A 57006-nucleotide genomic window follows, 5' to 3' on the forward strand; every position below is an offset into this window, starting at 1 on the left:
CGATGGGCTGCAAGGCAGCCCCAGGTTTTCAAGGCTTGTGCGCGCGGGACAGGAATTCATGAGACTGCATTTCCAGCAGTCGGCTCAGCGTGCGCTGAAACTCGAAGCTCAAGCGCCCACCGGTGTACAGGTCCTTAAGTTCCACTTCGGCCGAGATGATCAGCTTGACGTTACGGTCATAGAACTCGTCGACCATGTTGATGAAGCGACGCGCGATGTCATCGCTTGCCACGCCCATTTGCTCGACGTTGCTCAGCAGGACCGCATGGAAGATCTTGCCCAGTTCGATGTAGTCGTTCTGGCTTCGCGGCCCATCGCACAAGGCGCGGAAGTCGAACCAGGCCACATCGTCGCAGGTGCGCAGCGCATGAATGGGACGGTTCTCGATCATCAGCACGTCGTTCTCGACCGCTGCCGTGCACTCGGGCGTCAGCGCCTTGAAGCTGGCACGCATGCTCTGCTGCGCCGCCTCGTCGAGCGGGTAATGGAACAGTTCGGCCTGCTCCAGGTGGCGCAGGCGATAATCGACACCGCTGTCGACGTTCACTACATCGGTGTACTGCTTGATCATGGCGATGGCCGGCAGGAAGCGCGCACGCTGCAGGCCATCTTTGTAGAGGCCGTCCGGCACGATGTTGGAAGTGGCCACCAGGGAAACGCCGTTCTTGAACAGCTCCTCCATCAAGGTGCCCAGGATCATGGCGTCGGTGATGTCCGAGACGAAGAACTCGTCGAAGCAGATCACCTTGGCCTCATCGCTGAAGCGCTTGGCAATGATGGTCAGGGGATTCTTCTCGCCCTTTAGGGTTTTCATCTCCTCGTGGACACGCTTCATGAAGCGGTGGAAGTGCGTGCGCATCTTCTGCTTGAACGGCAGCGCTTCGAAGAAGGTGTCGACCAGGTAGGTCTTGCCTCGCCCTACCCCGCCCCAGAAGTACAGGCCCTTGACCGGGGTCTGCTCCTTCTTGCCGAACAACTTGCCGAATACACCCGGCTTGTTGTTCTGGGCCTGCACCAGGTCGTCGTACAGGCGCTGCAGGTGACGCACCGCAGTTTCCTGCGCCGCGTCATGAAAGAAATCGGGACGTTTCAGATCTGCTTGATAGCGTTCTAGGGGAGTCATGATTCGTTAGCGAGGCAACAAAAAACGGGCCGTCACTGTAGCGAGCGGCCCGCCTAATGGCAATGCGACTTGCGTCAATATGCCTCATACCGGCACCAGAGGCCCGATGAGGCTACCCTGATCACAGTACCAGTGGGCGGATACCTCCCACCCGTCGGTCAGTCCTGTTGCGGCTCAAGCGCTGCGCGAAGACGCTCGATGGCAGCATCACGGGCTTGTTCGCTGTCGAACGGCGCACCGTCGGCAACCGGCTGATCCTTGAGCCACACAGCAAAGCCCAATCCCTCGGCGCGGATATCCACCCCGTCGCCTTGTTGCAACTGCTTGCTCACGGCACCTGCGCTTTTGCCATCGGCAAAGCTGCGCGACAACAGCAGTTGCTCGCCATCGGCAGCCAACAGGCGGAAGCGGAAGCTCCCGTCTTCGTCGCGGAAGCTGACGAAGCGCGCGCTCTTGGCGACCTTCTTCTTGACGTTCGCCGTGGCCTGTACGCTGCTGCGGAACGAGCGCAGGCCAACGGCTTCGCGCAATTGCTCCAGAAATGGCGTGGCGATGGCGCGCGCCTTGGCCGCGCCTGCCAGGAGGATATCCTCCAGGTCCGCAGGCCGCGCGATCAGCTGATGGTAATACTCGCGCTTTTCGGCCAGCTGGCCGTCGAGCAACTGGAACAGTCGCTGCTTGGCTTCGCCCCAACCCAGGCCCTGCTCCAGCTCGGCTCGGAACTCGGCGCACTGCTCAGGTGTGGAGAAGGCCTGGAACAGCGTGAACAGGTGCGCGTCGTCCGGGTTCTTGGCTTCACCCGGCGCGCGCGAGTCCGTGACGATGCGCGAAATGGCATCCTTCATGTCCTTGGCGCTGGTGAACAACGGGATGGTGTTGTCATAGCTCTTGGACATCTTGCGCCCATCCAGGCCGGGCAAGGTGGCCACGCTTTCCTCGATGACCGCCTCCGGCAGTGCGAAGAACTCATTGCCCTGGCCGAACAGGTGGTTGAAGCGCTGGCCGATATCGCGGGCCATTTCCACGTGCTGGATCTGGTCACGACCAACCGGCACCTTGTTGGCGTTGAACATCAGGATGTCCGCCGCCATCAGCACCGGGTAGCTGAACAGGCCCATGGTGACGCCGGCATCCGGGTCTTCGCCGTTTTCGACGTTCTTGTCCACCGATGCCTTGTAGGCATGGGCGCGGTTGAGCAAGCCCTTGGCCGCCACGCAGGTCAGCAGCCAGGTCAGCTCGGGGATTTCCGGAATGTCGGACTGGCGGTAGAAGGTCACCTTGTCCGGATCCAGGCCACCGGCGAGCCAGGTGGCGGCGATTTCCAGACGCGAGCGCTGGATGCGCAGCGGATCGTCGCACTTGATCAGGGCGTGGTAGTCGGCCAGGAAGTAGAACGAGTCCACGCCAGGCTGCTGGCTGGCTCGGATGGCCGGGCGGATGGCACCGGCGTAGTTGCCCAGGTGCGGAGTGCCGGTGGTCGTGATACCGGTAAGGATACGCGTGGTCATGGGTGTTCGCTTATTCAGGCTTGGCTCGGTTCGAAAGTCGCGGCAGCAGCAGATCCTTGAGGTCGGTCAGCTTGCCATGGAAGAAGTGTCCGCATTCTGCCACTTTCAGCAGCTCATGGGGGCGTGACAGGCTGTCGGACCAATCGTAAACCAGCGCCGGTGAAACGACCTCGTCGGCATCGGGTTGCACCAGGGTCACCGGGCACCGCTGCGGCACGGGGAATTGATCGGTCAGGCGCATGACGGCCGGGGCGATCATGAACAGATGCTGCAAGGCAGTGTCTTCGGCTTCCAGGCGGCCAGCCAGGGCGGTCGCCACGAAGCCGCCGAAGGAAAAGCCCATCAACACCAGGGGCAGCCCGGGATGCGCCGCCTGCAGCCAGGCGGCCGCGGCCTGGGCGTCAGCCACCTCGCCTTCACCCATGTCATGGCTGCCGGCGCTTTGCCCAACGCCGCGGTAGTTGAAACGCAGGGTCACGTACCCGGCGTCCCGGGCCGTGCGTTGCAATGTCGAAACCACCTTGTTGAGCATGGTGCCGCCCTGGACCGGGTTGGGATGACAGATCAGCACGGCGCCACGGGCGTCTGCCACGTCCAGGTAGAGGGCTTCGAGCGGGCCACTGGGGCCGTCGATGAACAGAGGGGTTTCGCGGACAAGCAAGGCACTACTCCGTGACCTTGGTGGAGGTCGATTCGTCTAGGTGAGGAATTCTGTTCTGATTTGCGATCGCTCGCGGTATACAGCGCAGGTCTGAGCCGTTAACGTAAAGCAAAGCCGTTTATAGAGGAAGGACTCGTGGAACTCTCGCTCCTTGTTTGGTTGTTGCCTACCCTGGCCCTAGTCATCGGTGTGGTCGTCGGTTTCGTCGTGGCGCGCCTGTTGCCCAACGCTGCGCCCAGCAGCAGCCAGCGCCAGCTTGATGACATCCAACAGCGTTTCGACAGCTACCAGAACCAGGTGGTGACGCACTTCAACAGCACCGCCGTACTGGTCAAAAAGCTCAATCAGAGCTATCAGGATGTTCAAGATCACCTGGCCGATGGCGCCAACAACCTGGCCCTGGACGAAGTGACGCGTCAACGCCTGCTGGCAGCGCTGCACTCGGAAAGCTCCCACGGCCCGCACAGCCGCCTGACGCCGCCCAGGGATACCGCCGAAGTGCCGCGCGATTACGCGCCGAAAACGCCCAACTCGCCGGGCATGCTCGACGAGAGCTATGGTCTGAAGCACTGACATTGAAAAAGGCCTCGAAAGAGGCCTTTTTCAATGCACGATCAACATCGACCAGGCGCCCCCTGCAAGGGCAGGGAACGCCCTTCAGGTCAAGGCTTGCGCCAGGAATGACCGCCCTCATCGTCATCCCCGCCAGCATGGCGAATGATCAGATCGAGTGGGTATGCAGATACTTTCATGGTGACGCTCCTCTTGGATACGCTGGCTCTTTCGCCAGCACCGCCAGAATGCCCTCGCCCAGTCTGGACAAGGCATCGGGTAGCGCTTCCTCGCACCTCATGAGCAGGCGCGCAACGCCTGTTGCACGTCTGCCAGCAGGTCTTCAATGTCCTCAAGCCCTACTGACAAACGCACAAGCCCCTCGGAGATACCGTGCTGCACCCGCTCTTCGGGCGTGTAGCTAGAATGGGTCATGCTTGCCGGGTGCTGGGCCAACGACTCGGCATCACCCAGGCTCACGGCGCGTGCGAACAGGCCCAGCGCATTCATGAAGCGGCGCCCAGCATCAAGGCCGCCCTTGAGCTCGAAAGCGATCATGCCACCGGGTAGGCGCATTTGCCGCTTGGCCAAGTCGTGTTGTGCGAACGACGGCAAGCCTGGGTAGTGGATCAGCTCCACCTGCGGCTGACGCGACAGGTACTCGGCGACCTGCCGGGCGTTTTCGCAATGCCGGTCCATGCGCAGGGCCAGGGTCTTTATTCCGCGCATCAGCAGCATGGCGTCCTGAGACGACAGCACCGCCCCTGTCATGTCCTTGAGCCCCTGCAGACGAATCCGATCGATCAGCGCCTGACGGCCCACCACCAAGCCGGCGGTGATATCGCCATGGCCGCTGAGGTACTTGGTGGCCGAATGCACGACCAGATCAGCGCCCAGTTCCAGCGGCCTTTGCAGGTAAGGCGTGCAGTAGGTGTTGTCGACCACCACCAGCACATCACGGCCGCGTACCGCTTCGGCCACGGCGGCAATATCGACCAGCCGCATGGTCGGGTTGGCGGGGGTCTCGAAGTAGATCATGCGCGTCTTATCACTGAGCGCGGCGCGCAGTGCGTCGGTATCGTTGAGGTCGACGTGGCGGATCGTCACGCCAAACGCCCCGATGCCGTGGTGCATGAAGGCAAAGGTGCATCCATACACGGTCCGCCCGACGATCAACTCATCGCCCGGGCGCAGCAGGGTCCAGAGCGTGGAGGTGATGGCGCCCATCCCCGATGCCAGCGCAAGGCCCGCCTCCCCGCCCTCAAGCGACGCCATGCGCGCTTCGAGCACATTCAGCGTGGGGTTGGAGATACGGCTGTAGAAATGCCCGGCCTGTTCACCGGCAAAGCACGCCGCGCCGTATTCGACGGTTGGAAAGGCATAGGTAGCGGTTTGGTAGATCGGCGGTACCAGTGCGCCGCCGTGCGCGAGCGGGTCGTAACCGTGATGGATGGCACGCGTTGAAAAACCGTTGTCGTGACGGGAGTCGCGCATGGCAACAGCCTCTTGTTGGTTTGATCTAAGCTTATGCCAGGGCAACCCCAGAATTTTTCCAAAATGACCAAGCCAGCGTCGCTGTTTTGGAACAAAAACAATAAATGTGAGTACTTGAGGGCAAAGCATGCCTGCACCCTTGGACCGCATCGACCGCGCACTGCTCGCGGCCTTGCAGAATAACGCTCGCCTCACCGTCGCCGAGCTCGCCGACAGGGTATCGCTGACCACTTCGCCCTGCTGGCGCAGGATTAAGCTGCTGGAAGAGAACGGCTATATCACCGGCTATCAGGCCATGCTTTCCTCCAAATCGCTAGGGTTCGGGGTAACTGCCTTCGTCAGCATCATGATGGATTCCCATACCAAACCGATGGCGCTGGCGTTCGAGCAGCGACTGATGGAGATACCCGAGATTGTCGCCTGCCATAACATTTCCGGGCGGTACGATTTTCTGCTGGAAATCGTGGCCAGGGACTTGGAGGCCTTCGGAGAATTTGCCCGTGAGGTGCTTCAGCGTCTGCCGGGAGTGAAGGAGATCTATTCGAGTTTTTCCTATAAGGCGGTGAAGGAAAGACGCGTGGTTCCGGTATGGGAGAACCATCGCTAGATACGCCCTTCCATCGCGAGGGAAGTGTCTTACGGATTGATTACCCGGCAGCCGATATCTGCGAAGGTTGCCTTACGAAAAGCTGGCCATGTAGAGATCAGGAGCTGACTACATGGCCAAAAACAACCCCGTTGTACTTGAACCCACTTACGTACACCCCCCGCTGTACTTGACCGAGGCACTTTGGATCAGCGACACCGCCCCGGACCGGATGCCACTGGCCCCAATCAGCGGAGGCGGTGGATTCGGCTTCGGTGGCTGGGGCTTGGATGCAGGGCGCCCACGTGGCACCAGCCCACCTCGTGTAATAGACACACACGAACTAGCCCCCAGCCGCGTGCTCGATATCGAGCGCAAGGGCATCGAGCAGGACCATGATGCCAAGTATGCCGCCTCCATTCAGGCATTGCCCGCGCAAATAGCACAGCAGAGATCGAGCATAACCGAGGCCGCAAGCGCCTCAGCAACCACCACGCTCGGCCAGTTGAAGGAGGAACAAAGACGGCTTACGGAACTGATAAGCGACACGCGTAGGGGCTACTTGCAGGACTTGCCGGATGCTGTGAGCTTCTACGGGGCACCCTCTTTCTACAAGCGCACGGACTCGATGATGACCCGGATCTATGACCCGGGTGTCTTTACAGAAAAAGGGGAGGCGTTCGCCAACGAACTGTACTCACGGCTGAACAGGTCTGCCGATGGCTCTTACAGGTTGCACCTCAAAGCGAGCGCACTGGCAGTGCATGCGGCGGATCTTGCGCCACTGGCTGCCGCGCTGGATCGTATCGAGCTTGAAGAGCCCGGCATCGACCTGCCTGAAGTTGTGACCAGAAGGCTTGGCCAGATCCACGTGGAAAGAGCCATCCAATTCGACGGCCTGCCAAGTTTTCTCCAGCACGAAATAGTCAGTACCGTTGGACTGGAAGGGCAGCAGCTGACCGACAACCTCGCCGCGCACCTTGCCGCCGCGCACGCGTTGATCGCCGCCAAACGCCAGGCCATCCCCGCCTTTTCCTCATCCAACCCCAAGATCACAAGCCCGCTGTCCAAGCCGCAAACAGAAGCTTTGCAGCACCTTGTAGATGAACAACGCAACCGTCGGGCCGGCCCGTTGTGGAAAGACTACCACCTGGCAATGTCGCTCACCGAATCCATACGGTTTCTGGAGCGTTACGCAAGCGCTACTCAGAACCTGCTTGAACGTACCCAGGTTGCAGAGCAGCTGTTGGCAAGACATGCAATCGAACAAAGCGCTCTGCTTGAGGCACAAGCCGCTGCGGCGCAAGCAGCTCGTCAGCAGGCCGCTGCAGACCAAGCTGCTCAGCAGCAGGCCGAAGCGGAAGCAGCCAGGCGAAAAGCTCAGGCAGATCTCCGGGCGAAGGAGCAAGCCTTCATACACAAGTGGGTTCCTGGGGAGCTTCAGGCAATTGAACGCCCCAGGGAAGAGCGACTGGCAAAAAAGGCCCAACGAAAGGCCCTAGCAGAACGCAAAGCCAGAGAGGCAGCTGAAAAAGCCGAAATGCTCCGCTTGCGCAGGGAGCAGGCTCAGCAGGCCAAGGAGGCAGCAAGGGCCGCCAGAGCAGCCCAGCGGGTTGAAGCTGAACGTAAGGTCAAGGAAGCGCTGGCAGAGCGACAGGCAAAAAAAGCTGCGCGAAAACTTGCAGCTGAACGCCGTGCAGACAAAGCCAGGCAGCAGGCCGAGGCGATGCGCAAGCAGCAGGAAGAACGCGTGCGCCGAACATATGCTTACCCCGCCCGCGATGCTGCTTCGTTGCCATTGGTACTGCCGATCGGGTCAGCCTCGTTCGGCAACCTGTCAACCGCATATGCAGGCCTGCAAGCCGCAATACGCACAGCGATAGCCAGTGTTTTGGCCACCGGCACCACGGCGCTTGTCGCGACCATGTCTCTGGCATGGCCATCCAATCTGGGCAACAGCGACCGGCAATACCTGATCGGTATCCCGCTGAGAGATTTGGTGCCGCCAGAGGGTCCAGACCTAGAAGCGCTTTCCTTGTCATTACCGCAACTGGACCTTCCGTACCTGCTATCGGGCAGCGAAGAAGGTACTGACCTCAAGTTGCACATAACAGCTGGTCGCGCTTCGGTCCCTGTCCGCGCCGCCAGATGGGATAGCGCACGAGGTGTCTACATCGTGGCGCTGGAGAACCCGCAGCGCACCTTGACCTGGACGCCGGCTAGTCCACCGGGGGCTGAGTTGGGCGGCCCCACCGGTTTACCACAGGTACCAGAAGGGATCATTGTGTACACAGGGTCCAGCCTGAACCCTGTTACCCCCGAAGCGGAAAGCTATCCCGCCTTGGACTTGCTGGACCAGGAACGGCTGATTGTCACGTTCCCCGCGGATTCAGGGCTGCCGCCTCTGTTGGTAGTGCTGAAAAGTCCGAGGTATGAGTCGGGTACATCTGTGGGAACAGGTGCCGTCCCCTCCGAAACCTGGCGCCAGGATGCGAGACGCCCGGAAGGTGCTCCCGTCCCGGCTCAGATCGCGGATAAACTCAGAGGTAGGGAGTTCAAGAGTTTCGATGCTTTTAGAAGACGGTTTTGGAAGGAGATAGCTAACGACCCAGATTTGTCTAAACACTTCAGCCCTCAAGAACTTCGCCGAATGAGAAAGCACGGCTATTCACCCAGGGTGGATAAGCAAGATGAATACAAAAGCAAGCGATCTTATGAGTTACACCATGTGATCCCCATTAGTCAAAATGGTGGCGTATACGACATGAACAATATAGTCATTCTGACACCTCTCATTCATAACAGCATTCATTATGGGAAAAGGCCATGATCTTAAAAGGCAGTTATCGCGATTATACCGAACAGGAATTCCTTGACTTCTTACTCGAGATAAACCGTGCGATCGAAGATGAGCCAGACCGTATACTCGACCCACTACTTGAGCACTTTGAACGCATTACCGAGCATCCCAGTGGTAGCGACTTATTCTTCAGGCCTGTTGGGAGCAATACCGGAGCACCTGGCGAAGTATTGGAAATTGTCAAGACTTGGCGATTAGCCAATGAAAAAGAAAGCTTCAAAACTCCTTGAAGCCATAAGGCTCTGGACAACCAGGGCCTATCAACCACCATCCCAAACCCCAGAAAAAATCCTACGGTTCGGCGTTCACCTACATTCAGTCAGCCCCGGAAAGCATTCCCCCCCGCGCGATATTATGAATACTACTCGCGCACTATCCGCGCCAGTCGAAAAACACTATTGCCTTTACAGCGAGTCATGAATGAACACACACCTGCCAGAACAGATCAAGACCAAACTCCGTGGCCAACAGTTTGAAACATTTGCCGATTTCAAGTCCGCCTTGTGGAGCACCTATGCCAACGACGCGACCTTTTCAAAACAGTTCGGGACTTACCAATTGAATCCTATGAAAGAGGGTTGGCCGCCCCGTGCGCCGTTTCATCAAACCCTTGAGGGTTCAAGATCCTACGAACTTTGCAACCACGGCCCTGAAGCGAAATGCCATGATCTCAATTAAAGGTGTTGCGGCCGCGCCACGCCAGTGGAGCAACTCCCGCCCAAACGCCTGGTCGACTACACCGCAGCCGACTTCCTGACGCTGATCCAAACGATAATGTCCGCCACTGGAACGACAGCATACCAAGACGCGCAGCTCGAACATTTCCATCGAGGCTGTAGACCATCCCGACGGTTCAGACCTGATCTACCCCCTTGATCCCGCCTATGAGCGAACCGCTGAGCAGGTGCTGGCAACCCTTGTAGCCTGGCGCACTTCCAACCAACTCCCGGTGTTCACCGACTTGCGGTGACCAAAGCCTGCGCTCGAGCACCTAGTGTGGCGCCCATCCCGGCGTTCCCCGCCCTGCTGACTGCGAGGATTCCGTACCCCTGCGAACGCGTCCTTCCATCCACTACGTCTGCGAAGCTTGTTCGAACAGCCGGGACAAACGGCCACCTGCTGCGCGATAAAGGCGATTTCTGATCGGCCAGCCCGGCCAGCCGGGTTTGAAATCGGGTTGCTGTTGAGCGTTGAGTGGTGGCCGGTTCGAATGGGAATACCAAGGGCGCTGGTGGCGCTTCGTCGAGCAACCTCAGTGGCCGCTGGAAGCCTATCGGCGCCAAGCGAGCATGGGAAAATGGGATGAAAACGTGAGTGATTGCCGTCAAGAAATCGTGTTCATCGGCCAGCGGCTGGACGTTGATGCGCTGAAGTCGGCGCTGAATGGATGTTTGCTGAGCGAGGAGGCGATATTGGCGGGGCCCAAGCGTTGGGTGCAGATGGAAGGTGGCGAGCTTGCGCTCGCTCCTGCAGGAAAGTAAAACCCGTAGGAGCGAGCGTAGCTCGCAATAAAGCCTAAGCGTCAAACGCCGTCAGATCGCCCCACGCTGCCTCAACACATCCAGCACGAGCTTGACCCCTTCTTCCACGCTGGTGGCCTGGGTATCGATGACCAGATCGGCGTCCAGCGGTACATCGAACGGGAAGCTTTCGCCTGGAATGTTGTCACCTTCGGCTGCATACAGGCCCTGCGGATCGCGTTCGCGGCAGACCAGTGGCGAGGCCTGGACGTAGACGGTCACCAGGCGGTCCTTGCCGATCAGCGCCTTGGCCTGCTCACGGCCTTCGGCATCCGGGGCCACGAACGCGGCCAGGGTCAGCAAGCCGGCTTCGTTGAACTGGCGCGCCACATGGGCGGCGCGGCGCCAGTTCTCGGTACGGCCAGCGCGATCCTGTGGCAGGCCCTTGTTCAGGTCATGGCGCAGGTTCTGCCCGTCGAGTACGTAAACGGCGCGGCCCATGTCGAACAGCTTGCGCTCCACCGCGTAGGCCAAGGTGCTCTTGCCGGCGCCGGACAGGCCGCTGAACAGCACGGTTGCCGGTTGCTGGCCAAAGCGCAGGGCGCGCTCTTCGGTCGAGACATGCGCCGACTTGCCATGCTGCCCGGCGCTGCCATGGGGCAGTACGGGCTGGGCGATGATCATGCCGGCGCCCACGGTGCCGTTGGTCAGGCGGTCGATGACGATGAACGCACCGGTGGTGCGGTTGCTCTCGTAACCGTCCAGCGCAATGGCGCTGTCCAGGGACACCTTGACGCGACCGATTTCGTTCAGTTGCAAGGCGCTGGCAGCGCCCTTCTCCAGGGTATTGACGTCCACCTTGTGGGTGATGCTGGCAATCGAACCCGGCACGTAGCTGGTCGCACGCTTGATGTCGTACTTCTTGCCCGGCAGCATCGGCTCTTCGGCCATCCACACCAGCATGGCTTCGAACTGGTCGGTCACAGGCGGCACATTGTCGGCATGCACCAGCAGGTCGCCACGGGAGATGTCGATCTCGTCTTCCATGGTCAGGGTCACGGCCTGGCCCGGGCCTGCGCTTTCCAGCTCGCCTTCGTAGGTGACGATGGACTTCACCCGGCTGCTCTTGCCCGACGGCAGCACGACGACTTCATCGCCCTTGTGCACCACGCCGCTGGCCAGGGTGCCTGCGAAACCACGGAAGTTCAGGTTGGGGCGGTTGACGTACTGCACCGGGAAACGCAGGTCGGTGAAGTTGCGGTCGGCCGCCACTTCCACGGTTTCCAGGATTTCCATCAGGGTCGGGCCGGTGTACCACGGCGACTGTTCGCTGTGGTTGACCACGTTGTCACCCTTGAGCGCGGACATCGGCACGAAGTGCAGGCTGCTCGGCGTCAGGTTGATGGCTTCGGCGAATGCCAGGTAGTCGGCCTTGATCGACTCGAAGACACCTTCATCGAAGCCCTTGAGGTCCATCTTGTTGACGGCGACCACGATGTGCTTGATGCCCAGCAACGAGGCGATGTAGCTGTGGCGGCGGGTCTGGGTCTGCACACCGTAGCGCGCATCGACCAGGATGATGGCCAGGTCGCAGGTGGACGCGCCGGTCGCCATGTTGCGGGTGTACTGCTCGTGGCCCGGGGTGTCGGCGATGATGAACTTGCGTTTGGCCGTGGAGAAGTAGCGGTAGGCCACGTCGATGGTGATGCCCTGCTCGCGCTCGGCCTGCAGGCCATCGACCAGCAGCGCCAGGTCCACTTCCTCGCCCGTGGTGCCGGACTTCTTCGAATCACGGGTGATGGCTTCGAGGTGGTCCTCGTAGATCATCTTCGAGTCATGCAGCAGGCGCCCGATCAAGGTGCTCTTGCCGTCGTCCACGTTACCGCAGGTCAGGAAACGCAGCAGTTCTTTGCGCTCGTGCTGAGCCAGATAAGCGAGGATATCTTCGCTGATCAAATCGGATTGGTGACTCATCTCATTCAAGCTCCAAGCTGTCAGCTTCAAGCGGCAAGCTTGTCGGCGTACAACTAGTTAGAAATTAGGTTGATCAACCCACTTGGCATTCTGGAGCGCTCGCGGGCCATGCAGGCGGCAATCCACAAGGTTCGAACGCAGCGCGTTCGACTGCTCTTGCAGCTTGCCGCTTGAAGCTTAGAAATAGCCCTGGCGTTTCTTGTCTTCCATGGACCCGGCGCCGTCGTGATCGATGACCCGGCCCTGGCGCTCGGAAGTGCGCGTCAGGAGCATTTCCTGAATGATGTCGGTGAGCGTCTCGGCTTCGGACTCCACGGCGCCCGTCAACGGGTAGCAGCCCAGGGTACGGAAACGCACCTTTTTCTTGACGATACGGGCTTTCTCTTCCTCGGACAGGTGCTCGAGGATGCGCTCGTCGTCGATCATGATCAGGGTGCCATTCTTCTCGATGACTTCGCGCTCGGCGGCGAAGTACAGCGGCACGATCGGGATGCCTTCAAGGTAGATGTACTGCCAGATGTCCAGCTCGGTCCAGTTCGACAGAGGGAACACACGAATGGACTCGCCCTTGTTGACCTTGCCGTTGTAGACGTTCCACAGCTCAGGGCGCTGGTTCTTCGGGTCCCAGCGGTGCTTGCTGTCACGGAAGGAGTACACGCGTTCCTTGGCTCGCGACTTTTCTTCGTCGCGGCGGGCGCCACCGAAAGCGGCATCGAAGCCATGCTTGTCCAGTGCCTGCTTGAGGCCCTGGGTCTTCATGATGTCGGTGTGCTTGGCGCTGCCATGGGTGAACGGGTTGATGCCCTGCGCCACACCCTCTGGGTTGACGTGGGTGATCAGGTCGAGCCCCATTTCCTCGACCATCTTGTCGCGGAAGCGGTACATCTCCTGGAATTTCCACTGGGTGTCGACGTGCATCACCGGGAACGGCAGCTTGCCCGGGAAGAAAGCCTTGCGCGCCAGGTGCAGCATCACGGCGGAATCCTTGCCGATCGAGTACAGCATGACCGGGTTGTCGAACTCGGCGGCCACCTCGCGGATGATATGGATGCTTTCCGCCTCCAGCTGTTTCAAGTGCGTCAGTTTGTCGACCATGGCTACTCACGAAAAACGATCTTATGGACGGCCAGCGGGCCGTGTTCGAGCGAGCCACTCTATCACAGCAGATGATTCTATTTAGACGCCTGGATAGATCGAAAGCGTCTAACCATATGACTGCGGGTTTGGGCTGCGGGTTGGCGCTCAAGCCCGCTGATCCATCATCTGGCCTGCGCCGACAGGCCGGTCAGATCGGATTGGGGCAATCGATGAACAGGTGCTCCACGGCAAAACGCCGTGCCAGGTAATCGCCCAATGCCTGCACCCCGTAACGCTCGGTCGCATGGTGTCCTGCGGCGATGAAGCTCACGCCGTTTTCGCGGGCGCTGTGGTAGGTCTGTTCCGACGCTTCGCCGGTCAGGTACAAGTCCACCCCGGCGGCGATCGCGGTGTCGATGTAGCCCTGCCCGCCGCCGGTGCACCACCCTACACGACGAACGACCCTGTCTTCTTCGACCAGCAATGGCTCACGCCCCAGCACATCCTGCACGCGTCGGGCGAAATCGCGGGCAGTCATGGGTTGGGCCAGCGACCCGACCAGCCCGACTACCTTGGGGTTGTCTGGATCCAGCGGGCCCTCGACGGTGATCTGAAGCTGTTGCGCCAGCTGCACGTTGTTGCCCACTTCCGGGTGGACGTCGAGCGGCAGGTGAAAGGCCAGCAGGCTGATGTCGTTGTTCAGCAGGGTTTTCAGGCGTCGCTGGCGAATGCCGGTGATGCAGGGGTTTTCCCCCTTCCAGAAATAACCATGGTGCACCAGCACGAGATCGGCTTGAGCCTCTACGGCCGCATCGAGCAAGGCCTGGCTGGCGGTCACGCCCGTGACGATGCGCCCGACCTGCGGCCGGCCTTCGACCTGCAAGCCATTGGGGCAATAGTCCTGGATCCTGCTGCTGCCCAGGTAGCGCTCGGCTTCTTCGACCAATGTACTCAGCGCGACGGCCATGGGAAATCTCCTCGAAAAAACTGGGTGCCTGCCAGGCGCAAGGCCTGGCGAAGGTCCGTATAATGCCGGCCATTATGGGCCGTCGTCGGCACTGGGGGAACCGGTGTATGATCGCGCGCCCACGCTCCAATGCGCGGCCCCAGGCCCCGGCTCTTTCCAGGATTCGTTCATGTTCAAGGCTCTGCGTTACTTTGGCTGGCCCCTGCTCACTGGCGTGCTCATCGCCGCCCTGATCATCCAACGCTTTCCGGAGTGGGTCGGCTTGCCCAGCCAGGATGTCAACCTGCAACAGGCGCCCCAGTCCACACAGGTGGTGCAGGGCCCGGTCTCCTATGCCGATGCCGTCACCCTGGCCGCGCCTGCGGTGGCCAACCTGTACACCACCAAGGTGGTGAACAAGAGCTCGCACCCGCTGTTCGAAGACCCGCAGTTCCGCCGGTTCTTCGGCGACAACCTGCCCAAGCAGCGCCGCTGGGAGTCCAGCCTGGGCTCGGCGGTGATCATGAGCCCCGAGGGCTATCTGCTGACCAACAACCACGTGACCAGCGGCGCCGACCAGATCGTCGTGGCGCTCAAGGATGGCCGGGAAACCTTGGCCAGGGTGATCGGCAGCGACCCGGAGACAGACCTGGCGGTGCTCAAGATCGACCTGAAGAAACTGCCGGCCATCACCATCGGGCGCTCCGACACCATTCGCATCGGCGACGTGTCGCTGGCGATCGGCAACCCGTTCGGCGTCGGCCAGACCGTGACCATGGGTATCATCAGCGCCACCGGCCGTAACCAGCTGGGCCTGAACAACTACGAAGATTTCATCCAGACCGACGCGGCGATCAACCCGGGCAATTCGGGCGGCGCCCTGGTGGATGCCAACGGCAACCTGATCGGCATCAACACCGCCATCTTCTCCAAGTCGGGTGGCTCGCAAGGCATCGGCTTTGCTATTCCAGTGAAGCTGGCCCTTGAGGTGATGAAGTCGATCGTCGAGCACGGCCAGGTCATCCGGGGCTGGCTGGGTATTGAGGTTCAGCCGCTCAGCACAGAGCTTGCCGAGTCGTTCGGCATGAAGGACCGGCCAGGCATCGTGGTGGCGGGCATTTTCCGCGAAGGCCCGGCGGCCAAGGCCGGCCTGCAGTTAGGGGATGTGATCCTGAGCATTAACGGCGAGCCGGCGGGCGATGGCCGCCGGTCGATGAACCAGGTGGCGCGCATCAAGCCCAACGAAAAGATCACCATCGAGGTGATGCGCAACGGTCAGCAGCTCAAGCTGATCGCCGAGGTAGGGCTGCGGCCACCGCCAGCGCCGGTGGCCAAGCAGGAAGAAAAGTAACGCAAGTGCCCAACATGTGGGCGCTTGCGATTGGCCTGCGGCGCTACGCAGGCCATTCGCCCCTCTACTGCATCAGTGCAGAATCTGACTGAGGAACAAGCGCGTGCGGTCACTCTGTGGCCGGTCGAAGAAATCGTCCGGTGACGCCTGCTCGACGATCTCGCCCTTGTCCATGAAGATCACCCGATTCGCCACGGTGCGGGCAAAGCCCATTTCGTGGGTCACGCACAGCATGGTCATGCCATCTTCGGCCAGGCCAACCATGGTATCGAGCACTTCCTTGACCATTTCCGGGTCCAGCGCCGAGGTCGGCTCATCGAACAGCATGATTTTGGGCTTCATGCACAACGCCCGGGCGATGGCCACGCGCTGCTGCTGACCGCCAGACAACTGCCCGGGGTACTTGTGCGCCTGCTCGGGGATACGCACTCGCTCCAGGTAGTGCATGGCGATTTCCTCGGCCTTGCGCTTGGGCATCTTGCGCACCCACATGGGCGCCAGGGTGCAGTTTTCCAGGATGGTCAGGTGCGGAAACAGGTTGAAGTGCTGGAACACCATGCCCACTTCGCGGCGGATGGCCTCGATCTGCTTGAGGTCGTTGGTCAGTTCCACACCGTCGACCACGATCCGCCCCTGCTGGTGTTCCTCCAGACGGTTCAGGCAACGGATGGTGGTGGACTTGCCCGAACCCGAGGGCCCGCACAGCACGATGCGCTCGCCCTGGCGAACATTGAGATTGATGTCCTTGAGCACATGAAACTGGCCATACCACTTGTTCACGCCCTGCATCTGGATGATGCCTTCGGGGCCGGCAGGCTGCTTGATCGCTTCACTCATTTCGAAACTCCTAACGCTTGTGGCCAGTGTCCAGCTTGCGCTCCAGGTGCATGGAGTAGCGGGACATACCGAAACAGAAAATCCAGAAAACCAAGGCGGCGAACACATAGCCTTCGGTGGCCATGCCCAGCCAGGCCGGGTCGGCGGCAGCTTGCTTGACGCTGTTGAGCAGGTCGAACAGCCCGATGATGATCACCAGGCTGGTGTCCTTGAACAGGGCGATGAAGGTATTGACGATGCCGGGGATGACCAGCTTGAGCGCCTGGGGCAGGATCACCAGCCCCATCGAGCGCCAGTAGCCCAGCCCCATGGCGGCGGCGGCTTCGTACTGCCCCTTGGGGATGGCTTGCAGGCCGCCACGCACCACTTCGGCGATGTATGCCGACTGGAACAGGATCACCCCGATCATGGCCCGCAGCAGCTTGTCGAAGCTCATGCCCTCGGGCAGGAACAACGGCAGCATCACCGACGACATGAACAACACCGTGATCAGTGGCACGCCCCGCCAGAACTCGATGAAGGTCACGCACACCACTTTCACCGCCGGCATGCGCGAGCGCCGCCCCAGCGCCAGTACGATCCCCAGGGGCAAGGCCCCGACGATGCCCACGGTGGCAATCACCAGCGTCAGCATCAGGCCGCCCCATTGGCTGGTCGGTACCGTCTCCAGGCCAAACAGCCCGCCGTGCAGCAGGGTGTAGGCCACCAGCGGGTACAGCACCAGGAACCCCAGCCCGTAGACCGCCTTGCGCGGGAAGCTGCGGATGAACAGCGGCGCTGCGCCCAGCACCGCCAGCCATACCGTCAGGTCCACCCGCCAGCGCAACTCGGAGGGGTAGTAGCCATACATGAACTGGCCGAAACGCTGCTGGATGAACACCCAGCAGGCGCCTTCCTTGGTGCAGTCGGCACGGGTGGTGCCCACCCAGTTCGCATCGATCAACGCCCATTGCAGCAGCGGTGGCACGATCAGCCAGACCAGGTAGATGGCGAACAGGGTAAGCAGGGTATTGAGCCAGCTGGAGAACAGGTTGGCGCGCATCCAGGCGAGCACGCCGACGGTTTTCACCGGAGGCGGCATGTCAGGTTTGAAAACATGAGCATTCACAGACGTATCCTCACCGTTCGATCAGCGCGATGCGCTTGTTGTACCAGTTCATCAACAGCGAAATGCTGATGCTGATGGCCAGGTAGACGCTCATGGTGATGGCGATCACCTCGATGGCCTGGCCGGTCTGGTTGAGCACGGTGCCGGCGAACAGCGAGACCATTTCCGGATAGCCGATGCCTGCGGCCAGCGACGAGTTCTTCGCCAGGTTCAGGTACTGGCTGGTAAGCGGTGGAATGATCACGCGCAGTGCCTGCGGGATGATCACCTTGCGCAGGGTTGGCCCCTCGCGCAGCCCCAGCGAACGCGCAGCCTCGGTCTGGCCATGGCTGACCGAACGGATACCCGAGCGTACGATTTCGGCAATGAATGCTGCGGTGTAGATCGTCAAGGCCAGGGTCAACGCCAGTAGTTCAGGGATCAGTACCCAGCCGCCGACAAAGTTGAAGCCCTTGAGCTGCGGCACCTCCCACTGCACGGGGCTGCCGAACAACAGCACACAGGCACCCGGAATGGCGATCATCAGCGCCAGCCCCACCCAGAACTTGTGATACGGCTGGCCGGTTTCTTCGAAGCGCCGGTTGGCTCGACGCGCCATCAACACGGTTGCCAGCACGGCTACCAACAGGGCAGCCACGAATGGCCAGAAGCCCTCTGCCATGGAGGCTCCAGGCATGTTCAGGCCGCGGTTGCTGATGAAGAACGCGTCATCGATGTTGATGCTGCCCCGCGGCCCCGGAAGGGTCAGGAACACGGCGAAGTACCAGAACAGGATCTGCAATAGCGGCGGGATGTTGCGGAAGGTTTCCACGTACACGGTAGCCAGCTTGTTGATCATCCAGTTCGGCGACAACCTGGCGACACCGATGATGAAGCCCAGCAGTGTGGCCAGCACCACCCCGATGAGGGTCACCAGCAAGGTGTTGAGCAATCCGATGACGAACACCCGCGCATAGCTGTCCGACTCCACATAGGGAATCAGGTGCTGAGCGATGCCGAAGCCGGCACTGCGGTCAAGAAAGTCGAAGCCCGAGGTGATGCCTCGGTGCTGCAGGTTGGTTTGCGTGTTGTGAAACAGGTACCAGCCCAGACCGACCACGAAGACGATGGTCAATAGCTGGAACAGCCACGCGCGCACACGTGGATCGCTCAGGGATAAACCCTTTGGTGCGCCAATTCGATTTTGCATGAAATGCCCCGAAGAGAAGGGTAGCGGACCGCCTGCGGCGGCGGGATGCCGCCGCAGGTGCAACCATTCAACGCACAGGTGGTGCGTACTGGATGCCGCCGTTGTTCCACAGGGCATTCATGCCACGGTCGATCTTCAGGTCGGTGCTCTGGCCAAGGTTCTTCTCGAACACCTCGCCGTAGTTGCCCACTTGCTTGACGATCTGCACTACCCAGTCCTTGGGCAGTTTGAGGTCCTTGCCGTACTCGCCGTCGCCACCCAGCAGACGCGCCACATCCGGGTTCTTGGTGCTCTTGGCCTCGGCCTCGACGTTCTTGGAGGTGATGCCGGCTTCTTCGGCATTGAGCATGGCGAACAGGGTCCACTTGACGATGCTGAACCACTCCTCGTCACCCTTGCGCACGACCGGGCCCAGCGGTTCCTTGGAAATGGTTTCCGGCAGTACCACGTAGTCGGTCGGGGCGGCGAGCTTGGAACGCTGGGCGAACAATTGGGACTTGTCCGACGTCAGCACGTCGCAACGGCCAGACTCCAGGGACTTGGCGCTCTCATCCGAAGTGTCGAAGGTGATGGGGGTGTATTTCAGGCCATTGGCGCGGAAGAAGTCCGATACGTTCAGTTCGGTCGTGGTGCCGGCCTGGATGCAGATGGTCGCGCCATCGAGCTCCTTGGCGCTGGATACGCCAAGCTTCTTGTTGACCAGGAAACCTACGCCGTCGTAGTAGGTGACCCCAGTGAACATCAGGCCCATGCCGGCATCGCGCGAGCTGGTCCAGGTGGTGTTGCGCGACAGCACGTCGACTTCGCCCGATTGCAGCGCGGTGAAGCGTTCCTTGGCGTTGAGCTGGCTGAACTTGACCTTGGTCGCGTCCCCGAACACTGCTGCCGCTACAGCGCGACAGACATCGGCGTCGATCCCGACGATCTTGCCTTGTGCATCTGGAACCGAGAAGCCTGGGAGACCGTCACTCACGCCACACTGGACGAAGCCCTTCTTCTTTACCGCATCGAGCGTCGCACCGGTCTGGGCCGTACTCACGGCGCTCAGGGCAGCGGCAGCGGTCAGGACTGCCAGGGTGGTTTTCAACATCTTCATTCACAACCTCCAAATCGCTCTTGTTGTATCGAGCCGGAATTGCACCGCACCCTTTTGAGGCGCATCCGACCCGTATTGGCTTGTTATTGGGTCACTTGGCGCAATGGGCTGTTCTGTGACAGCCTTCGCGTGCAAAGGGTGTTACCGTCTCGGCCTGTCCCTTGCATCACAGAGGGAAGTGCAAACCGCGTACCAGATTGCGCGGCTTGAGCGTTTAAGCACGAGTCAAGTAGGGAAAGTTGCATCGTTGCGACATTCTTTTTCCGGCTCGTCGGGCGCGCGCCTTCTTTTCAAGCACGACCCCTTCCACACGCACGTTTTCGGAGCAGCCATGACCGACCCACTCATTCTCGAACCCCAAAAAGCCGCAGATGCCTGTGTGATCTGGTTGCACGGCCTGGGCGCGGACCGTTACGACTTCCTACCGGTGGCCGAATTCAGGCAGCAGCATCTGCTCACTGCCCGGTTCGTCATGCCCCAGGCGCCGACCCGGCCGGTGACCATCAATGGCGGCTATGCCATGCCCAGCTGGTACGACATCAAGGCCATGACGCCGGCCAGGGCCATAGACGAGGCCGAGCTCGAGGCCTCGGCCGAGCAGGTCATCGCCTTGATCAAGGCCGAGCAGGCCAAGGGCATCAGCCTGTCGCGCATCTTCCTGGCCGGGTTCTCCCAAGGGGGCGCCGTCGTGCTGCACACGGCCTATATAAAGTGGCAGGAAGCACTGGGTGGCGTGCTGGCCCTTTCCACCTATGCCCCCACCTTCGCTGACGAGCATACATTGAGTGCTTGCCAGCAACGCACCCCGGCCCTGTGCCTGCATGGTGTGCACGACCCGGTGGTGATCCCGTCGATGGGGCGCACGGCCTTCGAGTACCTGAACACCTGGGGCGTCGCTGCCCAATGGCACGAGTACCCGATGGAGCACGAAGTGATCGTCGAAGAACTCAATGACATCCTTCAATGGCTGGCCAAGCAATTGCAGTGACCTGGGCGCACGGTTCGTTCAAGGCCATTGCACTACGCCGAGCGGGGATCTTGCATTACACTGCCCGGCGTACATTCCTTAACCAATTGACGAGATGACCGTGCTCAAGGCACTCAAGAAAATATTCGGCAAGGGAGACATTGCCCCCCAGGCCACTGCGCCCGCTGCCAGCACTACCCCGGCGCCAGCGGCCCCCCAGGCCGATTTGCCAGCGGCCCCTGCCGTTGCGGACAACCCGCCTGCCGCCCAAATCGAACACACTGCCGCTACCAAACCGGCCAGTGACAAACCGCGTCGAGAGCGCAAGCCAAAGCCCAAGCCGCAGGCCAGCCTGTGGAAACCGGAGGACTTCGTGGTCGAGCCCCAGGAGGGCAAGACCCGTTTCCACGACTTCAGGCTCTCCTCTGAGCTGATGCACGCCATTCACGATCTGGGGTTCCCCTACTGCACGCCGATCCAGGCGCAGGTGCTGGGCTTCACGCTGCGGGGCCAGGACGCGATCGGCAGGGCCCAGACCGGTACCGGCAAGACGGCCGCGTTCCTGATCTCGATCATTTCCCAGCTGCAACAGACGCCCCCGCCCAAGGAACGCTACATGGGCGAGCCACGCGCGCTGATCATCGCCCCCACGCGCGAGCTGGTGGTGCAGATTGCCAAGGACGCGGTCGCCCTGACCAAATACACCGGCCTGAACGTGATGAGCTTCGTCGGCGGCATGGACTTCGACAAGCAGCTCAAGGCCCTGGAAGCACGCCACTGCGACATCCTGGTGGCAACACCCGGCCGCCTGCTGGATTTCAGCCAGCGTGGCGAGGTGCACCTGGACATGGTCGAGGTGATGGTGCTGGATGAAGCCGACCGCATGCTGGACATGGGCTTCATCCCGCAGGTGCGTCAGATCATTCGCCAGACGCCGCCCAAGAGCGAGCGCCAGACGTTGCTGTTCTCGGCCACCTTCACTGATGACGTGATGAACCTGGCCAAGCAGTGGACGACCGATCCCGCCATCGTCGAGATCGAGCCCGAGAACGTGGCCAGCGAAACAGTCGAGCAGCACGTTTACGCGGTGGCTGGCAGCGACAAATACAAGCTGCTGTACAACCTGGTGACCCAGAACAAGTGGGAACGGGTGATGGTGTTCGCCAATCGCAAGGACGAAGTGCGCCGTATCGAGGAAAAACTGGTACGCGATGGCGTCAATGCCGCGCAGTTGTCCGGCGATGTACCCCAGCACAAGCGTATCCGTACCCTCGAGAACTTCCGTGAGGGGCGTATCACGGTGCTGGTGGCGACCGATGTGGCTGGGCGCGGGATTCATATCGACGGCATCAGCCACGTCATCAATTTCACCCTGCCGGAAGACCCTGACGATTACGTGCACCGGATCGGCCGTACCGGCCGAGCCGGCACGAGCGGCGTGTCGATCAGCTTCGCCGGCGAAGATGATTCCTATCAGTTACCAGCGATCGAAACGCTGCTGGGGCGCAAGATCAAGTGTGAGATGCCGCCTGATGAGTTGCTCAAGCCAGTGCCGCGCAAGCACACGTGATCGGGTTGCGGGCGGTCAGGTCGATGATGCCCATGCTCCGGGCCCTGACCACCGGATCGGCCGCAACGGGCCGCGCAGCGACCCTGGGCGTTGAGCCTGCATGACTAAACCCTGGGCGTTTCTGCGACGCCCAAGGTCAATCGCTCCCTCTACCCCCACCGCCCCGCCGCGTCCTGGTCGCTCTGACGTCCTTCCACCCATCGCTCCCCTTGCCCGGTCGTTTCCTTCTTCCAGAACGGTGCACGGGTCTTCAGGTAATCCATGATGAAGTTGCAAGCCTCGAACGAGGCCTGCCGATGGGCACTGGCCACGCCGACGAACACGATCGGCTCACCGGGCGCCAAGTAACCCACGCGGTGCAGCACCTCGACCTTGAGCAACGGCCAGCGCTGCTGCGCCTCGGCCACGATCTTGGCCAGGGCCTTCTCGGTCATGCCGGGATAATGCTCAAGCATCATACCCGCCACGTCCTGGCCGTCGTTGAAGTCCCGCACGTAGCCGATGAAGCTGACCACTGCCCCGACACCCACGTTGGCCGCGTGCAAGGCGTTGGTCTCAACGCCTGGGTCGAAAGCGCCTTCCTGTACCCGAACGGCCATGCTCAACCTCCGGTTACAGGCGGAAAGAACGCCACTTCATCGCCCTCTTGCACAGGCTCATCCAGCCTGCACAATTCCTCGTTGCGGGCGCACATCAGGTTTTGCTCGGCCAGCACCTGATAAGGCTCGCCTCTACCCACCAACGCCAGGCGCACATCGTCCACATCCTTGAACGTCCCTTCGAGCGACTCGCTACCGCGTCCCAGCCGCTCCCGGTAGCGAGCGAAATACATCACCTTGATCTTCATCAGCCTTGCACCTTGTACGGGCCGCTTTTTCCGCCCAGCTTCTCCAACAAGCGCACTTGCTCGATGACCATGCCCTTGTCCACGGCCTTGCACATGTCGTAGAGGGTCAATGCAGCCACGCTGGCTGCCGTCAGCGCTTCCATCTCCACGCCGGTCTGCCCGGCCAGCTTGCACCGGGCGACGATGCGCACTGCATCACTGCCCTCGGCGCTGAGCTCGACCTTGACACTGGTCAGCATCAGCGGGTGGCACAACGGAATCAGGTCGCTGGTCTTCTTCGCCGCCTGAATGCCGGCGATGCGCGCTACAGCGAAGACATCACCCTTGGGATGCTCACCGTCCACGATCATTTGCAGGGTGTGCGGCAACATGCGCACGCGCGCTTCGGCTGTGGCCTCGCGCTCGGTCACGGCTTTTTCAGTGACGTCGACCATGTTGGCCCGCCCTTGGGAATCAAGATGTGTCAGCACTGCTCTGCTCCTGTGAAGGGAGCAGAGAGTGTAAACCGGTGGGTCAGGTTTGAGCAGGGGCCAGGCCGACGCATCGCGGCCAGAAGCCGCCGGGCGGCGAACCGCCCGGCGCACGGGGCTACATGTGGGACTCGGCGAACTCGGCCAGCACCGACCGAGGCACCCCTTGCAGGGTGATGTGCACGCCGTGGGGGAAGTCCTTGAAGCGTTCGGTCAGGTAGGTCAGGCCCGAACTGGTCGCGGACAGGTATGGTGTATCGATCTGCGCCAGGTTGCCCAGGCACACCACCTTCGACCCTGCGCCGGCACGGGTGATGATGGTTTTCATCTGGTGCGGCGTGAGGTTCTGGCACTCGTCGATGAGGATCAGGCTCTGCTGGAAGCTGCGACCACGGATGTAGTTGAGCGACTTGAACTGCAGCGGCACCCGCTCGAGGATGTACTCGACACTGCCATGGGTGCTCTCGTCGTCCATGTGCAAGGCTTCGAGGTTGTCGGTGATGGCGCCCAGCCAGGGCTCCATCTTCTCGGCCTCTGTGCCCGGTAGAAAACCGATCTCCTGGTCGAGCCCCTGCAAGCTACGGGTGGCGATGATGCGCCGGTAGCGCTTGCTGACCATGGTCTGCTCGATGGCCGCCGCCAGCGCCAGGATGGTCTTGCCCGAACCCGCCGCCCCGGTCAGGTTGACCAGGTGGATATCCGGATCGAGCAGCGCCAACAACGCCAGGCTCTGATGAATGTCACGCGGCTTCAAGCCCCAGGCTTCCTGGTGCAGCAAGGGCTCCTGGTGCAGGTCGAGCAGTAGCAGTTCGCCCTCGCGCGTGCCCTTGATCCAGCCGACGAACCCTTGCTCATCGATGATGAACTCGTTCACGTGCACCGCTGGCAGCGGCTCGGCCAATTGCACCCTGTGCCAGGTACGGCCACGTTCCTGACGCGTGTCGACCTTGCTGACCCGGTCCCAGAACGAGCCGGTGACCGAGTGGTAGCCCTTGGACAACAGCGACACGTCGTCGACCAACTGGTCGGTGCTGTAGTCCTCGGCGGCAATGCCGCAGGCACGCGCCTTCAGGCGCATGTTGATGTCCTTGGTGACCAGCACCACGTCCAGGTCGGTACGCCGTGCCCTGACTTCGAGCAGCTGATTGATGATGATGTTGTCGTTGAGGGTTTCGGGCAACAGCTTGTTCGGCTCGTTGCGCGGGGTCATCAGGATGGACAGATAACCTTTTGGCCCACTTTTGCCACGCTGGATGGGTACCCCCTGCTCCACCACGCTGGGCGAGGCATCACCCAGCGTCTGGTCGATCAGGCGGATGGCCTGGCGGCATTCGGCAGCGATACTTTGCTTACCGGCCTTGAGCTTGTCGAGTTCCTCCAGCACCGTCATGGGAATGGCGACGTGGTGCTCCTCGAAGTTGAGTAATGCGTTGGGGTCGTGAATCAGGACGTTGGTATCGAGCACATAGAGGATTGGCTTGCTGGAGGAAGGGGTGCGTCCTTGGTCATCCATACTCGGTCACCTTATGTCGAAGCGGCACGGCGTGGTCTGTTACGCCGCGGAGTGACTGCCGTTCTTCCCGTATCCGCGTTGTTACGGGCGGGAAGCGATCTGGCCAGGTGGACCCATGTGACGCCACCTGTGCTGCAGGAATCGGCTGTCTGGTTTCTTCATACCGCAAAAGCCATGACCGGAAAAAGCATTTTCATACGATTGCCAACTTTATTTTTCTGATTGACGAACAGGCCTTGGCGCCAGCGCCAAGCAGGTCTACAGTCAGAAGTCAGGTTGCTGCGCGCCCTGTCCGTATTCGCGACAATCCTGCCAACCAATGCCGCTTTGCGCGGTGTGTTCAAGCAGCCACTGCAGCGCAGGCCTGGCCTTGGGCAACGCGTCATGAAACTGGATCACGCCTTTGCGCCATAGCAGCATCAAGGTCAACACACGCTGGGCTGAGGCCTGCGCACTCAAGCCCGAGTCGTCCTGCGCATCGATATCCCACAGCGAGACCTGCAACTGCTGGCGCTGCATGAAGGCCTGGCCGTCGGCCCGCCGCTGGCCATAGGGCGGGCGAAACAGCGGCACGTACTGCTCGGGCAGGTCTGCCCGCACCCGTGCCTGGCTGCGGCTGATCGAGGCCTGCCAATCCGTCCACTGCGCGTGGGACCGGTACTCCCACCCCTGAATGCCTACGCACTGCCCTTGATACAAGCGCCGCAGGGCCGTCAGCGATTCGCCGTCACGACGTTGCTGCAAGCGGCTACCGAGCACGAAGAACGTCCCGTCGAGCTTCTGCTTGCGCAGGTAGGCGGCCAATTCGTCTGTGGTGCCCGCCGCCGCACCCGGCCCACCGGCAAAGGTGAGCAGAAACAGCCGGTCATTGAGCTCATCGCCGTTGCGCTCGGCCGCCGACAGCCGCTGTACTTCGCTGCTGGTCTGCGGCAACAACGCCGCCTTGCGCAGTTGCTCGTTCAGGTACTGCTCATGAAATTGCCGGCTGGGCTCGATCCAGCCCGTGTAGAACTCACCCACATCCGTGGCGAAGGTCGCCGCTTGCAAGCGCAGTTCGGCCATCGACGTCACCGCATAGCAAAAGGACGCATCCTGCTCGCAACTGCGTTGCGCCTGTTGATAACCTTGCCAAAGCCGCTGCCACAGCCGCGCCCTCACCTGCCTGACCTTCTGCACGTTGACCTGCCGCAGGCCCAGGCGAGCTGCCAAGGTATTCTCGTCGAGCAGCTCGTTCTCGTGCAGCACCCGGGCGAACGAGAGTATTTCGGCCCGTGATGCCACATCGAACAGCGCAGGGCTGTCCAGCTGCTCCGGCCACAGGCCACGGTCCAGGCTGGCCGGCGTGGCAGGGGCGGCTTGAACGGCCAGGCTCAACAGGCCAGCCAGCAGGGCTGTAACGAGGCGCACGGTCAGGGCTCCGCTCAAGGAAAACAGGCACTATAGCCGCTGTATCGGCCATGGGCGTTGACTATTGTCGCCATAGTTTGGACTTGCCTCTTCCAACCCTTAGAATCCCCGCTCAACGATGCCAGGAGCCGATCCGATGCTGACGGTGATTTCCCCCGCCAAGACCCTCGACTACGACACCCCGCCGGTGACCGAGCGTTTCACCCTGCCCCGCCACCTCGACCATTCCCAGGAACTGATCGAGCAGCTGCGAGCAATGAGCCCGGCGCAGATCAGCGAACTGATGCACCTGTCCGACAAGCTGGCGGGCCTGAACGCCGCGCGTTTCGGCAGTTGGACACCCGCCTTCACGCCAGAGAACGCCAAGCAGGCCCTGCTGGCTTTCAAAGGTGACGTCTACACCGGCCTGGACGCCCAGACCTTGACTGAAGACGACCTCAGCTACGCCCAGGATCACCTGCGCATGCTCTCCGGCCTCTACGGCCTGTTGCGCCCTCTGGACCTGATGCAGCCCTATCGCCTGGAAATGGGCACCAAACTGGCCAACGCCCGTGGCAAGGACCTGTACGCGTTCTGGGGCACGCGCATCAGCGAGTGGCTCAACGAGGCCCTGGCCGAACAGGGCGACGATGTGCTGCTGAATCTGGCCAGCAACGAATATTTCAGCGCGGTCAAGCGCAGCGCCCTGAAGGCCCGGGTGATCAACGTGGACTTCAAGGACCTGAAAAACGGCCAGCACAAGATCATCAGCTTCTATGCCAAGAAAGCGCGCGGCATGATGAGCCGCTTCGTCATCGAAGAGCGCATCAGTGACCCGACGCAGCTCAAGCAGTTCGAGGTGCAGGGGTATTACTACAGCGCCGAGCAGTCGAAGGCCGAACACCTGGTGTTCTTGCGGGATCAGCCCGACGCATAGGGCGCTGAGCGCAACAGGTCGTCAGGGCAGCCTGTGTGCCACCTTGGCATCATGGGTGACCACCAGCAAGGTCGTGCCTCTTTCCTGGTTGAGGGTCAGCAGCAGGTGCAGCACCTGCTCACCGGTCTGGGCGTCAAGGCTCCCGGTGGGCTCGTCGGCCACCAGCAGGCTCGGCTCGGTCACCAACGCACGCGCGATCGTCACACGTTGGCGCTGACCACCGGACATCTCGGCGGGCCGCTTCCCCGCCTGGCTGGCAAGGCCTACGGCACGCAATTGCACCTCGGCGTGCTGGCGGGCAACGGGCAAGCGCAGCCCTCGATACGATAGCGGCAACGCCACGTTGTCCAGGGCGCACAACCGCGGCAGCAGGTTGAAACTCTGGAAAACGAAGCCGATCAGGCGGTTACGCATCACGGCGCGCTGGTCGGCGCTAGCGCCTGTCATGTCGTTACCGCCGATCCATACCTGGCCTGCGCACGGGCGGTCCAACAGCCCGATCAGGTTCAGCAACGTGCTCTTGCCCGAACCGGACGGGCCGATGACAGCGCACGTCTGCCCGCTGGGGATCAGCAGGTCGATGCCTTGAAGCACCGGCACGTCACCCTGAAACCGGCTGACATTGCACAGCTGTACGGCGGGCATCATGCGGGCTTGCCTGGTTCGTCAGGGCCTTCGAGCGGCGGGTGATCCTTCTTTGCCCGGTCTTCAAGCTTGCGGGCGGTTTTCAGGAGGGTGTCTATCAGAGAATCGGCTTCATCGCCGTGCGGTGGTTCGGTTCTGCCTATCATCGCAGTCAAATCAAATTCGTAGTTTCTAAAACTCGCCTCCATGATAGGAGGAAGTTTTTTGTAGTAATCGATCATTTCCCTCAGCGCATCGTCCCTGAAGTCTGTCCTGTCGTATTCCGCGTTGGCTTTGTCAACGATGTAGCGGGTCCACTGCGAATAACGATGACCCAATTCAGCACTGGCAGCGAGCCGCTCGTTGTAGGTGAAGTCTTCGCCCTCATCGTAACCAATCAGCGCCAATTGCTCTGTGGTGAGGTGTTTGAAGGGGTTGGCATCTTTCCCGTTGATAAAATCAGTTGCTTGCCGCGCCCTGGCTAACAGCGCCTGATCTTGCGTATCAGGGATGAAGGCATCATGCAGCGCCTTTGTATAGACGTAGCCTTGACCGCCTAGACCCATTTGAATGCGCGACCCAAGCTCCGCCAACTCCTGCCGACTCAGCTGGCTATCTCGGACAGCCGCTCGCTGCGCCGCCGCCGCGAGTTGACGGCCCAACGCTGAAACATCAGAACTTGACTCATGTATTTCAAACACGGGCGCTACGTTGCCCGCGTTCGTACCGGTCGTTGCCTCCTTTGCCCGCGTTACAGGTACAGCCCCTGCGGAAAAACTTGCCGTTCTCGAAATATGTTCCATCGCCGCACCTCGATTTGAAATTCCGGGAGTTCAATCGGTGAAAGTGCCTGCGTTTGCCATCAGCGCCAATCCAACAGCAAAGCAGGCTACGGAGCCGAGTTACTTCATGGTGAATTCGGCTTTCCAGGCGTAGTTGGAACTGAACCCCGAGTTAACGGCGGTGCAGGTTGCACCGCCGGCCGGCGTGGCAGTCTTGTTCCACTTAGGCTGCTTGATACCTCCTGACATCATCATGACGAACGTCGTGCTGAAGGCGCATGACTTGCGCCCTTGCGAATAGCGGAGCATTGCACCATTGGTGTCAGGGCTCACCAGACGCTGCACGGTGAACCTGATGCTCTCACCCGGTTTCACTTCATCGTGCGGCTTAGGGTTGGCAATCTGATACGTACTGGTCTCGTTCGCATTGGTCAGCTGGAGTTTCACCGACTCGGTTCCAAGATTTCTGAACGTCACTTCAACGGGTGGCCCGGCAAGGGCTGCAGCCGCCGCCAGCATGACGGCGGTGGCAGACAGGATTCGCATGCAGTTCTTCATCGTTTCAAGCCTCGTCTCTTCCATGTGGTTAGGGAGCAGACGCCTGCGTGGGCCGGCAACGCATGGACTGCGACGATCCTTCGTTCACAGCCGCCGATGACGACGTCTAGCCACGTTGGCGGCCCGGTGCTGAAAAACCTTAGGAAGCGAAGGGCCTTCAAGCGTTACGAAATATGGCGAGAAATCGTGAAACCCAGCCGTAAAGGACTGTTTATTGACGTCAAGAAATAAACACCGGTCCAAAAAATCTCAGATTGCCACCATCGCTCAGGCCGATTTTTTTAGTTTTTTTTCGCACCCGACGCTCATGCTGGCATATAAACATCTCGAAACATTTTCGCCCTTTATATACCGAGGTCAAACCGCCTCGTGCCATCAATTTGAAATTGTATGACCCTCGCGAAATACTGAAAAAACCCGCATACGAATGAATCTCAGGCCGGAACTTCTCTCAACCCTACTGCTCATAGGTGCCGTAACGATTTTGCTGTTCGTAGGTTGTAAGAGATGGCCTAAAGATAAATTCCCATACCGGAAAGTTGCCAGCATCTCGATATCAAACCCTGGCAATAAAATGTCGCGCCCAGCACGTCAATAATGGCCACGCCCAGCGCGGGTAATTGAACGCTATGGTTTTTATTTTAAATAGCACACCCAGCGACCCGGCACCTGTACATAAACATGAACAGACGTGCCGACCGCACCCAAGTACTTTCTAAGCGTGGCTCAAATGGGCGTGCTCAACTAAGCACTTTAAACGCATACGTTTAATGTTGAATGTGATTGCCTGGGGCGATGCCGATAATCGCCACGCCCCCGTGCGCCCTGAATTTGTTGTTGATCAACCCCACTCGGCACCTGCAAGTACAAGTGCCAGCGTGATAACACACGAGGTGATAGCGATGCGTATCAGCATCTTTGGTTTGGGTTATGTAGGTGCCGTCTGTTCAGGTTGCCTGACTGCACGTGGCCATGACGTAATTGGCGTCGATGTCTCGGCCACCAAGATCGACTTGATCAACCAGGGTAAGTCGCCCATCGTCGAACCAGGCCTGGAGGCGCTGTTGCAGCAGGGCATCGCCAATGGCCGCCTGCGGGGGACCACCGACTTTGCCGAGGCCATCCGGGCCAGCGATGTGTCGATGATCTGCGTGGGCACCCCCAGCAAGAAGAATGGCGACCTGGGCCTTGAGTACATCGAATCGGTGTGCCGCGAGATCGGTTTCGTACTGCGTGAAAAAGCCAGCCGCCACACCATCGTGGTACGCAGTACCGTGTTGCCGGGCACCGTGAAGAACGTGGTAATACCGCTGCTCGAAGACTGCTCCGGCAAACGTGCCGGCATCGACTTCGGCGTCGCAGTCAACCCTGAGTTCCTGCGGGAGAGCACGGCCATCAAGGACTACGACCATCCGCCGATGACCGTCATCGGTGAGCTCGACAGCGCCAGTGGCGACGTGCTCCAGGCGCTCTACGAAGAACTCGATGCACCTGTCATCCGCAAGTCGGTCGAAGTGGCCGAGATGATCAAGTACACCTGCAACGTGTGGCATGCCACCAAGGTGACCTTCGCCAACGAGATCGGCAACATCGCCAAGGCCGTGGGCGTCGATGGCCGCGAAGTGATGGAAGTGGTCTGCCAGGACAAGGCGCTGAACCTGTCCCAGTACTACCTGCGTCCCGGCTTCGCCTTCGGCGGCTCGTGCCTGCCCAAGGATGTCCGTGCACTGACCTACCGCGCCGCCAGCCTCGATGTGAAAGCGCCCCTGCTCGATTCGCTGATGCGCAGCAACGAGTCCCAGGTGCAGAACGCCTTCGACCTGATCGACAGCCACGACAAGCGCAAGGTGGCCCTGCTGGGCCTGAGCTTCAAGGCCGGCACCGATGACCTGCGTGAAAGCCCACTGGTGGAGCTGGCCGAGCGCCTGATCGGCAAGGGCTACCAGTTGGACATCTATGACGAGAACGTGCAGTACGCCCGGGTACACGGGGCGAACAAAGAGTACATCGAATCGAAGATCCCGCACGTGTCCTCGCTGCTCAATGCCGATTTCCAGAAGGTGATCGACAACGCCGACATCATCGTGCTCGGCAACCGTGACGAGCAGTTCCGCGCCCTGGCCCAGCACGCGCCGGCCGGCAAGCAAGTGATCGACCTGGTGGGCTTCATGGCCAAGCCCACCAGCCCCGATGGCCGCACCGAAGGCATCTGCTGGTAACGCCTGGCCAGGCGACGCGGTGCCCCATCCCGCGTCGCCCCTACCCTGAATTCTTCACGGATGCTGAACATGCAAAGGCTTAAGACAGCGCTGCTGCAGTGCGCCGGTTGGTTGTTCTACATGAGCCTTCTCATGCTGATCGCCCTGGCCCTGCCAGCCGACATCTTCGACCCGCAGTCCAGGCACTTCATCTTCCTGGTCGGCGCAGTTGGCATCTGGCGTTACTCCATGGGCGCCACCCACTTCATCCGTGGCATGGTCTTTCTGTACGGCGTCTATCCGTACCTGCGCCGCAAGGTGCAGAAGATGGGCCAGGCAGCCGATCCGTCCCATGTCTACCTGATGGTCACCAGCTTTCGCATCGAAGCGCTGACCACCGCCCAGGTGTACAGCTCGGTGATTCGCGAGGCGATCGACTGCGGCTTCCCCACCACCGTGGTCTGTTCGCTGGTGGAGATGTCGGACGAACTGCTGGTCAAGAGCCTGTGGGCCAGGTACAACCCGCCCCCTCATGTCACCCTGGACATCGTGCGCATCGCAGGTACCGGCAAACGCGATGGCCTTGCCTACGGCTTTCGCGCCATTTCCCGCATGCTGCCCGATGACGATGCCGTGGTGGCGGTGATCGACGGCGACACCGTGCTGGACGAGGGCGTGGTGCGCAAGACCGTGCCGTGGTTCAAGCTGTTCCCCAACGTCGGCGGCCTGACCACCAACGAGTTCTGCGAAGTGCGCGGCGGCTACATCATGAGCGAGTGGCACAAGCTGCGCTTCGCCCAGCGCCACATCAACATGTGTTCCATGGCCCTGTCCAAGCGCGTGCTGACCATGACTGGCCGCATGTCGATGTTCCGCGCCAGCGTGGTGACCAACCCCGAGTTCATCGCCGACGTGGAAAGCGACGCGTTGATGCACTGGCGCCTGGGGCGCTTCAAGTTCCTGACCGGTGACGACAAGTCCAGCTGGTTCAGCCTGATGCGCCTGGGTTACGACACGTTTTACGTGCCCGATGCGGCCATCAACACGGTCGAGCATCCGCCTGAAAAAAGCTTCTTCAAGGCCAGCCGCAAGCTGATGTACCGCTGGTACGGCAACAACCTTCGGCAGAATTCACGCGCCCTTGGGCTTGGCCTGCGCCGCCTGGGGCTGTTCACCAGCATCGTGCTGTTCGATCAGCGGGTCTCGATGTGGACCAGCCTGCTGGGCCTGACAGTGGCCCTCATCGCCAGCCTGAAATTCGGCATGGCCTACCTGCTGGTGTACCTGCTGTGGATCGGTTTCACCCGCCTGGTACTCACCTTCATGCTGCTGTGCTCGGGCCACAGCGTTGGCCCGGCCTACCCGGTGATTCTCTATTACAACCAGATCGTCGGCGCGCTGATGAAGATCTACGTGTTCTTCCGCCTCGACAAACAGTCGTGGACGCGCCAGCCCACCACCCTCAAGCGTGACCTCGCCAGCTTTCAACAATGGTTCAACACCTGGTCCTCGCGGGCCATGACCTTTTCGGCTGCCAGCCTGTTCGTCGCTGCGCTGTTCATGGTCGTGTGACCCCGCCCCGGATCGGAACTAACAGGAACAACCGCCATGAATACCGCCGTGAACGTCAACGTCGTGCATGAATCCGAAGCCCAGCGCCAGCACGCACGGGTGCGCATGCCTGCCAGGCTGCGCTTTGTCGACGCCCAGGGTCAGCCCCATGAAACCAAGGTAGATGACCTGTCGGCCGGCGGCCTGAGCTTCCATAGCCCGCATCCTCTGGCCGTAGGCCAGGTGCTGCAGGGCCGGTTGCAGTTCAGCGTCGATAACCTGGGGCTGTCGATGGACGTGGCGTTTCAGGTGCGCTCCTACGTCCCAGGCAGCGGTCGGGCCGGCGTGCAGTTCCAGAACCTGGAGCCGCGCGATATCGCCACCTTGCGCCACCTGATCACCAGCCACTTGTCCGGCGAGCTGATCACCATGGGCGATGTGCTCAGCACGCTGCAACGGGACAACTTCACCAAGGCGCGCAAGCAAAAGGACGCCGGCAGCGGGCTGGGCCCACTGGCCCGGTTCAAGGCGGTCAGCGTGACGCTGGGCGTGTTCGTGGCGGGCGTGGCAGCGTTCGGCTTCGTTGCCAAATCGCTGTATGGCCTGTACTTCGTCAGCCATGCCCAGGCCGCAGTCGTCGCCGTGCCTGTCACCACCATCACCATGCCCAGGGACGGCACCGTCAGCAGCCTGGTGCCAAGCGGCGCCCAAACGAGCAAGGGCGCCCCGCTTGCCAGCTTCAGCACCAGCATGCTGGACGTGCTCAAGGGCAGCCTGGACGACACCCAGCTCGACCCCGCCAAAATCCAGGAGCTGTTCGGCAAGCAACTGTCCGGCACCCTCACCAGCCCTTGCGATTGCATCGTCGCCCGCCAGCGTGTGGAAGACGGCCAGTACGCCGCCAAGGGCCAACCGATCTTCGAGCTGGTGCCACGCACGAGCACACCCACTGTCCAGGCCCGCTTCAGCTACCGCCAGTTCGACGAGGTCAAGCCGGGGACGCGGGTCAACTTCCAGGTGGCAGGCGAAGACCAGGTGCGCGCAGGGGAAATCGTCGCCAGCAGCAGCCTGGAACCCGACGCGCTGGCCGCCGACATCCGCGTACAGATCAAACCGGACAGCGCCCTGCCAGCGGCCCTGGCAGGCCGGCCGGTGTCGGTTGCCAGCAACCGCGGCCCTTCGCTGGACTGGCTGATCGGCAGTGCGTCGGCCCGTGACCTGTGAGGGCGAGGTGATGACGAGCATGCCAACCTTGCCTGGGTCCAACCCGCGCCCCTTTACTGCGTGCGCACTTGCCCTGACCGTGACACTGGCCGGTTGCGCCGGTCTGCCCGACCAGCGCCTGGCCAACGAAGCGCTCAAGCGCGGCGACCTGGCTGTGGCCGAACGCAACTACCAGGCACTGGCCGACCTGGGCTACAGCGATGCCCAGGTCGGGCTGGCCGACATCAAGGTGGCCACCGGTGACAGCGCCCAACGCGAGCAAGCCGAAGCCACCTACCGCGCCGCCGCTGCCACCTCGCCCCGTGCCCAGGCGCGCCTTGGCCGCCTGCTGGTGACCAAGCCGGGCAGCACCCAGGCCGAGCGCGAAGAAGCGCAAACGCTGCTCAAGCTGGCCGCTCGCCAGGGCCAGGGCAATACCCTGGTGCCATTGGCCATGCTGTACCTGGCCTATCCGCAGAGCTTCCCTACCATCAACGCGCAGCAGCAGATCGATCGGTGGCGTACCGAGGGCTACCCGGAAGCGGGTATCGCCCAGGTGCTGCTCTACCGTACGCAGGGCACCTACGACCAGCACCTGGACGAAGTGCAGAGCCTGTGCCAGGCGGGGTTGGCGACTGCCGACCTGTGCTACGTGGAGCTGGCCACCGTGTACCGCAAGCGTGGTCAGGCCGAACAGCTGACCGCCCTGATGCACCAGCTCGAATCGGCTTACGCTCGCGGGGCAGTGCCTGCCAGCCGGGTGGACAGCGTCGCTCGCGTGCTGGCCGACCGCAGCCTGGGCCAGACCGACGGGCAAGCTGCCAAGGCGTTGCTCGAACGCGTGGCACCGGCGTACCCGGCATCCTGGGTCAGCCTGGCGCAGCTGCTGTACGACTTCCCTGAACTGGGGGACACCGACCATTTGCTGGCTTACCTGAAAAAAGGCCGTGATGCGCAGCAGCCTCGCGCGGACCTGCTGCTCGGCCGCCTGTACTACGAGGGCAAGCAGCTGCCGGCCGATGCCGAGAGCGCCGAGCGTCACCTGCTGGCCGCCGCCACGGCCGGCAAGACCAGTGCCCGCTACTACCTGGGCCAACTCTATCGCCGTGGCTACCTGGGCAACGTCGAGCCGCAGAAAGCGCTGGACAACCTGCTGGCGGCCGCACGCGGTGGCCAGGTCAGTGCCGACTATGCCCTGGCGCAGCTGTTCAGCGAGGGGCATGGCATCCGCCCGCAACCTGCCGATGCATGGGTCTTCGCGCAACTCGCCCAGGCCAACCCGACGCCCCAGTCGGCCGAGCTGTTGCAGCAGATCGAGCAGCAGCTGGCGCCCGAGGCGCGCCGCCAGGCTCAGCAGACGCTGGCGCGGGAAACCCAAGCTCGCATGGCCATGACGCCCGGCGCCAGCAATACCCTGGCCCTGGATGTGCTGCAAGACGATGAAAACGACGTAGACGGTGAGGACGCGCCATGATGCTCAACCCTTTCGTCAAAGCCGGGATCGGCCTTGGCTTTGCCTTGCTGTGGTCCTGCCCGAGCCTGGCCCAGGTCACGGCCGAACGCAATTTTGGCCTGGAAGTGAAAGTCACTGGCCAGTCCGAAGACGACCGCGACCTGGGCACCCGCCCAGGCGGTGACGTCAATGGCCTGGGCCTGGACCTGCGCCCGTGGGTCTACGGCGAGCGCGGCAACTGGAGCGCTTATGCCATGGGCCAGGCGGTCACTGCCACCGATACCATCGAAACCGATACCCTGCGCCAGAACGACGATGGCACCACCACCGACACGGGCGCAGACAGTCGTCAACCGGACAAGAGCTACCTGGCCATGCGCGAGTTCTGGATGGGCTACAGCGGCCTGACCGCCTACCCCGGCGAGCAACTGCGACTAGGCCGGCAACGGTTGCGCAGCGACGATGGCATGTGGCGCGACACCAACATCGAAGCCCTCAACTGGACCTTCGACACCACCCTGCTCAAGGCCGACCTGGGTGCAGCCCGGCGTTTCAGCGAATACCGAACCGACCTGACCGACCTGGCCCCGCAGGACGAGGATCGTACTCACCTCTACGGCAATGTCGCTGCCCAGTGGACGCCTGGCCATTGGGTGGGCCTGCGGGCTCATCACACCCACGACAGCGGTAGCCTGAAAAACCCCGGCCAAACCGTCGACGCCCTGGACAAGACCCGCACCGGCGACCTGACATGGCTGGGCCTGGAGGCCAACAGCGATGCCTACAACTGGCGCAATGAGCATGACGTCAACTACTGGGGCAGCCTGACCTGGCTGACCGGCAACCGTGACACCCTCAGCAGCCGCCAGGTGGGCGACCAGCAAGTGGCCACCGGTACTCAACGCGGCGACGTCAATGCCTGGGCCACCGACCTGGGCGTACGCCTGCGCCTGAACCCGCAGTGGCAGGTGGGCGCCGCCTATGCCCGCGGCAGCGGCGGCGGTGACGAGGGCGGCAACAACTTCGAGCAGACCGGCCTTGAAAGCAACCGCTCCAACTTCACCGGCACCCGATCGCGTGTGCATCGCTTTGGCGAGGCCTTTCGTGGCGAGTTGGGCAACCTGCAGGCCGCCACCTTGTTCGCCTCCTGGCAGCTGCGCGACGACTACGACGCAAGCTTCCTCTACCACAGGTTCTGGCGAGTGGACGGTGCGCAGAACATAGGCTCGAGCGGCATCAACGCCGTAGTCAACGACAACGGCATCAACCGGCCTTTGGTCGAGGGTGAGAAAGACCTTGGCCAGGAAATGGACGTGGTCGTGACCAAGTACTTCAAGCAAGGCCTGCTCCCCGCCTCGATGAGCCAGGCGATCGACGAGCCTTCGGCTCTGGTTCGCCTGCGTGCTGGGGTATTCAAGCCGGGCGATGCCTACGGCAAAGAGGCAGACAGCTACATGCACCGCGCCTTCGTCGACGTGATCTGGCGTTTCTGAGGCCACGAGGAAATTGCCATGAACGTTCATCCCCATCTTCGCCACAGCCTGCTGGCCTGCGCCCTGCTGCTTGCCAGTGGTTCGACCTGGGCGGCGCAACCCGGCCTGCTGACCAAGGAACTGCAACAGGCGCGCAGCTATACCGTCTCTAGCGCACCGATAGCGCCGCTGCAGCTGGACGCGCCCAAGCTCCCTGACCTCAGTGGCTACACCGCACAGGCCGTGCAGCAAAAGATCGACCGCAGCCAGCCGGGCAAGGTCAGCCTGCGCCGTATGTTCCAGGAAGACAGCCTCAAGGCATTCGTCGGTGGCGACAACAAGGCCGCCGAATGGGTGCGGCGCCAACACGGCATTCCACAGGCCATTTTCATCGACGATGGCCACGTGGACCTGGCGCAGTTGAGCCGCCAGGTGCCGCGCCAGTACCTGTCCGAGGTGCAGCCCGGTGTGTACCTGGCGCGTCTGCCCATCGTGGTCGGGCGCACCGGGACGTTGGAGATCGACGGCAAGGTCAAGCAATTGCGCCTGTCCGAGGAAGGCGGGGCATTTCTGGTCAACGACGGCAAGCTGTTCATCACCGACACCCAGGTGACCGGGTGGCGCGAGCAGGCCAAAGGCCCGGCCACGTTCCGCTCGCCCCAGGCGTTTCGCCCGTTTCTGCTGTCCTGGGGCGGCACCGAGACCTACATCGTCAACAGCACCCTGGCCAGCCTGGGCTATGCGAAGTCCAAGTCCTATGGCGTGAGCATTTCCCAGTACACCCCCAACCTGGCCAAGCGCATGGGCCGGGCGGAGCCGACCGGCTGGATCATCGGTTCGCAGTTCAGCGACCTGTGGTACGGCTTCTACTGCTATGAGACGCGCGACTTCGTGGTCAAGGACAACACCTACCGCGACAACATCGTCTACGGCATCGACCCGCACGACCGCTCCCACGGGCTGATCATCGCCGGCAACAGCGTGCATGGCACGCGCAAGAAGCACGGCATCATCGTTTCGCGGGAGGTGAACGACAGCTGGATCTTCAACAACAAGAGCTTCGACAACAAGCTGTCAGGCGTCGTGATCGATCGCAACAGCGTCAACAACCTGGTGGCCTACAACCAGATCTACCGCAACCACACCGACGGCATCACCCTGTACGAAAGCGGCGATAACTTGCTGTGGGGCAACACGCTGGTCAACAACCGACGCCATGGCATTCGCGTGCGCAACAGCGTGAATATCCGGCTGTACGACAACATCGCCATGGCCAACGGTCTGGTGGGCGTTTACGGCCACATCAAGGACCTGTCCGACACCGACCGCGACATTGCCCTCGACCCGTTCGACACCAAGGTGTCGTTGATCCTGGTGGGTGGGCAACTGGCGGCCAACGGCTCTGGCCCGCTGTCGATCGACTCGCCATTGTCGGTCGAGCTGTACGACGTGGCCATGCTGGCGCCGCGCAAAGCCAGCGGAATCACCTTCAACGGTGTGCTGGGCCAGCGCCAGGATGAAATCCTTAACCTGCTGGTACGCCAGCGCAAAGCCGTGCTGATCGACCCGGTCGAGCGCCAGACCGAATTGATCCAATAAGGAAGCCCGGACCATGACTCCACAAGCGATTACCGTGCTGGGCGTCACCTGCGCCCTCCTGGCCATCAGTCAGGGCTCACGCGCCGACACCGTGCAGGCCCCTACCTTCACGGCGGTGCCGTGCTGCCAGTTGTGCCCGCAGGCACACGATGCCAGCCGCTACACCACCCGCTACCAGCAGAACTTCACCACCCTGGTGCAGGGCCAGGGCGACTGGTTGTTCCGAACCCGTGAAGACCTGCGCACCGAATTCGACACCTCCCCTGCCGGGTACAAACGCCTGCAGCAGGTGCACGACGCCTTCAAGAAACGCGGTGTGGAACTGGTAGTGGTGTATCAGCCGACCCGGGGCCTGGTGAACCGAAACATGCTCGAGCCGGCAGAAAAAGCCGCGTTCGAATACCAGAAGGCACTGGGCAACTACCAGGCCATGCTCAAGCGCTTCGCCGCCATGGGCTACAACGTGCCCGACCTGTCGCCGCTGACCAACGAGCAGTTGCCTGCCGCCGACCAGGGCAAGGATTTCTACTTCCGTGGCGACCAGCACTGGACGCCCTACGGCGCCGAGCGCGCTGCCCGTATCGTGGCAGACACCGTGCACACGATGCCTGCATTCCAGGGCATCCCGCGCAAGGCATTCGAAACCGTCAAGTCCGGGCGCATGGGCAAGACCGGAACCTTGCACAACGTTGCCGGGCAGCTGTGCGGCACTAGCTATGCGGTGCAGTACATGGACCAGTTCAGCACCGAACCCAAAGGGGCCAGCGGCGATGACGACGACCTGTTCGGCGACCAGGGCAATGCCCAGATCACGTTGGTGGGCACGAGCCACAGCGGCAAGAACTACAACTTCGCCGGGTTTCTGGAGCAGTACATCGGCGCCGATGTGCTCAACGTCGCCTTCCCCGGCGGCGGTCTGGAGGGCTCGATGATTCAGTACCTGGGCAGCGAGGAGTTCCGCAAGCATCCACCCAAGATCCTGGTCTGGGAATTTTCGCCCCTCTACAGCCTGGAGCAGGAAACCATCTGGCGACAGATCCTCGGCCTGCTCGACGACGGCTGCGACGACCGCCCGGCGCTGATGAGCGCCAAGACTACGCTCAAGCCGGGCAAGAACACCCTGATGGTCAATGGCAAGGGTGGGGTGATCAAGCCGCTGGTCAACCGCCACCTGCAAATGGACGTGAAGTTCGACGACCCCTCAGTGAAGGTGCTGCAGGCAACCCTCTGGTACCTCAACGGCCGGCACGAGGACATCAAGCTGGAAAAACCCGAAACCTCCGATACCGATGGCCGGTTCGTGTTCCAGATGCGCGAGGACCAGGACTGGGCCGATCAGAAGCTGCTGGCCTTCGAGGTGCAGGGGCCGGAAAAAGGCACCCAGAAGCTCGAAGCCAAGCTGTGCAAACGTAACGACTTCGCCGGACCTGCGCAGACCGCGCAGGCCGGCCAGTGAGGCGAACATGACCCATTACAAACTGATTCTGCGCCCGGCCCTGCTCGCCCTCGCTCTGTTCGCAAGCGCCGCGCAGGCCTCGCTGGTGCCACCTCAGGGTTACTACGAAGGCATCGAGAAACTCAAGACGGGTACCGGCGATTTTCGCTGCGAAGCCCCGCTCACCCCGTATACCGGTGCCCTGCAGTTTCGCAGCAAGTACGAAGGCTCGGACAAGGCGCGGGCCACGCTCAATGTGGCTTCCGAGCACGCCTTTCGGACCTCCACCCAGGACATCACTGCCTTGGAAAAGGGGGTAAGCAAACTGGTCACCCAGTACATGCGCGACGGTCGACCGGCGCAGCTGGACTGCGCACTGGCGTGGCTGGGCACCTGGGCACGGGCCGACGCACTGATGTCCACGAACTACAACCACACCGGCAAATCGATGCGCAAATGGGCTTTGGGCAGCCTGAGCGGGTCATGGCTGCGCCTGAAGTTCTCCAACGCCAGGCCACTGGCGGCGCATCAGGCCGAAGCCGAGCTGATCGAGAAATGGTTCGCTCGCCTGGCCCAGCAGACGGTTAGCGACTGGAGCGACCTGCCGCTGCAGAAGATCAACAATCACAGCTACTGGGCGGCCTGGTCGGTCATGGCCACGGCCGTGGCCACCGACCGCCGTGACCTGTTCGACTGGGCAGTGAAGCAATACAAGGTCGGCGTCAATCAAGTCGACGACCAGGGCTTTCTGCCCAACGAGATCAAACGCAAGCAACGTGCGCTGGCCTATCACAACTATGCCCTGCCGCCCTTGGCATTGATCGCAAGCTTTGCCCAGGCCAACGGCGTGGACCTGCGCGCCGAGAACAATTTTGCCTTGCAGCGCCTGGGCGAAGGGGTACTGGCCGGCGCCCGCGACCCGCGTCATTTCGCCGAGCGCGCAGGCGAGAAACAGAACATGAAGGACCTGAAGGTCGACACCAAGTACGCCTGGCTGGAGCCCTGGTGCGCCCTGTACCACTGCGTGGGCGACACCCTGGCGCGCAAGCAGGGCATGCAGCCGTTCAACAGCTTCCGCATGGGGGGCGACATGACGCGCGTGTATGACCCAAGCGCAATGCGCAAGTACTAACGCAAGACCGTGCAAGGGGCGGCGTGTCGTGACGACACACCGCCTGCACAAAGCTAGGTGGCCTCCCGATTATCTGTGGGGGGTTTGGGGGGCGCTTTGCCCTGGATGCTGTGAGTCTTTAGGAGAACCGGGATGGTCTTTTCGTCCAACGTGTTCCTGTTCCTGTTCCTGCCGATCTTCCTCGGTTTGTACTACCTGAGCGGGCAGCGCTATCGCAACGCGTTGTTGCTGATCGCCAGCTACCTCTTCTATGCCTGGTGGCGCGTGGACTTCCTCGCCTTGTTCGCCGGCGTCACCCTGTGGAACTACTGGATCGGGCTGAACGTCGGTGCCGCCGGTGTGCGCAGCAAGCCCGCGCAACGCTGGCTGCTGCTGGGCGTTGGCGTGGACCTGGCCATTCTGGGCTATTTCAAGTACGCCAACTTCGGCGTCGAAAGCCTCAATGCGATCATCACCTCGTTCGGCCTTGAGCCGTTCATCCTCACCCATGTGCTGCTGCCAATCGGCATTTCGTTCTACATCTTCGAGTCCATCAGCTACCTCATCGACGTGTACCGCGGGGATACCCCGGCCACCGACAACCTGATCGACTTCGCCGCCTTCGTGGCGATCTTCCCGCACCTGATCGCCGGGCCGGTGTTGCGCTTCAAGGACCTGGTCGAGCAGTTCAACCACCGCACGCATACGCTGGACAAATTTTCCGAAGGCTGCACGCGCTTCATGCAAGGGTTCGTCAAGAAGGTGTTCATCGCCGATACCCTGGCGGTGGTGGCAGACCATTGCTTCGCCTTGCAGCAGCCCACCACCGGCGATGCCTGGCTGGGCGCGCTGGCCTACACCGCGCAGTTGTATTTCGACTTCAGCGGCTACAGCGACATGGCCATCGGCCTGGGCCTGATGATGGGCTTTCGCTTCATGGAAAACTTCCGCCAGCCCTACATCAGCCAGTCCATCACCGAGTTCTGGCGGCGCTGGCACATCAGCCTGTCCACCTGGCTGCGCGACTACCTGTACATCACCCTGGGCGGTAACCGCAAAGGCACGCTCAACACCTACCGCAACCTGTTCCTGACCATGCTGCTGGGCGGGCTTTGGCATGGCGCCAACGTCACCTACATCCTCTGGGGCGCCTGGCATGGCGTGTGGCTGGCGATCGAACGGGCATTGGGCATAGACACCCACCCGCAGCGCTTCAACCCGGTCAAGTGGGCCTTCACCTTCCTGCTGGTGGTGGTGGGCTGGGTGGTGTTCCGGGCCGAGAACCTGCACGTCGCAGCGCGCATGTACGGCGCCATGTTCAGCTTCGGCCACTGGCAGCTTTCCGAACTCAACCGCGCTCAGCTGACCGGCCTGCAAGTGGCGACTCTGGTGATCGCCTACCTGGCCTTGGCCTTCTTCGGCCTGCGCGATGTTTACCGTAACGCCCGAACCACGCCCACCGCATCACCCACCGCCACGCCAGTGCAGATCAACCGTGATGGCTCGCTCGGCCTTGGCTGGACGCGCGTGATGACCCGAACCCTGGTGCTGCTGCTGTTTGTCGCGTCGATCCTGAAGCTGTCGGCGCAGAGCTATTCGCCGTTTCTCTATTTCCAGTTCTGAGGCCGATGTGATGACCCGGACACTTCGCATGACCTACTGCTTGTCTTTCCTCGGCCTGTTGACGGGCATGGGCCTGTGGTCGACCTCAAGCCTGCACGGCTTTGAACGCACCGAACAGATGAGCCTGCTCGACGGCAAGCTGGCCAAGGCCACCGAACAACACTACGACGCCGCGTTTCCGATCAAGCGCCTGGGCACCAACGTGTGGGCCGCCCTGGATTTCAAGCTGTTCCACGAAGGGCGGCCAGGCGTGGTGCTGGGGCGCGACCAGTGGCTGTTCAGTGACGAAGAGTTCAAGCCCACCGCCGGTGCCGAGGCATTGGTGCAGGAGAACCTGGCGCTGATCCGCGGCGTGCGCGACACCCTGCAACGGCACGGCAGCCAGCTGGTGCTGGCGATCGTGCCGGCCAAGGCGCGGGTGTACGACGAACACCTTGGCCAGACACGACCGGCGAGCCTGCATGGGGAGCTGTACAACCAGTTTCATGCCAAGGCACGCCAGGCCAATGTGTTCGCCCCTGACCTGATGGCCCCGCTGGAACAGGCCAAGGCCCGCGGCCAGGTGTTTCTGCGCACCGATACCCATTGGACGCCCCTGGGTGCCGAAGTGGCGGCACAAGCGCTGGCTGCGGCCGTCAGCCGCCAGCGTCTGCTCGAAGCGAGCCCACAAGCCTTCGTCACCCAGGCCCAGGGCAGTGCGCCGTACAAGGGCGACCTGACCAACTTCCTGCCGTTGGATCCTTTGTTCTCCCACCTGCTGCCGCCGCCGGACACCCTCCAGCAACGCACCACCCGCCCTGTTGCAGCTCAAGCGGACGCAGGGGATGCGTTGTTCGCCGACCAGCAGATCCCCGTGGCGCTGGTGGGCACCAGCTACAGCGCCAACCCCCGCTGGAACTTCGTGGGCGCCCTGCAGCAGGCGCTGCACAGCGACGTGGCCAACTATGCCGAGGACGGCCACGGGCCCTTCCTACCCATGCTCAAGTACCTGCAAAGCGATGCCTTCCAACATGCCGCGCCACAAGTGGTGGTGTGGGAATTCCCGGAGCGCTACCTGCCCATGAAACCTGAACTCGACGGCATCGATCCGCACTGGGTCGCTCAGCTCAAGCACTCGCGCGACGCCGAAAAAAACCTGGCCTTGACGGCCACCCGAACCACCCACTGACCGAAAGAGGCAATGCCCATGACGACTCCATCTTCCATCGCCAAAGCCCTGACCCTCGCAGCCGGCCTGTCCCTGGCATCAGTACAGGCTTATGCCGGCGCCGACGCGGCGCTTTACGGCCCGAGCGCGCCGAAGGGCTCGACCTTCGTGCGCTTGTACAACGCAAGCAGCGCACCGGCTGGCGCCTCCGTCGGCAACACGCAGATCAAGCCGGTCGGCCCCCAGGCCAGCAGTGACTTCAGTTTCCTGCCAGGCGGTGACTACACCGCTCAGGTCGGCAGCCAGCGCGTACCGGTCAAGCTGGCCTCGGACCAGTACTACACCCTGGTCAACAGCCCTGCCGGTACGCCTCTACTGATCGAAGAGCCGCCGTTCAAGAACAAGCAGAAAGCGCTGGTACGGGTACAGAACCTGAGCAACCAGACGCTGGCGCTGAAAACCGCCGATGGCAAGACCGAAGTGGTCAAGTCAGTCGCCGCCAATGGCCGCGGCGAGCGTGAAATCAACCCTGTGAAGGTGGACCTGGCGCTGTTCCAGGGCGACCGGGAAGTCGGTGACGTGAAACCCGTGGCCCTGGAGCGCGGCGAAGCGGCCGTGCTGTATGTCACCGGCTCCGGCAGCACGCTGTCGCCGGTATGGGTCACCCGCCCTGTGAGCAGCAACTGATTGCCCTGCCCTCAATGACGATTGGAGAAACACGATGATCCCGGTAATTCTTTCTGGCGGTAGCGGTTCGCGTTTGTGGCCTTTGTCGCGCAAGCAGTTCCCCAAGCAGTTCCTGGCCCTGACCGGCGAGCACACGCTGTTCCAGCAGACACTCGAACGTCTGGTGTTCGAAGGCATGGACGCACCCATTGTGGTCTGTAACAAGGAGCACACCTTCATCGTGCAGGAGCAACTGGCCGCGCTCGACCTGCAAACCCAGGGCATCCTGCTCGAACCGTTCGGGCGCAACACCGCGCCGGCAGTGGCCATGAGCGCCATGAAACTGGTCAACGAAGGGCGTGACGCGTTGATGCTGGTGCTGCCTGCTGACCATGTCATCGATGACCAGAAGGCGCTGCAGCGGGCGTTGGCGCTGGCCACCGTGGCCGCCGAGCGCGGCGAGATGGTGCTGTTTGGGGTGCCGGCGACCAAGCCTGAAACCGGCTACGGCTACATTCGCTCGAGCCAGGATGCCTTGCTGCCCGAAGGCGTGGCGCGAGTGGCGCAGTTCGTCGAAAAGCCTGACGAGCAGCGGGCGATCGAGTTCGTTCAGGCCGGGGGGTATTTCTGGAACAGCGGCATGTTCCTGTTCCGTGCCAGCCGCTTTCTCGAAGAGCTGAAAAAGCACGACCCCGACATTTACGACACCTGTTTGCTGGCGCTGGAGCGCAGCCAGGTGGATGGCACCACGCTGAACATTGATGAAGCGAGCTTCGCCTGCTGCCCGGACAACTCCATCGACTATGCCGTGATGGAGAAGACCCAGCGAGCCTGCGTGGTGCCCATGTCGGCCGGCTGGAGCGATGTGGGTTGCTGGTCGTCACTGTGGGATGTGCACGACAAGGATGACCACGGCAATGTCACCAAGGGTGACGTGGTGGTGCAGGACAGCCACAACTGCATGATTCACGGCAACGGCAAGCTGGTGTCGGTGATCGGGCTGGACAACATCGTGGTGGTCGAAACCAAGGACGCCATGATGATTGCCCACAAGGACAAGGTCCAGGGCGTCAAGCAGATGGTCAAGACCCTGGACGCCCAGGGTCGCAGCGAAACCCAGAGCCATCCGGAAGTCTACCGTCCGTGGGGCTCGTACGATTCGGTGGACATGGGCGGGCGTTTCCAGGTCAAGCACATCACGGTCAAGCCGGGGGCCAGCCTGTCGTTGCAGATGCACCATCACCGCGCCGAGCACTGGATCGTCGTGTCGGGTACGGCTGAAGTGACGTGCGATCAGAATGTATTCCTGCTGACCGAAAACCAGTCGACCTACATTCCGATCGCGTCGGTGCATCGCTTGCGCAACCCCGGCAAGATCCCCCTTGAGATCATCGAGGTGCAGTCGGGCAGCTACCTTGGCGAGGATGACATCGAGCGGTTCGAGGATGTGTACGGGCGTACGTCCGAGTCGGCGCAGTGTGGTGGCGCGGTCAAGGCTGCTTCGCAGTGATTGCGCGGTGATGGGGGGCTCAAGCCCCGGGGCTGATTCGCGCTCCGGCACTTGAGCCCCACCTCGCCTTGCTCGATCCACAGCCGGCCAAGCCTTCCCCTTTTGAGCCTTCCCCCATTTCACGCTACGATGCTTCAACCCTCGCGCAACCAAGGTCTGCAAGCCTCATGATCATCGGCGCTCTCCTCATCCTCACCTGGCTGGTGCTGTTGCTGCGCTACCCCGCCAAGGCCTTGCCGATTTCGCTGGCTGCGGTGGGTGGTCTGGGCCTGGTGGCCTTGTTCGTCATCTGGCAGGACACTCGCGAAACCTCGCAACTGGCCCGCCTGGACATGCGCCTTGCCTATGCCCCCACCCAATGCCCCGCCGACCGCCCCTTGCAGGTCACCCTGAAGAACGACAACAAGGTTCCGCTCACCGAACTGCGCTGGCGTGTGGCGGCCTATGCGCCTGGCGACACCGTCAACCTGGCAGAAAACACCTACAATGCACCGCGCTACCGTGGGCCTGGGGAATTGCAACCCGGCGCGCAGTGGTCCGATTGCCTGCCGTTGCCTGCGCTACGCTCGGGCTACCGTGCACAGACGTTGGCGTTCAGGGCCGAGCACCTGCAAGGCAGCTTTGCCAACTGAATCCTTGTCGATGCCCCACTGCTGGCGACGCATCGGCGACTCGGCGCACACCCACTGCCCCTCTACCCAGACCCAAAGGCCTTCTGCATGTCGACTGTCCTGATCACCGGTTGCTCCAGCGGCATTGGCCGCGCCCTGGCCGATGCGTTTCGCGATGCCGGTCATCAGGTCTGGGCCACCGCCCGCCAGGCTGAAGATGTAGCGCGCCTGACCGCTGCGGGCTTCGTTGCCCGACAACTGGATGTCAACGACCCACACGCCCTGGCCCTGCTCGCGCAGGAGCTCGATGCACTGGACATCCTGATCAACAACGCCGGCTACGGCGCCATGGGGCCGCTGCTCGATGGCGGGGTCGACGCCCTGCAGCGCCAGTTCCAGACAAACGTGTTCGCGCTGGTCGGCGTGACACGCGCACTGTTCCCCCAGTTGCGTCGCGCCAGAGGCCTGGTTGTGAACATCGGCAGTGTCTCCGGGGTGCTGGTCACGCCGTTCGCCGGCGCCTACTGCGCCTCCAAGGCCGCCGTGAAGGCCTTGAGCGACGCCCTGCGCCTGGAGCTGGCGCCGATGGGCATACGCGTGATGGAGGTGCAGCCTGGAGCGATTGCCTCGCAGTTCGCCAGTCACGCCCAGCAGCAGGCGCAGCAGGTGCTGGCGCCGGAATCGCCGTGGTGGCCATTGCGTGAACACATTCAAGCCCGAGCCCGCGCCTCGCTCGACCGGCCAACACCGGCAGCGGTCTTTGCCCAGGGCGTGCTGAAAGCGACCCAGCGTTCGCCAGTGCCAGCACGGGTGCGGCTGGGCAACGGCAGCACTGCCTTGCCACTGATGGCCTGCCTGGTGCCGCAGCGTTTACTGGACAAGGTGCTGCGCAAACGGTTTGGCTTGTCACGAACGCTGTAGGGCGGTGACGGCGCCGCGCACTCAGACCTTGTCGAACGCCTGCCACCCTCCGCCGAGCGCTTTGTACAGCCCCACGAGCGCCTGGGATACTGCGGCAGCGCTGTCGATCCACTGCTCTTCGCTGGCCAGCAAGGCCGACTGCACGGTCAGTACATTGAGAAAATCCACCGCACCTTCCACGTATTGACGCTGGGCCGTTTCCAGGGCGATGCGGTTCTGGCGCACGGCTTCGGCGAGGCGATCGCGACGCAGCTGGCTGGCGTTGTAAAGGCGCAGCACATCATCGATTTCATGCCAGGCCCCCAGCACCACCTTGCGGTAGTTCAGGGCCGCTTCCTGCTGCTGCGCCTGGCGCAGTGCCAAGGTGCCCTTGAGGCGACCGCCTTCGAAAATCGGCAGCGACAGCTGCGGTCCGAAGGCGAAGCGGCGAGAGTCCCAGGCACCGAAGTCAGCCAGTTGCATGGCCTGGAAGCCCACGTTGCCAGACAGCCGGATACGCGGATAAAAATCTGCCTTGGCCACGCCGATGCTGGCCGTGGCAGCATGCAGGCGCGCCTGGGCCTGGCGGATGTCCGGACGACGCTCGGCCAGTTCCGAAGGCACGCCGATGGCGAACGTCTGCTGCGGGTCGGGTAGCTCACCGGCTTGCAGCAGGCTGTCCTGCAGACTGCGTGGGGGCTCGGCCGCCAGCAGGCTCAAGGCATTGATCAGATCGTCACGGCGTGCCTGCAAAGTGGGCAGGCGAGATTCGATCAAGGCGACCTGGGCGTTGGCCTGGGCCACGTCGAGCCGAGTGGCCACGCCTTCGGCCTGACGGTCTTCGGACAATTCAAGGCTGTGCCGCGCGACCTTGAGGTTGTCCTCGGTCACCTGCAACGTATGCTGCACCGCACGCAGCTGGATGTAATCACCGGCTGTTTCGGCGAGCAGGGCCAGCAGGACGCCGTTTCGGTCGTTCTCGGCGACCTCGACACTGGCGTCGGCCGCTTCGACCTGACGCCGCACACGCCCCCAGACGTCCAGCTCCCAACCTGCCACCAAGTCACCCTGCCACAGGTTGAAGGCCGATTTACCCGCGTTGCCCGAGGGGTCGCTCAGCCCCTCGGCGCTGTTGCGGGCACGGCTGTAGCCTGCATTGGCGTCCACCGACGGCTGCTGGTCGGCGGCCACAGTACTGCGCAGCGCACGGCTTTGCAGCAAGCGGGCACTGGCGATCTGCAGATCGAGGTTGCGCGTGGCGACCTGCTCGATCAGTGCACTGAGCCGTGGATCGTGAAAGCTGTCCCACCAGCGCAACTGGATGGCCTCGGCCACAGGTTGGCTGGGCGCGTGTTCACCCTGCAACGGGTCCCACTGCTGGGGCGCCTGGGCGTCAGGGCGCTGGAAGTCCGGGCCAAGGGTACAGCCCGTGAGCAGTGCAGCGAGCAGTACGGCTGCAGGGGTCTTTGTCTTGAAACGCGTGACGGGCCGCGATGAACTGACTACTTGTGGGCGGGCGGGTGCAGGGCTCTGCGCGTGAGCGATGTTCATCGGGCTGTCACCCCGCTGCCTGCCAGCTTATCGCCTTGGGTATCGCGGGTCGTGTCGATGGTCGCTTCGACCGACATGCCGACACGCAGGCGGGTCAACAACGGCTGCCCGTCATCGAAGACGATCTTCACCGGAATACGCTGGACCACCTTGGTGAAATTGCCGGTGGCGTTGTCCGGCTTCACAGCGGAGAACGTCACCCCTGTGGCCGGAGCGATGCTTTCGACGTGTCCATGGAGTTGTTCATCGGCAAAGGTATCGACGCTGATGCTGACCGGCTGACCAGGCTGCACGTGGGTCAATTGGGTTTCCTGGAAGTTGCCCACCACATAGGCCTGTTGCAGGGGCACCACCGACAACAGTCGCGCCCCTGGGTTGACGTAGGCCCCGATGCGCAACGCACGCTCACCGACCATGCCGTCGACCGGCGCCGTGATGCGGGTATAGGAGAGGTCCAGCCGGGCCTTTTCCACTCCGGCTTCGGCGCGCTTGAGCTGGCCATCGGCGCTGGCGACCTGGGCGGCGAGGATGTCCACCTGCTTGCGTGCAGCCACCGAAGCTGCGCGGGCATTGGCCAGGCGGGCACGGGCCTGGTCCACGGCGCTGCGCGCTTGCTGAGCGTTTTGCACGGTACCGGCGCCCTGCTCGGCCAGGCGCCCGTAGCGGCGCACCTCATGATCGGCGAACGCCGCCTCGGCTTCGGCGGCTTTCACCGCTGCCTGGGCCTGGGCAATCAGCGCGTCCTGGCGGTCGAGGGTGGCGCGGGCATCGGTGCTCTGGGCCTTGGCCACCAGCAGCTGCGCCTGGGCAGCGTCCAGGGCAGCCTGGTAGTCACGGGCATCGATGGTGGCCAACAGTTGGCCGGCCTTGACCTGCTGGTTGTCCTCGACCAGCACCTGCGTGATGAAGCCAGCGACTTTGGGCGCGACCACGGTGTAGTCGGCGGTCACGTAGGCATCGTTGGTGCTCTGCCGGTGATCGCTGCCCACCAGCCAGGGGCCGACGAGGGCGGCCAGCACGGCCACGGCCACAGCGCCGATGAACAGGGTTTTACGGTGGATGGTCATTTGGCGTTTCTCGAATTCAGACGGGGGTCAGGCCACCGCGCGCGGCGGATAGACCCGGGTGGGCATGACAGGGATCAGGCAGATCAGGGCCACGGCAATGACGGCCAGGACCTGGTAGAGGTCGGCCGAGGTCAGTACCAGCGCCTGGTCATGAATACGCTTGGCAAGGCTGGCAGCGTGGTCGTCCAGCAACGGGGCATTGCCCAGGCTGTCGACCAGGTGATTGGAATGAAAATGCCGGCGCAGCGTGCCCAAGGCATCCAGCAGCCCGCCCGCCACGACGGCGGACAAGCCCTTGACGGTATTGAACCAGGCCGAGGCGAAGGGGCCTTCCTGGGGGCTCATGCCCGTGGTCGAGAGCATCAGCAACGGCAGGACCGCCATCGGCTGGCCGAACACCTGCAACAGGTAGAACGGGTAGAAGTCGGTGCGGATCCACTGGCTGGTGAGCAGGCTGCTGCCGATGCAGGACGCGGCCAGCATTGCCAGGCCGATACCCAGCACCCAGCGGCAGTCGACTGCGCGGATGTTGCAAAGCGCGGCGGTCAGCGGCAGGGCGATCAATTGTGGCATGGCCACCAGCAGCATCAGCGGGCTGGTCTGGGCGGGCCGGTAGCCCTGGAGCTGGGCCAGGTAGGCGGACGGTAGGCTACCCACACCCGACAGCACGATGAGTACGCCTGCGACGGTTAGCAGGGCAAAGGCCAGGTTGCGCCGGCCCAGCAAGCGCAGCTGGAAAAACGGCAGGGGCTCGGACCACTCGTTGAACATGAACAGCACCAGGAGCAGCAGCCCACCGCCCAGCAGCCAGCAGATCAACGGCGAATCGAACCAGCCCCAGCGATCGCCCAGGGACAGCCCCAGCACGATACCGCAGATCGCCGGCAACCCAAGCAGCACACCACGCCAGTCGAACTGCCTGAAACGCTCCAGGCGCAATGGGTCCTGCGGCAACCCCCACGCCACGCAGCCACCGGCCACCAGCGACGGCAGGATGATCTGCCAGAACGCCCAGCGCCAGCCGACGTATTCGGTCCACAGGCCAGCCAGCGGTGTACCCAGGTTGGGGCCGAAGGTGGCCGTCAAGGCGTAGCACGCCAGGCCGTAGACCTTGATGCCAGGAGGCAGGAAACGCAGCGCCACGCTCATCAGCATCGGCGGCAGTGCACCCGAGGCGAGCCCTTGCAGCACCCGCAGCAGCATCAGGCTGTGCACGTTGGGGGCGAAGGGTTGCAGCAGACCCAGCACCGCGAAGGTACCAATGGCTGCCAAGGTGAAGCGCCGCAAGGAAAAGGTGGTCGCCAACCAGGGCGAAAAGGCCATTGCCGAGACGGAGGCTGCGCTGTACACCGCCAGCAGCCAGGCCCCTTCATCGGCACCGATGCCCATGGCCCCGCGGATATCGGCCAGGGAAATCTTGGTCACGGACTCGTTGAGGCCCGCACAGAGCACCGCCAGCAACACGCCGAACAGCCCGACCACCACCTGCAGGCCGAACGCGCCCTGTGCGGGGGCGGCCGGTGCAGGCGTGGCAGCCAGCCCACTCGCTGAGGCAGAAACGGCATTCATTTAGAGACATCTCCAGCAACAATTTTACGACTGGAGCGATTTTAGGCAGGGTGAATGCTGACGAAAACTGAATTATTGGCAGTTTTATATTGCGTCAAACGCAATGATCCCATGTTCAAGGGTCGCTTCGGGTACAGGCCTTGATCGTCTGACGCAGCCACTGGTGGGCCGGGTCGTTGTCAAAACGTGGGTGCCAGGCCTGCATCACGTTCACTTTTTCAAGGGGTACGGGAATTTCGAAGGAGCGCAGGGGAAGCTTCAGACGCTGGACGCTGTTCAGGATGTTGGCCGGGATCGGCAGGATCAGGTCCGAGTCAGGTAACGAGAACATCGCCGAGTGGAAGCTGGTGGTAATCAGCGCCACCCGGCGCTCGACCCGATGGTTGGCCAAGGCCACATCGATCGGACCGTTGGCACGGCCCCGGCGCGACACGCTGATCTGCGGGAACGCGGCGAAGCGTTGTGGGGTGATGTCCTGGTCGAAGACCGGATGCTCCATGCGCGCCAGGCCGACGAAGTAGGTGCTGAACAAACTCTGCACCTTAATCTCCGGCCCCAGCTCCACGGAGGAGCTGACGATCAGGTCGATGTGGCCGTTGCGCAGCATGGCATCGTCGTCACTGCTGCCTTCGGGCACGAAACGCAGCACGGTATTGGGCGCGTCGGCCAGCATCATGCGCAGCAGCTTGGCCCCGTAGAGGGCAATGAACAGGTCGTTGGTACGCACATTGAAGGCACGGTGCAGTTTGGACAGGTCGACGCCTTCACGGCTGCGAAACACCTGCCCGGCCTGCTCCACCAGGCCATGCACCTGCTCGCGCAGGGCCAGGGCGCGCGGCGTGGGCACCAGCCCGCGGCCAGCGCGCACCAGGATGGGGTCGCCCATGGCCTCGCGTATGCGCCCCAGCGTGCGGCTCATGGCGGCTGGGCTGAGGTTCATACGTTGTGCCGCGCCCACCACGCTGCCCTCATCGAGCAGCACGTCGAGGGCGACCAGCAGGTTCATGTCAGGCAGTTGCATGGTCGTTTTCCGAGACGACGTTGGGAAAGGGCGATGTTAACAGGTTGCTCGATTGCGCCCGACGCAATGTGCTCGTGCGTGGCAGGGCCTTTATTCGCAGCCTGGGTGAGGTCGACAATGGCAGCAGCAGGCTCGGCCCTGGCCGGCAGCCCAGCCACCCCCACGATCAAGGATTCCGTATGCCAAGCCCCGTGCTCATCGCCATCGACGCCTCCCCTGCTACCCAAGCGCTGCTCGCCCTGGCCCGCCGCTGGTGTCGTCCTGAAGACCATACCTTGCATGTACTGCTGGCCATCGATACTTCCTTTGCCGTGCACGAACAACCGGCGCCCTACACGGCCGACGAACAAGCGCAGTACCCTGCCGCGTGCGAGGAACAGCAACAGGCCGACCATGCCCTGGGCGAGGCGGTCCGTGACTTGCAGCAGGCGGGTTTCGCCTGCCAGGGCAGCATGGTGGCCGGTCGGCCTGTAGAGGTCATCGTGGCCAAGGCACAGGCCCTGAACTGCGAACTGATCATCATGGGGCACCGTCATCTGTCGCGATTGGGGCGACTGCTGGACCCTTCGATCAGTGCCAAGGTGATCGATCAGGTGCAGGTGCCGGTTTTGGTCGGGCCGGCTGAATGTCCCGCTTGAGGAGCCGGACCTTCAGGTGATTGCGGGACTTGCAGAAACGTGCCGCCCAGGCGCAACGCGCTGCAGCAGCAGGTTGCCGAGTGCTTCACTGCGGATCGACCACCACCGTACAGGTAGTCCCCGCTGCCAGGAAGTAACCTTCGGGCATCTGGTCGATATGGATGCGTACCGGCACCCGCTGGGCCAGGCGCACCCAGTTGAAGGTCGGGTTCACATCGGCAATCAGCTCGCGACTCTGCGGGTTGTCGCGGTCGTAGATGCCCCGGGCGATGCTCTCCACATGGCCCTGCAAGCGTTCCCCGCTCATCATCTGCAGCTCGGCAGGGTCGCCTACCTTCACATGGGGCAGCTTGGTTTCTTCGAAAAACCCGTACACCCAGAATGACGCCTCATCGACCACCGCCATCACCGCCTCGCCGGTACGTGCGTAATCGCCCTTATGAACGTTCAGGTTGGTCACATAGCCATCGACCGTGGCCACGATCCGGGTACGCTTGAGGTTCAACTCGGCAGCCGCCAGCGCCGCCTGGGCCTGCTGGTACTCGGCCAGCGCAGCGCTGGCAATGTTGCTGGCATCGTCGCGGTTTTCCTTGGAGATCACCAGGTTGTCCAGGTCGGCTCGGCGTCTGGCATTGACCCGGCGCATCTCCCAGGTGGCCTTGCGGGCGGCCACCAAGGCCTTGGCCTGTTCGACCGCCAACCGGTAGTGTTCCGGGTCGATCTGGATCAACAGGTCGCCCTTGCTGACCCGCTGGTTGTCCTTGACTGGCACATCGACCACGTAGCCAGGCACATCGGCCGCCACGTTGATGATGTCGGCACGCACCCGGCCATCGCGGGTCCAGGGGGTGGTCATGTAATGCAGCCACAGCTGACGACCGATCACCACGGCGGCCGCCAGGACCAGCAACGTAGCGACAAGGCTGAAGAACTTTTTCATCGAAGGATTCTCACCAGTAGAGCGACAGCGCCAGGGCCCCGAACAGGCAGACGAACAGGCTCAAGCGCAGCAGCGCCGGGTGCCAGAAGAAACGGTAGCCATCAACGCTGGCAATGAACCGGTCAAGCCCCCAGGCCAGGCCTAGCGCAAACAGGAACATCACGGTCAGGGTGGGCATGTACACGCCGTGGAAGGCGATTTCACGAGGCATGGGGCAAGCCTTTGGGTGGCGCAAGCGGTGAGTGGGGGTCGAGCAGGGATGAGCGGATAAAGTGCAGGTAGCTCTGGACACGGCGTAACACCGACGTGTCGAAGTGCCGCGCAAACGGCTCGTCGGTGGCCTGCACCCGGGAAATGGCATGGTCCACCGCCACAAGGGCACGCTCATGATTCCCGGTGCTGGGCTGCAAGAACAACCGCGCCAGGGCGCGGCCCATGACCCGGATAGCCTGGCGCCACGGCTGGGACTCGGCATAGGCCGGGTGCACGGGTGCCCGTGCCTGCTCCTTGCGCAGCTCGATGACCGCATGGCCGATTTCAAGCACGCTGAACATCCAGCCCATCAACTGGCTTTGCACCTGCGGCTTGCCGGCCGCCAGGCCATAGGCCTGGTGCAGCAAGTCGCGCGTGCGGCTTTCGAAGGCCGTGCCGATGCCGCGCAGACGCCCGCTGATAGCAAACAGCACTTGTTCACGCAGGGCCTGCTCCAGCCGGCTCCACAACCAGCGGCTATTGGGCGGCAGGATGATCGCGCCGGCAGCCGCGCACACGAACATGCCAACGACCATGGCGATGTAGTCGTTGATGAAGCTATACGGGTCATACACCGTCAGGTTGTTGGGCACCGAGCCGATGGCGAAGAACACCAGCAGGCCAATACCGTAGCCCGAGTAGGCCGGGCGCGACGAGAGAAACGCACCCAGCACGAACACCGGGGCCAGGACCATGCACAGCAAAGGGAAGCCGTCGATCCAGGGAAACACGAAGAAGGTTTCGAAAAACCCGACCACCGCGCCTATCGCCGTGCCGCACGCCATCTGGAACGACAGCCGCTTGGGGTTGGGCGAAGCCGCCGACAGCCCAGCGGTGACCGTGGCGATCAAGGTCATCATGGCGCCGCTTGGCCAGTCGCTGATCAGCCAGTAACTGCCCAGCAGCAACAGCACCGCTGCCGAGCGCAGCCCGGCTGCCAGGCATACCAGGGTGCTGGTCTGCGCCACGTAGGGTTCGTCCCACTGCTCTCGCGCGTGGTTGTGCACCGCCAGGGAGGCGTGGGTTTCGGCGTAGCTGTACATCTCGTCCACGAAGCGGTAGAGCAACTCGAACGCCGTGTGAAAATCCAGCAGGTCGGCTTCGCAGGGCGCGGTGGCCAGGTATTCGGCGCGCAAGCTGCGGACCTGGGCCTGCAACCCTTCGCGGTAGGCACCAAGCTCAAGGGTCAGGCGCAAGGCGTCGGCATCGGTCAACGCGCGTCCCACATAGGGTTCGAGCAGGTCGACGAGGGTGTGCAGGCCAGGCTCGATGGCGCTGACGATCTGCACGGGCCCACGTGCGCGAAGCCGCTCGATCAGGCGGTGCAGGGCGTTGAAGCGTGTGGTGATGGCCATGAATTCGCTGTTCATGCGTACCAACCGGCCACTGCGCCGCCGCATGTGCGGGTCCTCGAAGGCAGTGACGTTGCGCAGGCTTTCCAACCCCACCGCCTCGGCAACGAAGCGCACGTTGCTGCTTTCAAAACGCTCACGCTGGCTGTCGCCACGCAAGGCTTCGACCACCACGGCCGCGAACGCACCGAAACGCTGGTACAGGGCATTGCGCATGGCGGCACTGGCCGATTGCGGCAGGATGGCGGCGCTGACGAACGTGGACACCAGGATGCCCAAGGCAATCTCCAGCACTCGCCACACCGCTGCCATGAACGCCTGGTCCGGGTGCTGCAACACCGGCAGGCCGATCATCGCCGCCGTGTAGCCGGCAAGCACGAAGCCATACGCCTGAAAAGTGCGGTAGCGCATGGCGCCTGCCGAGCACAGGCCCACCCAGACGGCCAGGCTGGGCAGAAACAGTTCGGTGTTCTGCGGGAACACGGCCATCAATGCGACCATCATCACAGAACCCGCCAAGGTGCCCAGCACCCGGTAGAAGCTCTTGGCGAACACATGCCCGCTTTGCGGCTGCATGACGATGAACACGGTGATCATGGCGGTGCGCGGCTGCGGCAACTCCAGGCGCATGGCCAGCCACAAGGTGATGAAGGCTGCAGCC

The 57006-nt window shown here is 62.3% G+C and carries 51 protein-coding genes and 1 pseudogene (1 of these 52 only partly in view); 26 read left to right on the forward strand and 26 right to left on the reverse strand.

Annotated features, from left to right (window positions below; all coding sequences use genetic code 11):
* Nucleotides 1–28: 28 nt before the first annotated feature.
* The 3 genes from zapE to B2Y33_RS13460 form a co-directional block, all read right to left on the reverse strand.
* Nucleotides 29–1123 carry a cell division protein ZapE gene (zapE, locus tag B2Y33_RS13450; protein WP_027914467.1) on the reverse strand — a complete coding sequence of 365 codons (1095 nt, stop codon included), beginning with the start codon at nt 1121–1123 and terminating at the stop codon, nt 29–31.
* A gap of 158 nt (nt 1124–1281) precedes the next feature.
* Nucleotides 1282–2631, reverse strand: a complete 1350-nt coding sequence (locus B2Y33_RS13455; RefSeq protein ID WP_049696502.1) for a tryptophan--tRNA ligase — start codon at nt 2629–2631, stop codon at nt 1282–1284.
* A 10-nt stretch (nt 2632–2641) separates the two neighbouring features.
* Nucleotides 2642–3292 (reverse strand): alpha/beta hydrolase, encoded by a 651-nt coding sequence (locus B2Y33_RS13460; RefSeq protein WP_206405641.1) that lies wholly within the window; start codon nt 3290–3292, stop codon nt 2642–2644.
* 135 nt (nt 3293–3427) lie between these two features.
* On the opposite strand from B2Y33_RS13460, the gene B2Y33_RS13465 reads away from it, so the two are divergent.
* Entirely contained in the window at nt 3428–3865 is a 438-nt protein-coding gene (locus tag B2Y33_RS13465) for a YhcB family protein (RefSeq protein WP_023534478.1), read from the forward strand.
* Nucleotides 3866–4141: 276 nt separating this feature from the next.
* Here the strand turns inward: B2Y33_RS13465 and B2Y33_RS13470 are convergent, their stop codons facing one another.
* The gene (locus tag B2Y33_RS13470; RefSeq protein ID WP_197874373.1) at nt 4142–5338 is read right to left on the reverse strand and encodes a methionine gamma-lyase; all 1197 of its coding nucleotides are present in this window, start codon (nt 5336–5338) and stop codon (nt 4142–4144) included.
* 127 nt (nt 5339–5465) lie between these two features.
* Here B2Y33_RS13470 and B2Y33_RS13475 point away from each other — a divergent pair, with 127 nt between their 5' ends.
* From B2Y33_RS13475 to B2Y33_RS13500, 6 genes are all read left to right on the forward strand, one after another.
* Complete coding sequence (locus tag B2Y33_RS13475; RefSeq protein ID WP_028687195.1) at nt 5466–5945, forward strand: Lrp/AsnC family transcriptional regulator; 480 nt, start codon at nt 5466–5468, stop codon at nt 5943–5945.
* Between the two features lie 112 nt (nt 5946–6057).
* Nucleotides 6058–8754: an S-type pyocin domain-containing protein gene (locus B2Y33_RS13480; protein ID WP_232097727.1), complete on the forward strand. Its 2697-nt coding sequence runs from the start codon at nt 6058–6060 to the stop codon at nt 8752–8754.
* A complete protein-coding gene (locus B2Y33_RS13485) occupies nt 8751–9014 on the forward strand; it encodes a bacteriocin immunity protein (RefSeq protein WP_288633019.1) in 264 nt (87 codons plus the stop codon). Before B2Y33_RS13480 ends, B2Y33_RS13485 begins: the two co-directional genes overlap by 4 nt.
* Before the next feature lie 190 nt (nt 9015–9204).
* Complete coding sequence (locus B2Y33_RS13490) at nt 9205–9462, forward strand: S-type pyocin (RefSeq protein WP_104925867.1); 258 nt, start codon at nt 9205–9207, stop codon at nt 9460–9462.
* A 148-nt stretch (nt 9463–9610) separates the two neighbouring features.
* On the forward strand, nt 9611–9754 hold the full coding sequence (locus tag B2Y33_RS13495) for a bacteriocin immunity protein (RefSeq protein ID WP_225806699.1): 144 nt from the start codon (nt 9611–9613) through the stop codon (nt 9752–9754).
* 220 nt (nt 9755–9974) lie between these two features.
* Complete coding sequence (locus tag B2Y33_RS13500) at nt 9975–10265, forward strand: GTP-binding protein (protein ID WP_028687193.1); 291 nt, start codon at nt 9975–9977, stop codon at nt 10263–10265.
* Between the two features lie 51 nt (nt 10266–10316).
* Here B2Y33_RS13500 and cysN read toward each other — a convergent pair whose 3' ends face one another.
* The 3 genes from cysN to B2Y33_RS13515 all read right to left on the reverse strand — a co-directional run bounded on the left by cysN (nt 10317) and on the right by B2Y33_RS13515 (nt 14262).
* A complete protein-coding gene (gene cysN / locus B2Y33_RS13505) occupies nt 10317–12218 on the reverse strand; it encodes a sulfate adenylyltransferase subunit CysN (RefSeq protein WP_027914462.1) in 1902 nt (633 codons plus the stop codon).
* Nucleotides 12219–12395: 177 nt separating this feature from the next.
* Complete coding sequence (gene cysD, locus B2Y33_RS13510; protein ID WP_023534492.1) at nt 12396–13313, reverse strand: sulfate adenylyltransferase subunit CysD; 918 nt, start codon at nt 13311–13313, stop codon at nt 12396–12398.
* Between the two features lie 190 nt (nt 13314–13503).
* Nucleotides 13504–14262: a Nif3-like dinuclear metal center hexameric protein gene (locus tag B2Y33_RS13515; protein WP_049696503.1), complete on the reverse strand. Its 759-nt coding sequence runs from the start codon at nt 14260–14262 to the stop codon at nt 13504–13506.
* Nucleotides 14263–14431: 169 nt separating this feature from the next.
* On the opposite strand from B2Y33_RS13515, the gene algW reads away from it, so the two are divergent.
* Nucleotides 14432–15592 (forward strand): Do family serine endopeptidase AlgW, encoded by a 1161-nt coding sequence (gene algW, locus B2Y33_RS13520; RefSeq protein ID WP_027914460.1) that lies wholly within the window; start codon nt 14432–14434, stop codon nt 15590–15592.
* A gap of 72 nt (nt 15593–15664) precedes the next feature.
* Here algW and B2Y33_RS13525 read toward each other — a convergent pair whose 3' ends face one another.
* From B2Y33_RS13525 to B2Y33_RS13540, 4 genes are all read right to left on the reverse strand, one after another.
* Nucleotides 15665–16429, reverse strand: a complete 765-nt coding sequence (locus B2Y33_RS13525) for an amino acid ABC transporter ATP-binding protein (protein ID WP_027914459.1) — start codon at nt 16427–16429, stop codon at nt 15665–15667.
* 10 nt (nt 16430–16439) lie between these two features.
* Nucleotides 16440–17537, reverse strand: coding sequence for an amino acid ABC transporter permease (locus B2Y33_RS13530; RefSeq protein WP_023534443.1), 1098 nt, complete (start codon nt 17535–17537; stop codon nt 16440–16442).
* Between the two features lie 10 nt (nt 17538–17547).
* Nucleotides 17548–18726, reverse strand: coding sequence for an amino acid ABC transporter permease (locus B2Y33_RS13535; protein WP_110607134.1), 1179 nt, complete (start codon nt 18724–18726; stop codon nt 17548–17550).
* Nucleotides 18727–18793: 67 nt separating this feature from the next.
* Entirely contained in the window at nt 18794–19822 is a 1029-nt protein-coding gene (locus B2Y33_RS13540; RefSeq protein WP_288633021.1) for an amino acid ABC transporter substrate-binding protein, read from the reverse strand.
* Between the two features lie 331 nt (nt 19823–20153).
* Here B2Y33_RS13540 and B2Y33_RS13545 point away from each other — a divergent pair, with 331 nt between their 5' ends.
* Both B2Y33_RS13545 and rhlB read left to right on the forward strand, forming a co-directional pair.
* Complete coding sequence (locus B2Y33_RS13545) at nt 20154–20810, forward strand: alpha/beta hydrolase (protein ID WP_288633023.1); 657 nt, start codon at nt 20154–20156, stop codon at nt 20808–20810.
* A 100-nt stretch (nt 20811–20910) separates the two neighbouring features.
* Entirely contained in the window at nt 20911–22359 is a 1449-nt protein-coding gene (gene rhlB / locus B2Y33_RS13550; RefSeq protein ID WP_088522940.1) for an ATP-dependent RNA helicase RhlB, read from the forward strand.
* A gap of 149 nt (nt 22360–22508) precedes the next feature.
* On the opposite strand, the gene moaE is transcribed toward rhlB, so the two are convergent.
* The 5 genes from moaE to B2Y33_RS13575 form a co-directional block, all read right to left on the reverse strand.
* Complete coding sequence (gene moaE, locus B2Y33_RS13555; protein ID WP_027914454.1) at nt 22509–22958, reverse strand: molybdopterin synthase catalytic subunit MoaE; 450 nt, start codon at nt 22956–22958, stop codon at nt 22509–22511.
* A gap of 2 nt (nt 22959–22960) precedes the next feature.
* Nucleotides 22961–23206 (reverse strand): MoaD/ThiS family protein, encoded by a 246-nt coding sequence (locus B2Y33_RS13560; protein WP_027914453.1) that lies wholly within the window; start codon nt 23204–23206, stop codon nt 22961–22963.
* Nucleotides 23206–23676, reverse strand: a complete 471-nt coding sequence (moaC, locus tag B2Y33_RS13565) for a cyclic pyranopterin monophosphate synthase MoaC (protein ID WP_023534451.1) — start codon at nt 23674–23676, stop codon at nt 23206–23208. Before moaC ends, B2Y33_RS13560 begins: the two co-directional genes overlap by 1 nt.
* A gap of 118 nt (nt 23677–23794) precedes the next feature.
* Complete coding sequence (locus B2Y33_RS13570; protein WP_288633026.1) at nt 23795–25189, reverse strand: PhoH family protein; 1395 nt, start codon at nt 25187–25189, stop codon at nt 23795–23797.
* A gap of 264 nt (nt 25190–25453) precedes the next feature.
* Nucleotides 25454–26596, reverse strand: coding sequence for a polysaccharide deacetylase family protein (locus B2Y33_RS13575; RefSeq protein WP_145280247.1), 1143 nt, complete (start codon nt 26594–26596; stop codon nt 25454–25456).
* 136 nt (nt 26597–26732) lie between these two features.
* On the opposite strand from B2Y33_RS13575, the gene yaaA reads away from it, so the two are divergent.
* Nucleotides 26733–27512, forward strand: a complete 780-nt coding sequence (gene yaaA / locus B2Y33_RS13580) for a peroxide stress protein YaaA (RefSeq protein WP_028687190.1) — start codon at nt 26733–26735, stop codon at nt 27510–27512.
* 21 nt (nt 27513–27533) lie between these two features.
* Here the strand turns inward: yaaA and B2Y33_RS13585 are convergent, their stop codons facing one another.
* The 3 genes from B2Y33_RS13585 to B2Y33_RS13595 form a co-directional block, all read right to left on the reverse strand.
* A complete protein-coding gene (locus tag B2Y33_RS13585; protein ID WP_206405640.1) occupies nt 27534–28160 on the reverse strand; it encodes an ABC transporter ATP-binding protein in 627 nt (208 codons plus the stop codon).
* Nucleotides 28157–28939, reverse strand: a complete 783-nt coding sequence (locus B2Y33_RS13590; RefSeq protein ID WP_206405639.1) for a hypothetical protein — start codon at nt 28937–28939, stop codon at nt 28157–28159. The genes B2Y33_RS13585 and B2Y33_RS13590 overlap by 4 nt, the downstream gene beginning before the upstream one ends.
* Nucleotides 28940–29038: 99 nt before the next feature.
* Complete coding sequence (locus tag B2Y33_RS13595; RefSeq protein ID WP_027914450.1) at nt 29039–29476, reverse strand: hypothetical protein; 438 nt, start codon at nt 29474–29476, stop codon at nt 29039–29041.
* A gap of 902 nt (nt 29477–30378) precedes the next feature.
* Here B2Y33_RS13595 and B2Y33_RS13600 point away from each other — a divergent pair.
* The 14 genes and pseudogenes from B2Y33_RS13600 (at nt 30379) to B2Y33_RS13665 (ending at nt 47976) form a co-directional block, all read left to right on the forward strand.
* Nucleotides 30379–31695, forward strand: a complete 1317-nt coding sequence (locus B2Y33_RS13600) for a nucleotide sugar dehydrogenase (RefSeq protein WP_027914449.1) — start codon at nt 30379–30381, stop codon at nt 31693–31695.
* Between the two features lie 69 nt (nt 31696–31764).
* Nucleotides 31765–33246: a mannuronan synthase gene (gene alg8 / locus B2Y33_RS13605; protein ID WP_161780414.1), complete on the forward strand. Its 1482-nt coding sequence runs from the start codon at nt 31765–31767 to the stop codon at nt 33244–33246.
* Nucleotides 33247–33282: 36 nt separating this feature from the next.
* Nucleotides 33283–34449: an alginate biosynthesis protein Alg44 gene (locus B2Y33_RS13610; protein WP_206405638.1), complete on the forward strand. Its 1167-nt coding sequence runs from the start codon at nt 33283–33285 to the stop codon at nt 34447–34449.
* A 19-nt stretch (nt 34450–34468) separates the two neighbouring features.
* Nucleotides 34469–35902, forward strand: a complete 1434-nt coding sequence (gene algK, locus B2Y33_RS13615; protein WP_288633028.1) for an alginate biosynthesis TPR repeat lipoprotein AlgK — start codon at nt 34469–34471, stop codon at nt 35900–35902.
* Nucleotides 35899–37374, forward strand: coding sequence for an alginate export family protein (locus tag B2Y33_RS13620; RefSeq protein ID WP_206405636.1), 1476 nt, complete (start codon nt 35899–35901; stop codon nt 37372–37374). The genes algK and B2Y33_RS13620 overlap by 4 nt, the downstream gene beginning before the upstream one ends.
* 18 nt (nt 37375–37392) lie before the next feature.
* The gene (gene algG, locus B2Y33_RS13625) at nt 37393–38952 is read left to right on the forward strand and encodes a mannuronan 5-epimerase AlgG (RefSeq protein WP_128610845.1); all 1560 of its coding nucleotides are present in this window, start codon (nt 37393–37395) and stop codon (nt 38950–38952) included.
* Nucleotides 38953–38965: 13 nt separating this feature from the next.
* On the forward strand, nt 38966–40408 hold the full coding sequence (locus B2Y33_RS13630; protein WP_206405635.1) for an alginate O-acetyltransferase: 1443 nt from the start codon (nt 38966–38968) through the stop codon (nt 40406–40408).
* Nucleotides 40409–40415: 7 nt separating this feature from the next.
* Nucleotides 40416–41519: a mannuronate-specific alginate lyase gene (locus tag B2Y33_RS13635; protein WP_206405634.1), complete on the forward strand. Its 1104-nt coding sequence runs from the start codon at nt 40416–40418 to the stop codon at nt 41517–41519.
* Between the two features lie 132 nt (nt 41520–41651).
* Complete coding sequence (locus B2Y33_RS13640) at nt 41652–43121, forward strand: MBOAT family O-acyltransferase (protein ID WP_059183321.1); 1470 nt, start codon at nt 41652–41654, stop codon at nt 43119–43121.
* Between the two features lie 10 nt (nt 43122–43131).
* A complete protein-coding gene (locus B2Y33_RS13645) occupies nt 43132–44289 on the forward strand; it encodes an alginate O-acetyltransferase (protein WP_027914440.1) in 1158 nt (385 codons plus the stop codon).
* Between the two features lie 18 nt (nt 44290–44307).
* On the forward strand, nt 44308–44955 hold the full coding sequence (locus B2Y33_RS13650) for an alginate O-acetyltransferase AlgF (RefSeq protein ID WP_206405633.1): 648 nt from the start codon (nt 44308–44310) through the stop codon (nt 44953–44955).
* A 34-nt stretch (nt 44956–44989) separates the two neighbouring features.
* Nucleotides 44990–46499 (forward strand): annotated as a pseudogene (locus B2Y33_RS13655) (mannose-1-phosphate guanylyltransferase/mannose-6-phosphate isomerase).
* A gap of 112 nt (nt 46500–46611) precedes the next feature.
* Nucleotides 46612–47076 (forward strand): hypothetical protein, encoded by a 465-nt coding sequence (locus B2Y33_RS13660; RefSeq protein ID WP_027914437.1) that lies wholly within the window; start codon nt 46612–46614, stop codon nt 47074–47076.
* 87 nt (nt 47077–47163) lie between these two features.
* Nucleotides 47164–47976, forward strand: a complete 813-nt coding sequence (locus tag B2Y33_RS13665) for an SDR family oxidoreductase (RefSeq protein ID WP_206405632.1) — start codon at nt 47164–47166, stop codon at nt 47974–47976.
* Between the two features lie 21 nt (nt 47977–47997).
* Here the strand turns inward: B2Y33_RS13665 and B2Y33_RS13670 are convergent, their stop codons facing one another.
* From B2Y33_RS13670 to B2Y33_RS13685, 4 genes are all read right to left on the reverse strand, one after another.
* Nucleotides 47998–49506, reverse strand: coding sequence for an efflux transporter outer membrane subunit (locus B2Y33_RS13670; RefSeq protein ID WP_080992904.1), 1509 nt, complete (start codon nt 49504–49506; stop codon nt 47998–48000).
* A complete protein-coding gene (locus B2Y33_RS13675; protein WP_206405631.1) occupies nt 49503–50573 on the reverse strand; it encodes an HlyD family secretion protein in 1071 nt (356 codons plus the stop codon). Before B2Y33_RS13675 ends, B2Y33_RS13670 begins: the two co-directional genes overlap by 4 nt.
* 27 nt (nt 50574–50600) lie before the next feature.
* Entirely contained in the window at nt 50601–52142 is a 1542-nt protein-coding gene (locus B2Y33_RS13680) for an MFS transporter (protein WP_206405630.1), read from the reverse strand.
* Between the two features lie 115 nt (nt 52143–52257).
* Entirely contained in the window at nt 52258–53163 is a 906-nt protein-coding gene (locus B2Y33_RS13685; RefSeq protein ID WP_023534365.1) for a LysR family transcriptional regulator, read from the reverse strand.
* A 179-nt stretch (nt 53164–53342) separates the two neighbouring features.
* On the opposite strand from B2Y33_RS13685, the gene B2Y33_RS13690 reads away from it, so the two are divergent.
* Nucleotides 53343–53801 (forward strand): universal stress protein, encoded by a 459-nt coding sequence (locus B2Y33_RS13690; RefSeq protein ID WP_206405629.1) that lies wholly within the window; start codon nt 53343–53345, stop codon nt 53799–53801.
* 85 nt (nt 53802–53886) lie between these two features.
* Here the strand turns inward: B2Y33_RS13690 and B2Y33_RS13695 are convergent, their stop codons facing one another.
* The 3 genes in view from B2Y33_RS13695 to B2Y33_RS13705 are tightly spaced (at most 10 nt apart) and all read right to left on the reverse strand, a layout consistent with a single transcriptional unit that may run on beyond the window.
* Nucleotides 53887–54741 (reverse strand): HlyD family secretion protein, encoded by an 855-nt coding sequence (locus tag B2Y33_RS13695; protein WP_027914431.1) that lies wholly within the window; start codon nt 54739–54741, stop codon nt 53887–53889.
* Nucleotides 54742–54751: 10 nt separating this feature from the next.
* Nucleotides 54752–54952 (reverse strand): DUF1656 domain-containing protein, encoded by a 201-nt coding sequence (locus B2Y33_RS13700; RefSeq protein ID WP_027914430.1) that lies wholly within the window; start codon nt 54950–54952, stop codon nt 54752–54754.
* A protein-coding gene (locus B2Y33_RS13705) for an FUSC family protein (protein WP_206405628.1) crosses the window boundary here: on the reverse strand, nt 54942–57006 show its 3' portion. The gene runs 113 nt beyond the window's last position; 2065 of the gene's 2178 nt are visible here — the last part of the coding sequence; its start codon lies off the right edge, out of view; it ends in the stop codon at nt 54942–54944. The genes B2Y33_RS13700 and B2Y33_RS13705 overlap by 11 nt, the downstream gene beginning before the upstream one ends.

This window comes from Pseudomonas sp. UBA5666 (genome assembly GCF_002420785.1).
GTDB lineage: Bacteria > Pseudomonadota > Gammaproteobacteria > Pseudomonadales > Pseudomonadaceae > Aquipseudomonas > Aquipseudomonas fulva.

What these genes read in the sequence shown, in the direction of transcription:
- cysN (WP_027914462.1), bottom strand. Translation starts at nt 12,218, where the DNA reads ATGAGTCACCAATCCGATTTGATCAGCGAAGATATCCTCGCTTATCTG.
- B2Y33_RS13480 (WP_232097727.1), top strand. Translation starts at nt 6,058, where the DNA reads ATGGCCAAAAACAACCCCGTTGTACTTGAACCCACTTACGTACACCCC.
- B2Y33_RS13690 (WP_206405629.1), top strand. Translation starts at nt 53,343, where the DNA reads ATGCCAAGCCCCGTGCTCATCGCCATCGACGCCTCCCCTGCTACCCAA.
- algG (WP_128610845.1), top strand. Translation starts at nt 37,393, where the DNA reads ATGAACGTTCATCCCCATCTTCGCCACAGCCTGCTGGCCTGCGCCCTG.
- B2Y33_RS13540 (WP_288633021.1), bottom strand. Translation starts at nt 19,822, where the DNA reads ATGAAGATGTTGAAAACCACCCTGGCAGTCCTGACCGCTGCCGCTGCC.
- zapE (WP_027914467.1), bottom strand. Translation starts at nt 1,123, where the DNA reads ATGACTCCCCTAGAACGCTATCAAGCAGATCTGAAACGTCCCGATTTC.
- B2Y33_RS13640 (WP_059183321.1), top strand. Translation starts at nt 41,652, where the DNA reads ATGGTCTTTTCGTCCAACGTGTTCCTGTTCCTGTTCCTGCCGATCTTC.
- B2Y33_RS13595 (WP_027914450.1), bottom strand. Translation starts at nt 29,476, where the DNA reads ATGAAGAACTGCATGCGAATCCTGTCTGCCACCGCCGTCATGCTGGCG.
- B2Y33_RS13535 (WP_110607134.1), bottom strand. Translation starts at nt 18,726, where the DNA reads ATGCAAAATCGAATTGGCGCACCAAAGGGTTTATCCCTGAGCGATCCA.
- B2Y33_RS13610 (WP_206405638.1), top strand. Translation starts at nt 33,283, where the DNA reads ATGAATACCGCCGTGAACGTCAACGTCGTGCATGAATCCGAAGCCCAG.
- B2Y33_RS13695 (WP_027914431.1), bottom strand. Translation starts at nt 54,741, where the DNA reads ATGAAAAAGTTCTTCAGCCTTGTCGCTACGTTGCTGGTCCTGGCGGCC.
- algW (WP_027914460.1), top strand. Translation starts at nt 14,432, where the DNA reads ATGTTCAAGGCTCTGCGTTACTTTGGCTGGCCCCTGCTCACTGGCGTG.
- B2Y33_RS13665 (WP_206405632.1), top strand. Translation starts at nt 47,164, where the DNA reads ATGTCGACTGTCCTGATCACCGGTTGCTCCAGCGGCATTGGCCGCGCC.
- B2Y33_RS13680 (WP_206405630.1), bottom strand. Translation starts at nt 52,142, where the DNA reads ATGAATGCCGTTTCTGCCTCAGCGAGTGGGCTGGCTGCCACGCCTGCA.
- yaaA (WP_028687190.1), top strand. Translation starts at nt 26,733, where the DNA reads ATGCTGACGGTGATTTCCCCCGCCAAGACCCTCGACTACGACACCCCG.
- B2Y33_RS13585 (WP_206405640.1), bottom strand. Translation starts at nt 28,160, where the DNA reads ATGATGCCCGCCGTACAGCTGTGCAATGTCAGCCGGTTTCAGGGTGAC.
- moaE (WP_027914454.1), bottom strand. Translation starts at nt 22,958, where the DNA reads ATGGCCGTTCGGGTACAGGAAGGCGCTTTCGACCCAGGCGTTGAGACC.
- B2Y33_RS13455 (WP_049696502.1), bottom strand. Translation starts at nt 2,631, where the DNA reads ATGACCACGCGTATCCTTACCGGTATCACGACCACCGGCACTCCGCAC.
- algK (WP_288633028.1), top strand. Translation starts at nt 34,469, where the DNA reads ATGCCAACCTTGCCTGGGTCCAACCCGCGCCCCTTTACTGCGTGCGCA.
- B2Y33_RS13620 (WP_206405636.1), top strand. Translation starts at nt 35,899, where the DNA reads ATGATGCTCAACCCTTTCGTCAAAGCCGGGATCGGCCTTGGCTTTGCC.
- B2Y33_RS13545 (WP_288633023.1), top strand. Translation starts at nt 20,154, where the DNA reads ATGACCGACCCACTCATTCTCGAACCCCAAAAAGCCGCAGATGCCTGT.
- B2Y33_RS13685 (WP_023534365.1), bottom strand. Translation starts at nt 53,163, where the DNA reads ATGCAACTGCCTGACATGAACCTGCTGGTCGCCCTCGACGTGCTGCTC.
- B2Y33_RS13630 (WP_206405635.1), top strand. Translation starts at nt 38,966, where the DNA reads ATGACTCCACAAGCGATTACCGTGCTGGGCGTCACCTGCGCCCTCCTG.
- B2Y33_RS13600 (WP_027914449.1), top strand. Translation starts at nt 30,379, where the DNA reads ATGCGTATCAGCATCTTTGGTTTGGGTTATGTAGGTGCCGTCTGTTCA.
- B2Y33_RS13650 (WP_206405633.1), top strand. Translation starts at nt 44,308, where the DNA reads ATGACGACTCCATCTTCCATCGCCAAAGCCCTGACCCTCGCAGCCGGC.
- B2Y33_RS13590 (WP_206405639.1), bottom strand. Translation starts at nt 28,939, where the DNA reads ATGGAACATATTTCGAGAACGGCAAGTTTTTCCGCAGGGGCTGTACCT.
- B2Y33_RS13660 (WP_027914437.1), top strand. Translation starts at nt 46,612, where the DNA reads ATGATCATCGGCGCTCTCCTCATCCTCACCTGGCTGGTGCTGTTGCTG.
- B2Y33_RS13515 (WP_049696503.1), bottom strand. Translation starts at nt 14,262, where the DNA reads ATGGCCGTCGCGCTGAGTACATTGGTCGAAGAAGCCGAGCGCTACCTG.
- B2Y33_RS13485 (WP_288633019.1), top strand. Translation starts at nt 8,751, where the DNA reads ATGATCTTAAAAGGCAGTTATCGCGATTATACCGAACAGGAATTCCTT.
- cysD (WP_023534492.1), bottom strand. Translation starts at nt 13,313, where the DNA reads ATGGTCGACAAACTGACGCACTTGAAACAGCTGGAGGCGGAAAGCATC.
- B2Y33_RS13475 (WP_028687195.1), top strand. Translation starts at nt 5,466, where the DNA reads ATGCCTGCACCCTTGGACCGCATCGACCGCGCACTGCTCGCGGCCTTG.
- B2Y33_RS13490 (WP_104925867.1), top strand. Translation starts at nt 9,205, where the DNA reads ATGAACACACACCTGCCAGAACAGATCAAGACCAAACTCCGTGGCCAA.
- alg8 (WP_161780414.1), top strand. Translation starts at nt 31,765, where the DNA reads ATGCAAAGGCTTAAGACAGCGCTGCTGCAGTGCGCCGGTTGGTTGTTC.
- B2Y33_RS13570 (WP_288633026.1), bottom strand. Translation starts at nt 25,189, where the DNA reads ATGGATGACCAAGGACGCACCCCTTCCTCCAGCAAGCCAATCCTCTAT.
- B2Y33_RS13560 (WP_027914453.1), bottom strand. Translation starts at nt 23,206, where the DNA reads ATGAAGATCAAGGTGATGTATTTCGCTCGCTACCGGGAGCGGCTGGGA.
- B2Y33_RS13645 (WP_027914440.1), top strand. Translation starts at nt 43,132, where the DNA reads ATGACCCGGACACTTCGCATGACCTACTGCTTGTCTTTCCTCGGCCTG.
- B2Y33_RS13635 (WP_206405634.1), top strand. Translation starts at nt 40,416, where the DNA reads ATGACCCATTACAAACTGATTCTGCGCCCGGCCCTGCTCGCCCTCGCT.
- B2Y33_RS13675 (WP_206405631.1), bottom strand. Translation starts at nt 50,573, where the DNA reads ATGACCATCCACCGTAAAACCCTGTTCATCGGCGCTGTGGCCGTGGCC.
- B2Y33_RS13700 (WP_027914430.1), bottom strand. Translation starts at nt 54,952, where the DNA reads ATGCCTCGTGAAATCGCCTTCCACGGCGTGTACATGCCCACCCTGACC.
- B2Y33_RS13670 (WP_080992904.1), bottom strand. Translation starts at nt 49,506, where the DNA reads ATGAACATCGCTCACGCGCAGAGCCCTGCACCCGCCCGCCCACAAGTA.
- B2Y33_RS13470 (WP_197874373.1), bottom strand. Translation starts at nt 5,338, where the DNA reads ATGCGCGACTCCCGTCACGACAACGGTTTTTCAACGCGTGCCATCCAT.
- B2Y33_RS13525 (WP_027914459.1), bottom strand. Translation starts at nt 16,429, where the DNA reads ATGAGTGAAGCGATCAAGCAGCCTGCCGGCCCCGAAGGCATCATCCAG.